This is a genomic window from Paraniabella aurantiaca, from assembly GCF_050309965.1.
In the GTDB taxonomy this organism is placed as follows: domain Bacteria; phylum Bacteroidota; class Bacteroidia; order Chitinophagales; family Chitinophagaceae; genus Niabella.
The window spans coordinates 634,386-692,056 of record NZ_JBLOSY010000001.1 but is presented as its reverse complement, the minus strand read 5'-3'; the positions used below and the strand labels follow the sequence as shown (position 1 = coordinate 692,056).

Here is a 57,671-nt window from a genome sequence, read left to right as displayed (position 1 = left end):
TGATAGCCCGTAGTCTCCTAACCGGGCTACTATAAATTTCCTTTTTTAAGCTCGTTTACTGCGAAATCAGCTGCACGGGCCGTAAGCGCCATATAAGTTAGGGATGGGTTTACGCAAGCTGCACTCGTCATGCAGGCGCCATCTGTTACAAATACATTCTTAGCATCCCATACCTGGTTATTGCCGTTAAGTACAGATGTTTTAGGGTCGCGTCCCATACGGGCGGTACCCATTTCATGTATACCCTGACCAAAGCCGTAGACGCTGTCATATGTATGTACATCTTTCAATCCTGCGGCTTCCAGCATTTCTGCAGCATCATTCATCATATCTGCACGCATTTTCATTTCATTCTCTTTGATCTCTGCGTCGATATTTAGCACCGGTAAGCCCCATTTGTCTTTTACATTCTTATCCAGCGTTATTTTATTATCATGATAAGGCAGGATTTCTCCGAATGCACCTAATCCCATAGTCCATGCTCCTGGCTCAGATAATGCTTCTTTTAATTCAGCTCCCACACTATATTCAGCAATGGTTCGCTGCCAGTTCTGGCGGCTTGCTCCACCCTGGTAACCAAATCCACGCAGGTAATCTCTTTTATCGTTGCCAATATTTCTGAAACGTGGAATATAGATGCCACCTGGCTTACGGCCGAAATAATATTTGTCTTCGTATCCTTCTATTTTACCTGAAGCTCCACAACGGAAATGATGGTCCATCAGGTTATGGCCTAATTCGCCGCTGCTGCTTCCCAAGCCGCCTTCCCATACATCTGTTGCTGAGTTCATCAGTACCCATGTAGAGTTCATTGCAGAAGCACAAACAAAAACTACCTTAGCAAAGTACTCATAGGTTTGATTCGTTTCTGCATCAATGATCTCAACCCCTTTTGCTTTTTTGGTGTCTTTATCGTAAATGATTTTTGTTACAATCGAAAAGGGTCTTAATGTAAGATTACCAGTCTTCATCGCTGCGGGCAGAGTTGAAGATTGTGTACTGAAGTAGGCGCCAAAAGGACATCCCAACCAGCATTTATTGCGATACTGACAGGCCGTTCGTCCGGGCAATGGCTGTGTAATATTGGCCACCCTCGCATTGGTTATAATACGCGAGCCTTTATAGTGTTTTTTCACACGGTCTGCTACATCTTTCTCTACACAGTTCATGGGCATGGCCGGCATCAGGTGGCCATTAGGATACCCGGGGAAGTCTTCGTTGGTACCGTTAATACCCGCAAATTTTTCCGCGTAGGTATACCAGGCATCCAGGTCTGCATGACGTATGGGCCAGTCTACACCCACCCCATCTTTGGCATTGGCTTCAAAGTCGATATCGCTGTGCCGGTAACTCTGACGTCCCCACATTAACGATCGTCCTCCTACATGATACCCCCGGTACCAGTCGAAGCGCTTGGTTTCAGTATAGGGACATTCCTTTTCATTTACCCAATAATCCAGATTGGTTTCATTTAAAGGGTAGTCTCTTTTTAAAACAGGATGATCTTTGATCATTTCCTGTGTACGTCCGCCCCGATGGGGAAAGTCCCAGGGGTTTTTATTGGCGTTTACATAATCCTGTACGTGCTTAATATCACGCCCTCGTTCCAGCATGATGGTTTTAAGTCCTTTTTCAGTGAGCTCTTTTGCGGCCCATCCTCCGGATATACCACTACCAATAACAATAGCGTCATAAGTGTTATCTGCCATATAGAAGTTTTCTTTTAAATATAGTTTTCGAATAGTATAACAAGCTGTTTCATTGCAAGCAGGTCTTAAAGATATTCAAAATCGTTGAAATCATTCGATCCGTGGAAATATTTTCCCAGACCCAACAAAAATAGCCCCAGAGTTAACAGTTTAAACCGTTGGCTCCGGGGCCGGGAATTACTTTTAAATCAGCAGATGTAATTTCTTAACGTTGAAAGATATATACTTCTCTTCCGGTAGTGGTAGAACGCTGAAGTGTCATCCTTCGAAACGAGCCTGCAAGATTTTCCTGTATCTCAAATTGGTCACCGCCATAAAGAATAGTTTTGGTATCTAAAAAAGAATAGGTTTTTGCAGACGCCGGGTCTTCCACTCCGCTGGAATTATAAATATAAACTTTGTTATCAGATTTGAATTCTGCCCAGCCTGCACCAGCAGTCAGATGTTCGGAGCTTGCAGGTTCGGCTGCGTTTGCCAGATATATTTGCCTGGTTAGCTCCCATTTGCCCGTTCTTGCATTATTGCGGACAGTATCTAATCCCAGCCCGTCGCGGGTTTTACTGCATGATGCGAATGAAAGGAGAGCAATAGCGCCCAACAGAAAAAAGGATGTGATTTTTTTCATTATCAGTTTTTTAATGATTACGGATTATAAAATGCTGAAAAGAATGATTGTAATGATGGGAAATTGGTTGCATTCAGGAATATTTGAGGAGTCAATTAAAATTTTTCTGCATTATAGTATCAAAGAAATCTGCAGTAAGGCCCGACGAATTCCTCTAAATAAGCAGGATTATTTCTAAAAAAATTATCTTTGCAGTATGCAAAACAACACAGATACAAGGTTTCAGGAAGATGTGGATGTATTGACACTCACTGCTTCATCCTGCCAGCTGATTGTCTGGAATGATGAAGTAAACACTTTTGAATGGGTGATTGAAACATTGATGGACATTTGCGGACACAGCTTCGAGCAGGCTGAACAATGCGCCTATATCATTCATTATAAGGGTAAGTATGCCGTTAAAGAGGGCCAGTTCGATGACCTGAGGCCTATGTGCGAGGCTATCATCGACAGAGGTATTAACGCTACTGTTGAAGAAGTGGTTTCATAACCAATACGTTTCTGCTGATTTTTTAAAAGGATCAATTTTAAGATAGTAATGGCAATTTTTGCCCTTGATGAATCCATTCATTTTCCTCCTGTTCATTTAGCCGAGCCAGATGGTTTATTGGCAATTGGTGGCGATCTATCCTGTGAGCGGCTTTTATTGGCTTACCAGTCGGGCATTTTTCCATGGTACAGTCAGCCACCTATACTCTGGTGGTGTCCCGATCCCAGATTTGTGTTATTTCCCCAAGAATTAAAGATCAGCAAAAGCCTGAGGCCATTATTGAATCGCAATGCTTTTGAATTTACGGTGAACAAAGCTTTTAAAGAGGTGATCAGCCATTGTAAAAACGTTGACCGCCCGGGCCAACCCGGTACCTGGATCGGCGATGAAATTGTGGATGCCTATTGCCGGCTGCACCAGTTGGGATATGCGCATAGCGCCGAGGTTTGGCAGAACGGCAGGCTGGTAGGTGGTTTATATGGCATCAGGTTGGGTAAGGTGTTTTTTGGAGAAAGTATGTTTAGCCTGGTAAGTAATGCCTCCAAATATGCGTTTACCAAATATGTACAACAGCTTATGGAAGATGATGTACAGTTGATAGATTGCCAGGTACATACCGGTTACCTGGAAAGCCTGGGTGCCAGGATGATTGAAGGCAGTGAATTTCAACAGTTGTTAAAGCAACTAATTGCATAACTGCTTAAAAAATAAAAATCCCGGCAATTGCCGGGACACTATTTTCAATCAACTTAAAACCTGGTTGAAAAAATATTAGGTAACATGTCTCGCCAGGTAGGCCAGTCGTGCTTGTAGTTGTTACCCCAATTGTCGAAATCATACTTGATGCCCTTATCATACAGGATCTTTGCAAATTCTCCTCCTGCCCTGGGATCTTCGTACGAACCGCTGCCCGTTAAAATATGTATATGGTTACTGCGTCTGATATTTTCTAATACATAATGGTCAGAAAGATTGGGCATATAATGTTGCGGGCTGTTGAAATACACGTTGTCGTCCATGTAACCATTGCTATAATAAGTGAGATCATAAACGCCACTCATGGCAATCACACCATTAATAAGATCAGGTCGTTTTAAAAACAAATTCATACTATGCAGCGCTCCAAATGAAGCACCGCTGATAAACACCGGTGTCTCCGGGCTGGTTTCGCTTTTGATATGGGGAATCACTTCGTTGTATATATAATTGTTCCATTGAACATGGCGGTGCGATTTATCCCAGGGTGCCATATTATTGTTCATCCAGCTTTCGTTATTCACGCTGTCCACCGAAAAGACTTTCATTTTCCCTCCGTTAATAAAAGGCGCCAGTGAGTCAATCAGTTGAAAACGCTCATATTCCAGGTAATCTGCGGCCGCGGTGGGCACCAATAATAGCGCAAAACCATAATTGCCGTAGCTAACAATGGGCATGTCTTTATTTAGGGAGGGACTGTGCCAGCCGAAGACCTTTCTGTTCATATATTGATTTATTGTTTTGTGTAAAATAGAGTATTAATATCATATTTGGTAATATTTTACTATTAACTATAAAAATATCCTGAGCGGTAATAAAAAGGGGGGGCATCCTGATAAACCTTGTGTTAGTTTATCGGCCTGATTCTGCTAATTTTGGCGTTTCATAAAAAAGTTGAGGAAATGAAGTTGATACAAACGGCAGAAAGGGTGTCGCAATTAGATGCATCGGATAATTACGTGTACCAAAGATCGCTATTGGCCTATGATGAAGCTGCGAAGCTGGTTTCGGGAGATGTATTGGAAATAGGTACCGGAAGTGGTTATGGGATTGAATTGATTGCCTCCAAAGTAAACCGCTTTGTTACCATCGATAAATTTGAAAATGACAACGTGGCGCCATTACTGCAAAAACATTCGAATATCAAGTTTCTCAAAATGAATATTCCTCCTTTTGAGGGAATTCCGGATAACACTTTTGACTTTGTGATCACCTTCCAGGTAATTGAGCATATAAAGAACGATAAGCTGTTCACCAAAGAAATTCACCGTGTATTAAAACCCGGAGGTAAGTTGATTGTAACCACGCCTAACAAAAGAATGTCACTCACCCGTAATCCATGGCATATAAGGGAATACCTGGTTCCCGAATTGAGAGATTTACTATTGAAAGATTTCAGCAGTGTGAAAACATTAGGGGTATATGGCGATGATACAGCCATGGAGTATTATTATGCTAATAAAAAAGCAGTGGACCGAATTACCCGTTTTGACTTTTTGAATCTTCAGCATAATTTACCTCGTTGGGTATTGCAGGTGCCCTATGATCTTTTAAACCGCTGGAACCGGAAGAAAATGTTGAACAGTGATAATGAAATGGTGGCTAAGATTAAAATGAGCGACTTTTTTATTGCGGAGGCCGGTAACGACTGTCTGGACCTGTTTTATATTGCAGAAAAATAATTTAGTAAATTTGAGTACTAAATAGTGTTTATATGAGTGTATCAGAAATGCAACTTGCAGCAATAAAGGAAATTACAAAGTTGGAGGATGAACATATACTAAGGGAGGTATTAGAACATTTAGCAAAAATAGCTTCAGTAAAAGACGAAAAACCTCTGAATCTATCTCAGCATTATGAAAAGGTAAAAGAACAATATGGTAACGTGTTGCAAAAACTTGCGCAATGATCTCCTTTGATGATATATTGGCTTTGCATGAGATGTCAATATCTGATTACGGTGGTTCAAAAGGTTTGCGTGACAAAGGTCTGTTGGAATCTGCTATAGCCAGACCATTTCAAACTTTTGGAGGCGAATATTTGTATCCTTCTATTGTTGAAAAAGCTGCTGCAATAATGGAGAGTATTATTGTGAATCACCCTTTCGTTGATGGCAATAAAAGAACCTGAGTCCTCGCCGCAATCACATTATTACTGGAATATTCTATAAGCCTAAATGCAAGTGACGAGGCTCTGTATAATTTTGTTATCGATGTGTCTACTGGCAAAGCAAAGTATGATGACATCGTAAAATGGCTGAAGGACAATTCATCAGCTACTTAATACATCTTTGATAGCCTTTGCTTTTAAAAGGCTTTCTTCCCACTCTTTTTCTGCATCGCTATAAATGGTAATGCCGCCGCCTGCCTGGAACGAAAGGTATTGTGTAGTTTGATTATATATGATGCTTCTGATTACTACATTGAAATCAAAATCTCCTCCTGGTTGTATATAACCCAATGCCCCGGAAAAAATACCCCGTCTGCTTTTTTCGTACTGATCAATCAGCTGCATGACTTTTACTTTGGGCGCCCCGGTCATGGAGCCCATCGGGAAAGTAGCATTGATGATATCTTTAAAGTTCACAGATTGATTAAGTATACCACTAACAGTTGAGATCATCTGGTGTACCTGCGGAAAGCTATAAATGCCAAAAAGTTCATCTACCTGCACCGTGCCTTCTTTACAGATACGTGACAGATCATTTCGCACCAGGTCTACAATCATTACATTTTCTGCCCGGTCTTTCTCACTTTCAGCCAGTAATTTTCTTTCTGCTTCCAGGCTACCATCAACATTGGTACGCCGTAATGTGCCTTTTATCGGCTGGCTGAAAATGCGGTCATTCTCTTTTTTAATAAATCGTTCCGGGCTGGCACAAAGCAGCCATTTGTCATTTAACCGATAAATCGCTGAAAATGGGTTGGGCGATTTTAATTTCAGCTTTTCGAACAATGAGAAAGGATCGGCATCTGCATCGTTAATAAAAAACTCCTGGCAAAAATTGATCTCGTAACAATCGCCCCGTTGAATATGCTTTTTTAACTGCTCTATGGTGGCGATATAGTCTTCCCGTGTCATTTTGCTTTGCACCGGCGGAAGAGGCTTATTGGTGTTTATAATAACGGCAACCTGTTTAATATTCGCAAATACTTCAACGGGGTCTTCTGCTTCAATTGTGATTTCATTTCCTTTACAGGTTATGAGCGTCGTTGCTTCAAAAAAGAATATGTCCGGGAACAAGAGCTGGTCCTTTTTTGCAGAATGGCTGATTTTTTCGGCGGTAACCAGTTCGTACCCTAAATGGCCGAACAGCCATCCCTGGCGCTTTGCGGCAAACGCCCGGAATGCTTCCAGTGCATTAGTTTCGGAAGATTGAAACAGGACTTTGGCACCAGCGGCAACCAGGAAGTCGTATGTTCCCTGGTATTGGCTGCTGTCTAAAAAGCAAAAAGTGTTGAACTGTTTTAACCAATTCAACACTTTTTGTTTAAAAACATTAATATCTTCTACTACAAAATTGCTGCGCAATTGAGCTGATCAAATAAAAGGATTATTAATAGTCATCATCTTCGTCGTCGAAGTCGTCTTTACCTCCGCCGCCAAACAAATCTTTGAATTCATCGTCAACTTTGAAATCATCATCATCATCTAAAGATTTTTTGCCACCGCCGGATTTTCCTTTAGACTTCGGAAGATCGAATTCTTCAAAGTCTTTGTCCCAATCTTCATCTTCGTCAGCTTTTTCCCAATCATCATCCTCATCTTCTACATCGTCATCCTCATCGTCGTCTTTTTTTGCTGCTTTCCCTTTTTGGGGTATTTCTTCTTCGTCAAGGAAGTCCTCATCCTCGTCCAACTCTTCTTCGTTTTTCGATTTTGATGAAGCTTTCTTTACCGGCTTTTCTTCATCGTAAGCCTTATCCGTTTCACTTGCTTTGGATTTATTTGATTTTGCCATTATCTAATAAATTATACTGTAAATTTTATTCTAAGTTTTTAAATAGCCAAATTTTTAAAAATAATTTTTCTAAAAAAATTATACAACAATCAGTTGATCTCTTTCAGGTCCGTTTGATATAAAATCTACATTTACTCCCAGGTAGTTATTAATAAAAGCAATATACGATTTTGCTTTTTCCGGAAGCACTGCAAAGTCTTTTACCTTTGTTATATCGGTATTCCAGCCTTCAAATTTCTCCAGAACCGGTACATAATGGTCCAGATCTAAACGCAAAGGAATTTCAGTAAGTTCTTTACCTTCTTTGCTGTAAGCGGTACAAACCTGCAATTCTTCAAAACTGTCTAATACATCTGCTTTGGTCATTACAATTTTGGTAACACCGTTAATCATGCAGGCGAAGTTTAAAGCTACCAGGTCAATCCATCCGCAGCGGCGTGGTCTTCCTGTGGTGGCTCCATACTCATTACCTACATCACGTAATTTTTGACCATCAGCATTCTCCAGTTCGGTCGGAAACGGACCGCTACCTACACGGGTACAATAGGCCTTCGTAATACCAATAACTTCTTTGATGTGCTGAGGTGCGATACCTAAACCGCTGCAAACACCTGCTGAGATGGTATTAGAAGATGTAACAAACGGGAACGTACCAAAATCGATATCGAGCATACTGCCCTGTGCACCTTCCGCCAGTATTTTTTTGCCTTCTTTTAAAAGTTTGTTGATGAAATATTCGCCGTTAACGATATTCAGCTCTTTTAAAAATTCTACCGCTTCGAAAAATTCTTTTTCATCGCCACTGATATCTTCAGTAAAATGATACGTATTGATCATTACCTGGTGCTTTTGGCGCAACTGCTCATAAAGCTCCTGGAAATTATCTTGCAGTAAATCGCCTACGCGCAAAGCGTTACGGCCTGTTTTATCCATATAGGCCGGGCCTATACCTTTAAGTGTTGAACCTATTTTACTTTTGCCCTTTGCCTGCTCTGATGCCTTATCTAAGGCTCTATGCGTTGGAACAATGATATTCGTACGCTCGGAAATAAAAAGATTCTTTTTGAGATCGATGCCAAACTCTGCAACTTTTTCGCACTCTTTTTTAAGCGTAATCGGATCTAATACAACACCGTTGCCAATGATGTTTATTTTTCCTTCGTGAAAAATGCCAGACGGTATTTGGTGCAACACCAGTTTTTTGCCATCCTTATATAAAGTGTGACCAGCATTAGGGCCACCCTGGAAACGAGCTATGACATCGTAGTCCTTGGCAAAATAATCAACAATTTTGCCTTTCCCCTCGTCACCCCACTGTAGCCCTAAAATTACATCTACCATCTATTGTATTTTTTGGTTTTAAAAATTGAAGTGCAAAAATAAGGGTTCGGATTGCATGTTTGAAAGCCTTGTAGCCTAATCCCTATAAAAAAATGATATTGAGGTTGCTTTATTTCAAATTCTGGTTTTCAACGAAAACAGAACTATCCCCGGGATAGTACACAAATACATATTTTCTTTTATAAGATTTGTCATTAAGAATGATTTGCGTGTCGTTTCTTTTCTGGTCCCTGGTTCGAATACTGTAATTGTAGGATATCTCCAAAGTATCGGGTGCTATCCAGTTTGTTTGTAGGTTCGAATAACGGGTATTTAACATGTGAGCAACTGCTTTTTGGGACTCAAGGCTATAATTGAACAGATCCGAAAGCGTGCGGGGCAAGGAGTTATATCTTTGACGATAGCTTTTTAGTCCGTTTATCAGCTCCGCGGGCGGGTAAGATGCTGACAGCCTTTTGTCTTTCCTACTGCTGGCTACGAGGCCGAATATGGGTGTTCGCTCTTCGGTATATTGGCCCGGTAAACCTGCCGTTTCAACCCGGGTGGTAGTGCAGGCCAGTAAAAACAGGGACAGGCACCCAATTGAACGAAAAACTTCCTTCTTAAAATTCATAATGTAGTTGACTGACGAGAGGATAACTTAGTGCAGGGAAATATTCTTACCGTCCCATTTTTGCTATTATTTGGGTAAATCTTCTGTGTCAAAGCGCTCCACCGATTCAATTCCTCCCACTTCCAGTAACCTGTTCACCAAAACATCCAATTCCTCCTTGTCGTGAACAAAAACTTTGATATTGCCTTCAAATACGCCCTCTGTAGCTTCAATGGTCAATGCCGCAATATTAATTTTCAACTCCCCTGAGATCAGATTAGTAATCTTGCTTACCATACCTACGTCGTCAATACCTATGATTCTAACGCCGGTAAGGAACGATATTTCTTTGTTTTTCGCCCATTTTGTTTTGACGATGCGATGGCCGTAGTTAGCCATCAATTTGGCGGCATTAGGACAGTTGGTTCGGTGTATAGTGAGGCCTTTACCTGTTGTTACAAAGCCAAAAACATCATCACCCGGAATCGGTTTGCAGCAATTGGCTAGGTTGTACATGATTTTGTCGCTGCTTTCACCGAAAATAATTAATTCAGCATCTTTAGGATTATGAGCGGGCGCCGTATGATGATGTGTTTCCGGCTTTATGTCGGTAATTTTGACAGGTTGCGGAGCTTCTAACCGGTCGCCAAATATTTTAAAGTCTTTTAACTCTTTTAAGTCGATATTTTTGATCGCAATCTGGTAAAACAACTCCAGGTTAGACTGAAGTTTATAAAATTGGGCAATAGCTTCAATATTCCCCTGGTACATGGTTACACCCAGGCCTTCCAGCTTTCGTTGTAAGGTGTACTTTCCTTCGTCAGCTACTTTCTTCTTTTCCTCCTTCAGGGCTTCTTTTACCTTGTTCTTTGCTTTAGCGGTTACTACAAATTTCAGCCAGTCCTCCGAAGGGTTTTGCTTATTACTGGTAATAATTTCAATCTGGTCACCGCTGCTCAATTTGTGGCTGATGGGTACCAGCTTGTGGTTCACCTTTGCCCCAATTGTTTTGGCGCCGATGGCAGAGTGAATAGCAAAGGCAAAATCGAGGGCGCTGCTACCTGCGGGTAACATCTTGATGTCGCCCTTGGGCGTATAAACATAAATTTCCTCGGTAAGGAAGCTGGTTTTAAAGTCCTGCAGGAAGTTAACACTGTCCAGGTCTTCGTTATTGAGCGACTCCCTGATTTGCTGAAACCATTTGTCGAACCGGTTTTCGCTGGAGGTGCCTTCCTTGTATTTCCAGTGCGCTGCAAGACCTTTTTCTGCTATTTCATTCATGCGTTTGGTGCGGATCTGCACCTCCACCCATTTACCCCGTGGTCCCATTACGGTTGTGTGCAACGCCTCATAACCGTTGGCTTTAGGATTACTTACCCAGTCACGCAGCCGCTCGATGGAAGGTGTATATTCGTCGGTGATCAGCGAGTAAACCTTCCAGCATTCCTCTTTTTCTTTTTCCTGCGGGCTATCCAATATAATACGAATCGCAAACAGGTCGTATACCTCCTCAAAGGACACCTGCTTTTTCTTCATCTTATTCCAGATGGAATGGATGTTTTTGGGGCGACCGTAAATTTCGAAATTAAAGTGATTTTTTTCCAGCTTCTCGCGTATGGGCTTGATAAACTCGTTAATATAGCGGGTACGCTCTCGCCTTGATTCCGCCAATCTCCTGGCTATATCCTTATAAATATCCGGTTCCAGGTACTTCATCGCCAGGTCCTCGAATTCGGTTTTGATACCGTATAAACCCATCCTGTGGGCAAGGGGGGCAAAAATGTAAACCGTTTCCGACGATATTTTAAGCTGCTTTTCCCGCTTCATGCTATCCATCGTACGCATGTTATTAAGGCGGTCGGCCAGCTTAATCAAAATAACGCGTGGATCGTCTGTTAATGTTAGCAGGATCTTTTTAAAGTTGTCGGCCTGCTGGGAAGTTGTAGTATCAATAACGTTCGAGATCTTTGTCAGCCCGTCAACTATGCGGGAAATCTCCGATCCAAATTCTTTTTCAATATCCTGCAGGGTAACATCTGTGTCTTCTACTGTGTCATGCAGTAAAGCACAAATAGTGGAACGCACTCCCAACCCAATTTCCTCCACGCAAATTTTAGCCACTGCAATGGGATGTAAAATATAGGGTTCGCCGCTTTTCCGGCGCATGCTGCTGTGAGCTTCCGCAGCCATTTCAAAAGCACGGCGTATTAAATCCTTGTCACCCGGCTTCAGTTTATCCTTCAAAAGCCGTAACAACGAGCGGTACTCGCGCACAATAAGCTTTCTTTCTTCTTCGTCGTTTAAATTGTATTTGGGTTTTTGCTCTATAGTCTTCATTGTCTGTCTCCTGCGTCTGTTCGTTGTGTATCTTTCTAATAATGCGCTACCGGCGGCTTTATAACTGTAATATATAAAAATATAACAATTCTGAAGCAAGAAAGATGTAAGCTGTAAAGCAATCATCATGTCAGCCAGTGCATAACCAGTTGCTTTATCATTCTTTACGTTTTAAAGTTGCATGCTGTGAATTAAAAATTGCAATATTAAATAAAAGCCGTACTTTTGCTGCCCTTCCGATAAAATATCGGGATAATGTTCTTTTCCGGATGTGGTGAAATTGGTAGACACGTCAGACTTAGGATCTGATGCCGCAAGGTGTGGGGGTTCGAGTCCCTTCATCCGGACTTTATAAATGTTTAAGGTTTTAGGTTAAAAAGCCAGCCTGACCGGACGGGCAGGGGCAGGTTTAAAGTTAGTAACCTTAAACCTTGGACTTTTTAATTTTAAACATACTCATGGCTACAATTACTAAAGAACCGATAGGCCAATTACACGAGAAGATCAGTGTAAAAATAGATAAGGCCGATTATTTCCCCTCTTTCGAAAAGTCTCTCAAAGAATATAGCAAAAAAGCAAGCATACAAGGTTTCAGACCTGGTAAAGTTCCCGCTGGTTTGATCAAAAAAATGTACGGTCCTTCTTTATTTACCGACGAAGTATTAAAGTCTGTTGATAAAGAACTTATCAGCCATCTGCAAACGGAGAAAACTGAAATTTTTGCTCAACCGCTTCCTATGGAAATGGATGTGCCTGCATTTGATCTGAATAATCCGGGTGAATATACTTTTAATTTCGAAGTTGGATTGAAGCCTGAGTTCGAATTGGCAGATTTAGCCAAGGCTGATATTACTGGTTACAATATTGATATTACCGATGAGATGATTAACGAAGAAGTTGAAAGACTTCAGAATCGATATGGTAATATGACCGACAAGGAAGCCGTTGATGGCGCTAATAATGTGATCAACGTAACTTTTGAAGAAGTTGATGCCGCTGGCAACCCGGTTGAAGGCGGAGTTAAAAAAGACAACTCTTTGCTGTTGAGCTATTTTGCAGAATCAGTTCAAAAAGAGCTGAATGGTAAAAAAGCCGGCGATAGCATTACGGTGGTATTGGGTAGTGCATTTGAAGATAAAGAATTAGAATTCATTGCTTCAGACTTAGGCTTGAGCAAGGATAACGAAGCCGATAAGAATAAAACTTTCAAACTGGATATCACTAAGGTATCTGAGTTGGAGAAGAAAGAATTGAACGAAGAATTCTTCAACCAGCTTTTCCCCGAAGGAGATGTAAAAACTGAGGAAGAATTTCGTGCGAAAGTAAAGGATCAGATATTCGCATATTGGGCTTCTCAAAGCCGCAATCAGATACAGGACCAGATCTTCCACAAACTGGTGGAAAATACTACCATCGAATTCCCTGAAGCATTTTTACGCAAATGGCTGGTAACACAAAATGCGCAGGGCCAGGAAGGTCAGCCTGCTAAAACAGAAGAGCAGATTGATCAGGAAATGCCCACTTTCCTTAACCAGTTAAAATGGACTTTGATCTCTGAAAAAATAATGAAAGATCAGAAGATCGATGTAAAGCAGGATGAATTAAAGGCTTTCGCACAGGCGCAATTATTCAGCTATATGGGCGGTATGATGCCAAACGATACTGAGCAGCCCTGGGTAAATGATTATATCGACAGGATGATGAAAGACCGTAAGTATGTAGAAGATGCTTACAATCGTATTCAGTCTCAAAAAGTATTTGAGTGGGCTGAAACTCAGATCAAACCTGTAGCACAACAAATCAGTGCTGAAGATTTCTCTAAAATGGTTAGCGAGCATCAACACGCGCACCATTAACAGGAAATACAAAATAAATAGACGAAAGGCGCTTTTAAGCGCCTTTTTTCATATAGGTAAAACCAATGCTTTCAGAATGTTTCAGTGCTTCGCTGCTATGTAAAAAGTAGCAGACGGGTATGTTCCTGCCCGAGATCTGATCCAGTTCTGCCAGTACCATTTGTTTTCTTTGTTTACCTACGCACCGTATATACACAGCTGAAATAAGCCCGGGAAAATTCTTTACCAGTGAGCTATATATGTAAGGATCATGTTGAGAGTCATCTCCTAATAAAATAAAACGTTGTGTGGGGTAGGCCTCCAGGATCCTTACGATACGGGCGAATTTACTGGCGTGATTTTTTTGACCGCTTTTAAGAACATTAGCGAGATTTTGTATTTGATTCAGCAGGCAAATACCATCGGGCAGTTCATTCTTTTCAATAAATTTTTTGATAAAATCATATAAATTCCATTCACTGCTACTCACATAAAAGAAGGGATTAGGCTTATCTGCGGTTGTTTGAGCCAGCTGTAAGGCCTGGTAATGTTTTACCACACCATCGAAAGGTTTACGGCTGTGGGCATTGCGGGTCAGCAGTAATTTAAGGCGCTTTAAAATCGACTCTGAGTGGGATATTAAGAATGTGTCATCTATATCCGAGATAAAAGTAAACTGGTTGATTTCCGGTATTACAATGTGGGACACTGCGGTGTCTAACAGCTTCTGATCGGTTTTGCTAACTAACGCTACTTCTACTGTATAGTCACCCGGTTCCAATGGTTTTTCGTTTGGTAGATCAATACTGAAAAATCCGTCGGAAGCCGTACTGGTTTCCCATATTTTTCCTTGCCATTTCACCTGGATCCGTGCATCTGGCATTGTTTTTATCATAAATGTTTTAAGTAGTGCAAGGGTATTGTGAAAAAAGCCGTTTTTGTAAATTTCACGTGGCGAAGCCGATTGTGTTAATGCGTGCCCCATCAATGTACAATGGGTCTTGTTGCCAAAACCTTCGTAAACCTTGAGGTGGGGCTTTTTGATGAGATGTAGTTTTTTATTAAGGGCTTCTTTAAACACTTACTAAATATTTATGCCGGACAAAATCTTATTCGTAATTAATAAAACATCGGGCGAAAACAATAACGACTGGCAGGCCGGTATTGAGGCTTACTTTAAAGGAAAAGATGTGGTACTTGAGTTTTATCATCTTCCTGATCCCGTTGATTGTAATTCGCTTGACCAGTACATAAAAGATGCCAAAGCAGATAAGGTAGTTGCAGTAGGTGGAGATGGAACCATTTCGCTGGTTGCAAAATCGGTAAGGGGCACGCCAATGATTTTGGGTGTTATTCCGGCCGGCTCAGCTAATGGAATGGCAAAAGAATTGATGATCCCCACAAAACTGGAGGACGCGCTGCAGATAATTGACAGCGGGCGGCAAACATATATGGATACCATTCTTCTTAATGATAAACACCTTTGCCTGCATTTAAGCGATGTGGGTATTAATGCACAGCTGATCAAAAACTTTGAAGAAGGGGATACCCGGGGAAAAATAGGGTATCTTAAAGTAGCCTGGAAGACCATAATCCGGAGGCAGGCATTGGAAGTAACTATAAAAAATGACGATAAAAGTTTTTGCCGGAAAGCCATCATGGTGGTGATTGCCAATGCTGGGAAATATGGTACTGGCGCTGTTATTAATCCGGAAGGTGAAATTGATGATGGTTTATTCGAAATTGTAATAGTAAAACGCCTGACTTTGTGGGGATTTTTAAAGATCATGCTCTCCCTCGGTTTTGACAATAAAAATATGGAGATACATCAAACCCGGTCTGTAAACATACTCGCCAAGCATCGTGCACATTTCCAGGTAGATGGAGAGTATATTGGTAAGGTAGATAAAATAGCTGCAATCATTCAGCCTAAAAATATACGGATCATGTTGCCCCAAGCCTGAGCCTGCTTTGACTAGCACTGCCCAATTGACTAATAAAATACCCGTCTTTCAGTCAACATGTCACAGTTTTTTGTGTTTTTGTAAATGGACAGATATTTGATCGCATCGATTTGTACATTTTTCATTCTCAGTGTTTAAACCGAATGAAAAATTTTCTGTACGTTTACTAATAATCAATTTAGAGACTTATGACCTTTAATTCAGAATTTGAAAAATACGCCGTAAAGCACAAGGGCATTTCAAGCAATACCCTGCATAGCTACGGTAATCACCTGGTTACAGCGCTTACGCCTAATATTATAGAAGAGCGTCCGATGAATGTGGCCGTAATGGATGTATATAGCCGCTTAATGATGGATCGTATCATATTCCTGGGCTATCCCGTAACCGATGAAGTGGCCAATATCATTACTGCCCAGTTATTGTTCCTGGACAGTACCGACCGTGTACGCGATATCAATATGTATATTAACAGCCCGGGCGGTAGTGTTTATGCAGGATTGGGTGTTTATGATACCATGCAATATGTATCGCCTGATGTAGCTACTATTTGTATAGGTATGGCAGCTTCTATGGCCTGTGTTTTACTAGGCGCCGGTACGCAGGGTAAACGCGCTGCTTTAAAGCATGCACGTATTATGATGCACCAGCCCAGTGGAGCTATTGGCGGACAGGCAAGCGATATTGAAATTACTGTGAACGAAATCCGTAAGCTTAAAAATGAGCTGTACGAAATCGTGAACGATCATACCGGCAAACCGATTGAGCAGATCGAAAGGGATTTTGAACGCGATAAATGGATGACCGCTCCTGAAGCAAAAGAATACGGTTTGATCGATGAAGTGTTATTACTTAACAAAAAGAAATAGACTATACCATGAACTTTTCAAACATATATAACAATAAATGGGCGCGCCCCATAGTGAGTGACGATGAGGGCGAGGAAGAAGAGCCGAAAGAACCGCAGGATAAGCGCGATGATTTGATGATGCTTAACAAGCGCCTGGAACAAATGTTCTTTGATAAAAGAGCAGTGTATTTGTGGGGTGTGGTGGACGATAAAAGTGCCCGGGAGATCACAACAAAATTATTATTGCTGGAAGCTGATAAGCCCGGAACTCCGATCAATTTTTATATCAACAGCCCCGGAGGTGTAGTTACCAGTGGCATGGTTATTTACGATACCATGAAAATGATCAGTAGCCCCGTACACACCATTTGTATGGGATTGGCTGCATCAATGGGTAGTATACTGCTCAGCGGCGGAGAAAAAGGAAACCGCTACATATATCCTCACGGAGAAGTGATGATTCACCAGCCTTCTTTGGGTGGCTACATTCGTGGCGTAAGTTCCGACCTCGAGATACAAGCTAAACAAACACAACGTGTAAAGCACATTGGTGCTAAAATATTAGCGGATAACTGCGGTAAAACCATTGATGAGATCATGCGCGATTTCGACCGTGATTACTGGATGGATGCAGGGGAAGCTATTAAATACGGTATCGCGGATAAAATAGTAGAAAAATTATAAGTTTTATAACAGCTGCTGGAAGATCTTCCGGGATTAATCTGTTATGAATGAATTAGATATAGATTTTTCCGGATAAATCTTTAAGTAGCGAATACTTTTTAAAAAAACCACTTGTTACAGGTGGTTTTTTTAACTTTGTAATTATATATGAAGGAAAAAATATCAGGCTCGGTTTTACATTGTTCGTTTTGTGGTCGTAGCCGCGATGAAGTAGAAATACTGATCGCCGGTCAGGATGGCCATATTTGCGAGAATTGTGTAGAACATGCCCAGGAAATAATTGACCAGGAATTACATCTTAAAGAAAATCCTCAAACCCAGGGTTTTTCGCTGAACGTGAAAAAGCCTATGGAAATTAAAACCTTTTTAGATGAATATGTAATAGGACAGGATGATGCCAAGAAAGTGTTGGCTGTTGCTGTTTATAATCATTTTAAAAGATTGAAGCAAAGGTCCGGGGCGGGGAGGGATATCGATCCGCATAACGAAATAGAGATCGAAAAAAGTAATATCGTGATGGTAGGGGAGACAGGTACGGGTAAAACATTACTGGCGCGCAGTATTGCTAAAGTCTTAAATGTACCCTTTGCAATAGTAGATGCAACTGTATTTACTGAAGCCGGTTATGTAGGTGAGGATGTGGAAAGCATTCTGACGCGCCTGTTGCAGGTTTGTAATTACGATGTGGAAGCGGCCGAGCGTGGTATTGTATATATCGATGAGATTGATAAGGTAGCCCGTAAAAGTGATAACCCAAGCATTACCCGCGATGTGAGCGGTGAGGGTGTACAGCAGGGGTTATTGAAATTATTGGAAGGGACCGACGTGTTGGTACCGCCGCAGGGAGGACGTAAACATCCTGATCAAAAATTAATCAAAGTAAACACACACAACATTTTATTTATTTGTGGTGGTGCATTTGATGGAGTAGATAAAATAATCGGTCGCAGGGTTCAAACAAATACCATCGGCTTTAATGTCGATAAGGCGCAGCAGGAAGACATGAAAAAGAACCTGTTGAAATTTGTGAATTCTCAGGACCTGAAAACCTTTGGATTGATACCTGAGCTTTTGGGTAGGTTACCTGTTGTAACACACCTGGAGCCATTGGATCCGGATACACTCAGAGATATTCTTACCGAACCCAAGAATGCTTTAATGAAGCAATATAAAAAGCTATTCGAACTGGAAGGTATTGAGTTAAAAGTTGAGAACGAAGTGTACGACTTTATGGTTCAGAAAGCTGTTGAATACAAGCTGGGCGCCAGGGGGTTGAGGAGCATTTGTGAGAGTATTCTTACAGATGCTATGTATGAGCTTCCTTCTTCCTCCGAAAAATCGTTTACGCTTACAAGGGATTATGCTGAACGCAAGTTTAGTAAGAGTAAAATGGGTTTGGTAAAAGCAGCTTAGTGAATATCAGATTTTAAATTCTAAATAAATTTTACAATGAACGAATTAGTAGAAAAGTTAAAGGCAGAAGCAGGTTTAACCGACGAACAGGCTGCTAAAGCTTTGGAAGCCATTAAAAGCTATGTGGTTGAAAAATTTCCTATGCTGGAAGGCGCTGTAGGTAATCTTTTCGGAAGCGGTAATTAAATATATAAGTTTTAAACTTAATTTTATAGCAGGCTATATGGCCTGCTTTTTTAATTTGATACCATGCCAACATTTGATCCTAAAGTAGATGTTTATATTGCTAAGGCTGCCGATTTTGCAAAACCTGTATTAGAGCATTTCAGAACTATAGTGCATAAGGCATCGCCTGATATTACCGAGTCCATTAAATGGGGTGTTCCTTCATTTGATTACAAAGGAAAAATGCTGTGTAGCCTGGCTGCCTTTAAACAGCATTGTGCCCTGGGCTTTTGGCTGGGTGCGCAGATCAAATCGTTGCAACCTTACCTGGCAGAAGCAGAAGACCGTGCTTCTGAGTTTGGCCGCATAGCAAATATTAAATCGGTGAAAGACCTGCCAAAAAATATGGACTTGCTGGCTGCGGTAAAAGAAGCTATTGCGTTAGCCGATGCGGGTGTAACGCTGAAAAGGGCTCCGGCAAAAAAAACAACGGAGTTACCTGTACCGGAATCATTAAGCAAAGCATTGGCAAAGAACAAGGCAGCGAAAGCTGTTTTTGAAAAATTCGCGCCCTCTCATCGTAAAGAATACATTCAATGGATCACAGAAGCTAAAACAGATGCTACACGCGATAAGCGCATAGCATCTGCAATAGAGTGGATTGCCGAAGGAAAGGGCAGAAACTGGAAGTACGAGCGCAAATAAGCTAACTCAATATACCGCCCATAAACGGATCGGTGATCGATATTTCACCGGTTTCTACGTGGCCGGCGTATTGCTTTTTAAATACTTTATTGCCATTAAATGCAAGCGTAAAATCGTACCAGCTACTGCTTTTTTTCAAATCTATTTTTATCGATTTATTACCACCGGCATCTATTGTAAACTGTTGAAGAGCTCTGCCATAAGCGTTATCAGTTAATGAAAGTGTAAGCGCGGTTTTACCATTGTTAACAATTTCCAGGATAATGTTTCCTGAATAGCGGTTAACTAATCCTTTTGTTGTTTCATACTTACATATTACATCCAGCTCAGGATCCTGTATATCACCCCTGTAGTGTCTGAAGAAACCATTGGCGCCATTGATACATAAGTCATAGATATCCCGGTCGAAATGATTTAACAGCAAGCTATCTGTTAATATATCTTTTTCTCCTACTGTGTAAAACCAGGTTTTCCCATTTTCTTTTTTATAAGACGATGGTGTATACACGTTAAATGGTGCCCCTATATGCTGATCGTTTGCACTTGCTTCAAATTTTAGCTCAACCGTTTTCTTCGTCTTGTCGATAAAACAGTCGGCATAAAGCACATACGGTAGTGCACAGGCCGGTCTTGTGCCTTTTTCCTGTTCTGCCATCCAATTAGAACCCTGCCCAGAGAAAGATTGATTCTGGTTGATCCATTGGATCTCTTTTTCAGACAGAGGTTGAGGTATCACCTGCGTTGGTTTGTTCTTTGCATTTTGTATACTATCAATTACCTGTGTTTTTTTAAGAAAATCGGGCAGGGGGTACCGCTCGCCGTTATACGGTCTGAATACTGACGTGAGATCACCGCAGACCGCCCTGCGCCAGCTGCTGATATTTTTAGATACGATATGTTTCCCTGTTTTTTTCTTTAGAAACTTTTCCAGGAACATCAGGGTTGAAGTGTGGTCATGTATCTGGGAGTTGATAAAGCCTCCCTTGCTCCAGGGTGAAGCGATGATCATGGGAACCCGGTAGCCTAGCCCTATCGGCCAGTTCCTGGCGGCATCGAAGTCAGCGGTGGTGTCAATTCCCGCCGAAACCTTACCTGTTGCCGGATCTTTGGGATCAGGCACGACGAATGGAGGAAGGTGGTCATAATAACCATCATTTTCATCGTAGTTTAAAATGAAAATGGTTTTCTTCCAAACCTCCGGATTTTTAGTGAGTATATTTAATGCTTCCGATACATACCAGGTGCCATACAGTGGAGAGCTGGTGTGATCAGAAAAAGCCTGGGGTGCAGCTAACCAGGAAACAGTTGGCAAGTTGCCCGAATCAACATCTTTTCGAAACTGGTGGAAAATATCGCCAGCTGGTATATTCACTGTTTGCTCCTGCCCATTATCATTTGTAAAAGTGTGAGGTTGTAACTGAAGGTACTCTTCCACTTCCATATTATTAGAGAACGCCTTGTCTATTAAATTCTTTTCCCGTTGACTGAGCTGGTTATATTGTGCCAGCACTTCTTCTGCTGTCAGAGCGGGTTTGGCTTTCGCATTTCCGTGTTTGCGGAAGTAAGCGGCCAGTTGTACACGGTGTCGCTTTACATATTCAATAGCATTATCGCCATAGTTACCCACCCAATAGTTGAGACTTTCATCAATTTCGGCAGTCCATATTTCATTCTGGTATATCTTCCAGCTAACGCCATTGTCTTCCAGTAACTCGGGAAAAGTGCTCCAGTCCACAAACGCCCCATGACGTGATTCTGCCTGTGAATTTCGTACTGCCGGTTTGCTATCAGCATTTAATGCTTCTCTTATGGTGCCGGTCCAGAAAAACAATCTATTGGGGGTAGTACCCGTGAGTGAAGAACAGAAGTAATGATCACAAAGGGTGAAAGCATCGGCCATGGCATAATAAAATGGAACATCAGCCCTGTTAAAATACCCCATACACATTTCTGTTTTTTGGGGTATCCACTGGTCGTACTTGCCATTATTGCGGGCCCTGCTTTGATCGGGCCAATCGTGTGGCAGGCCGCCCTGCCAGGTCACTTTTGTTTTATTGATGTCTATATGAAAAGGAGCATGGGCATTGCCGTTTTTAGACTTCTGTATCCATGCTTTGTTGGTGTCGGGGAGGGTTTTGATTCGCGGATCGTTAAAGCCCCGTGCACCCTTCATGCAACCAAATATATGATCGAAGGACCGGTTTTCCTGCATCAGGAAAACGACATGTTCGGCATCGTAAAAAGTGGTACCCCTGGGCGCGTTAATGGAAAGGGCCTTTTTGATACTCGATGGCAGCACGTTATTTAAACCGGCAGCTCCGGAAAGTATCGTTGCGTTTTTTAAGAAGTCTCTTCTACCCTGGGCCATAAATAAATATGTTTATATAATTGTAATACTTTTTAAATATAAAAGCTGTTTTGCAGGTAAAGGCCGTTCACTGGAACGACCTTTACTTATCGAAGGATAAATGAACAATGTAATTTTTAAATCAGGCAATGAACATTTCTGTTTATAGTTAAGGCATCAAATATTAATTACAAAAGTAGCCTGTGATATCCAGGTGCCATTGTCATCATAATATACCGTAATTGTTCTGGCCTGTCCACAACCCGATTCTGCTTTAAAGAATACACCAAATATGTTTTCTGCTGATGTAACTGGTGTGTAAGTAATAGGATTGCCATTAACAACAGTATAAAAAGCGCATCCATCTTCACTTACTACTTTAAATTTATTACCAACATTCAGGTTGTTATACTTAAAGTAAACTGATTTTGTATAAGGCGATGGAGGCGCAGGAGCTGCATGCACAGTAATGCCGGCAAAATTGCTTTCTTTTAAGTTGGTAACTTTAATTCTACTAACACCAGGGGCGCTCATATCTGATACCTCAGCGGGAATGTATGAAATAAAAGATAGAGACAGAACAAACAATAAGAGTAATAAAACATTCTTTTTCATTGTAATTTTTTTTTGAGAATTATAAAATTTGAGAGTTTAAATATTTGAATAGCTTTTTACGATTTCCTTATTCCCAACCATGGGGTTGTTGCAATTTTGGGTTTTGCGTTGTTTGTGATATCGGTATCGGGAAATAATAATATTTTGGAGCTACAAATGTTCTGGGTGCTAATCCGGTTACAATAGGTCCTCCGGTTTCTCCGTTCTCTAATGGAATGCTACCTGATTGGCCAAAAGTGCCTACTTTATAATAAACAAGTGTCACACCAAGCGAGTTTTTTATTCTTTGATCAACGGGAGGAATTGTAGCAGTTCTGCTTACTAAAATTATATCTGCAACATTGTCTCCTGTTAAATCATATTGGCCCAGTCCTGGGAAATACATTCCCTGTGGATACTTTTCAAATACCTTACCTCCATTCCAACGCATTAAGTCATCGTACCGTTTGCCTTCAAATGCAAACTCCACTCTTCTCTCTCTTCTGATTTCCAAAATAGCTCCTTTATTGGCGCCTGTTACATCAGAGAATTTATTCGCTAAAACCGGATCTGGGTTGGCATTTGCATTTGCAAGGTTGAGCCCGGGTATACCGGCTCTTGTTCTTAATAGATTAATGGACTTATCTATATCTGCCTGAGTGAGGCTGCCGAGTTCGGCACTGGCCTCAGCATAGGTAAGCAGCACTTCAGCGTATCGTAATTCCGGAACGTCTGCGCCGCCCCTTACGTTTGGATCAATGCTGTTTTGATAGCCTTTTTTCTGGTAATATCCTGTAAAACCCGTACTTAAAAGTGGTACCAGCGGAGTTGTGGCCGGCAGCCTTACAAATCCAGGAGTCATAAATGTTGCATAGATCCGTGGGTCTCGATTTTTAAATTCTTCTACGTATTGTTTTTTCTGGTAGTCGTCAGTACTGGTAAACCGTGAACCGTCTATCATTAAGTACTCTTGTACTAGGTCTCTTGAAGGAGATTGCTCAAAGTTGGCCGAAACAACACTGTTGATGTCAGAGCCCGCTTGTTTTGCTACATCATAAACTGTATTTAAAATCACTTCCTTGTTCGCGCTCAGGTCCTGGCTAACAAACAGGTCGCCATAATTAGGTGTCAACAAAAATTTTCCGGAAGTAATAATATCGTTAGCCTGAGTTTTTGCCAGCTCCAGAAAACGGTTGGCAGTATTCTGCAAATTTAATTCGGGATGGTATTTCCTGTAAGTGCCCTCATGTAATGCTAAACGGGCATACATTGTTTTAACTGCCCAAAGACCCGGTGTTCCTGCCGGCACGCTTTCTCTTACATTATTTACGGCATAGTCCAGATCTTTAAAAATGCTGTCTATAATGAGGCTTCTGGGATCACTGGCCTTATACAAACTTGCAGAGTCTGATGCTTCAATTACGTGGCTGTACCATGGAACATTTGAGTATACTTTCACTTTATCCATATAGAATAAAGCCCTGTAATATCTGGCCAGACCTGCATAATGATTTTTTACTTCTGCGGTGGTATTAGCGCCGGAATAGTTATCTAAGAAGTAATTAATATTTCTTAGAGTAGACCAGCCCCAAAAGCTGGGCGTATTGTCGGCAGATATATTACCAGCGAGCATATTTTTCATGCGCACATTTCCTGTTGTTGAATAATCATCTGTTGATTGCTCGTCACTGTTTACATAAATGCTTGTTCCTCTCTTACTCAACATGCCATTCACATATAGGCTTAAATCACTTTCTGTTTTAAAATAAAGTTGTGGCGAAATAACCGTTTGCGGGTATCGGTCTAAAAAGTCCTTTTTACAGGAAGCCGTTGCTATGATCAACAAACATAAGTATATATAATTTTTCATTTCTTTTGCTTTAAAATTTTTACGATCGATTACTAAAATGTAACATTTAAGCCTAAAGAATATTTTCTCTGGTAAGGGTAGGCCCAGCCGTATCCATCAACAATAGATTCAGGGTCGAGATACTTTTTGATTTTAGAAAATTCGGTAATGTTGTCGCCAGTAAAAAATAATCTCAACCGGTCTATTCCTATTTTCTTTGTTAACTGGTTTGGAAGTGTATACCCAACTGTTATGTTTTTAACCCGTAAATAGGATGCATTAAGTAAGTATTTCGATTGTGCCAGATCTAAACCATAATCTTTGCCTCCCTCGTGATAGTTATTGTCTGCCAGCCACGATTGTAATACCGGATAATAGGAGTTGAGATTTGCGTCAGCAAGTCCCGCGTTAATATAAGCTTGGGGATAGCCCGCTCTTTCTTCGGCAGAAGCAGCTTCAGGCCTGTAGAAGTCAAGTAACCAGGGGTACATGTTGGCGTATGGCTGCTGGTAAAGCCCCCAAAACAAATAATGTTGAGGATAATAATCCATTTTACCCACCCCTTGTAAAAAGACGGATAAATCAATATTGTTCCATGACATATCTACATTAAATGAATACCTATACCGGGCCTGGCTATTCCCAATTATTTTTAAGTCTTTCGGATCTTTATCGCTAAGCCCCTGGATGATTTTTTTATCTCCGTCCTGGTCAATATACTTCGGCCAGCCTGGTACAATTTCAAGGGCTCCCCAAGGAATAATTGCCGACTGATCCAGAGTGGCTATATCTGCCTTGTCTTTAAAAAAGCCATCACTTTCAAGACCCCATATTTCTCCAACTGTCTGTCCTTGTCTCCAGGCTGCTGAAAATAGTCCAAGTGGATTATCGTATTTCGTAATCTTACTCTTGCTGTCCCATAACTGTCCTTTTATAGTGTAAGAAAACGGTTTGTTAGCTACTATAAAATTGTTATTATAGCTCGCTGTAAGCTCCCATCCATTTGTAGACATGTCGGCAGCGTTTTGCTGGGGCGCACTGCTTCCCAGAACGGCCGGTAGTACCTTAGCGGGGCCAAGCATTCCGGTGGTTTTCCTTACGTAATAGTCAAATGTAATATTCAGATGGTTCTTAAAAAGTCCTATGTCGGTTCCAAAATTGTTCGAGATAACACTTTCCCATGTATAATTATTAGGATCGACTGACAGGTTAGGAGCTGAGGTAACAGGCGTTCGGTTGCCACCAATAAGATAGCCGGAGGTTCCAATTGGCAGATTCTGCAAATAACCGTAATAGGCTACCGACTGATTACCCTGATTGGCATATGAAGCCCGCAATTTAAAATTAGGAATTATGTTATTTAAGTTATCCCAGAATTTTTCCTTGTTTACTACCCATGCCCCGGACACTCCCGGTGTAAATGCCCACCGGTTGTTGGAGGGAAACCGGGAAGAACCATCTCTGCGAGCTATAAAATCAAGAATGTAACGATCTTTGAACGAATAGTTTAAACGGCCAAAATAGCTGCGAATAGCATATTCGTAGTAGGAGCTGCCGAAACCAGACTGAGAGATGGAGGCCGATGTATTATCAACCGTTAGTGAAATGTAAGGCAGGTCTCTTGATATAAGCTGGTTTTAGCGGGAGGATTGGTTGATGGTGGCAGAAATCTTGAAACCCGCTTTGGATTTAATAATATCCTCAGAGGTGTTCTTAGCTTCTTTGATAAAGACCTTGTTATTACTGGATCTATGAGTAACAAAAGGGAACTATGGAAAGGCAACTACTCGAGCCTGCCCTTTGAAGTGGGGTACGGCCCTAATGATGTACGACAGGTCAATACTCCTGGTTATATTTCTACCGTAAACGGAACTGTTGTTCAGGATATTTACGATCTGTTTGCGAACTATCATAAAAAATGGGGAGAACATAGCTTTGCCCTAACTGCCGGTTACAACCAGGAGAACTATCAATGGGACCCTACCTCAGCCAGCAGAAACCAGCTTATATCAAGAGACCTGCCTTACATTTCACTAACGGTTGATAATACATCGGCCTCCATCTCTCAGTCTGGTTTCGGCAGCTCCTATTATGAATATGCTATTCGCAGCTATTTTGGCCGTTTAAACTATTCGTTCAAAGATCGCTACATACTCGATTTCATTGCGCGCCGGGATGGATCATCCAGGTTCCCCTCCAACAACCGGTGGGCGTTCACACCGGGAGTGTCCGGAGCATGGGTAGTAAACAAGGAAAAATTCTGGGATAACTTAAAAACATAATTCCTAATTTTAAATTGCGGGCTTCATATGCCAATCAGGGTAATCAGTCAGTAGCCTACTATGGTTATTTGCAGAATCTGCCAATCGGAACCTCCGGCTACCTTATTGGTGGCAACCGAACGCCTGTTACCTCAGCTCCTAACCTGTCAGTCGATCCTAATAATTATACATGGGAAAGTGTTATATCAAACAATTTCGGAACGGACATAGGACTTTTTAAAAACCATCTGAATATTACATTTGACTACTACGTAAGGAAGACCACCGGATGCTTGGCCCCGCTAAGGTACTACCGGCCGTTCTGGGAAGCAGTGCGCCCCAGCAAAACGCTGCCGATATGTCTACAAATGGATGGGAGCTTACAGCGAGCTATAATAACAATTTTACAGTAGCTAACAAACCGTTTTCTTACACAATAAAAGGCCAGTTATGGGACAGCAAGAGTAAGATTACGAAATACGATAATCCACTTGGACTATTTTCAGCAGCCTGGAGACAAGGACAGACAGTTGGAGAAATATGGGGTCTTGAAAGTGATGGCTTTTTTAAAGACAAGGCAGATATAGCCACTCTGGATCAGTCGGCAATTATTCCTTGGGGAGCCCTTGAAATTGTACCAGGCTGGCCGAAGTATATTGACCAGGACGGAGATAAAAAAATCATCCAGGGGCTTAGCGATAAAGATCCGAAAGACTTAAAAATAATTGGGAATAGCCAGGCCCGGTATAGGTATTCATTTAATGTAGATATGTCATGGAACAATATTGATTTATCCGTCTTTTTACAAGGGGTGGGTAAAATGGATTATTATCCTCAACATTATTTGTTTTGGGGGCTTTACCAGCAGCCATACGCCAACATGTACCCCTGGTTACTTGACTTCTACAGGCCTGAAGCTGCTTCTGCCGAAGAAAGAGCGGGCTATCCCCAAGCTTATATTAACGCGGGACTTGCTGACGCAAATCTCAACTCCTATTATCCGGTATTACAATCGTGGCTGGCAGACAATAACTATCACGAGGGAGGCAAAGATTATGGTTTAGATCTGGCACAATCGAAATACTTACTTAATGCATCCTATTTACGGGTTAAAAACATAACAGTTGGGTATACACTTCCAAACCAGTTAACAAAGAAAATAGGAATAGACCGGTTGAGATTATTTTTTACTGGCGACAACATTACCGAATTTTCTAAAATCAAAAAGTATCTCGACCCTGAATCTATTGTTGATGGATACGGCTGGGCCTACCCTTACCAGAGAAAATATTCTTTAGGCTTAAATGTTACATTTTAGTAATCGATCGTAAAAATTTTAAAGCAAAAGAAATGAAAAATTATATATACTTATGTTTGTTGATCATAGCAACGGCTTCCTGTAAAAAGGACTTTTTAGACCGATACCCGCAAACGGTTATTTCGCCACAACTTTATTTTAAAACAGAAAGTGATTTAAGCCTATATGTGAATGGCATGTTGAGTAAGAGAGGAACAAGCATTTATGTAAACAGTGACGAGCAATCAACAGATGATTATTCAACAACAGGAAATGTGCGCATGAAAAATATGCTCGCTGGTAATATATCTGCCGACAATACGCCCAGCTTTTGGGGCTGGTCTACTCTAAGAAATATTAATTACTTCTTAGATAACTATTCCGGCGCTAATACCACCGCAGAAGTAAAAAATCATTATGCAGGTCTGGCCAGATATTACAGGGCTTTATTCTATATGGATAAAGTGAAAGTATACTCAAATGTTCCATGGTACAGCCACGTAATTGAAGCATCAGACTCTGCAAGTTTGTATAAGGCCAGTGATCCCAGAAGCCTCATTATAGACAGCATTTTTAAAGATCTGGACTATGCCGTAAATAATGTAAGAGAAAGCGTGCCGGCAGGAACACCGGGTCTTTGGGCAGTTAAAACAATGTATGCCCGTTTAGCATTACATGAGGGCACTTACAGGAAATACCATCCCGAATTAAATTTGCAGAATACTGCCAACCGTTTTCTGGAGCTGGCAAAAACTCAGGCTAACGATATTATTACTTCCGGAAAATTTTTGTTGACACCTAATTATGGCGACCTGTTTGTTAGCCAGGACCTGAGCGCGAACAAGGAAGTGATTTTAAATACAGTTTATGATGTAGCAAAACAAGCGGGCTCTGACATCAACAGTGTTGTTTCGGCCAACTTTGAGCAATCTCCTTCAAGAGACCTAGTACAAGAGTACTTAATGATAGACGGTTCACGGTTTACCAGTACTGACGACTACCAGAAAAAACAATACGTAGAAGAATTTAAAAATCGAGACCCACGGATCTATGCAACATTTATGACTCCTGGATTTGTAAGGCTGCCGGCCACAACTCCGCTGGTACCACTTTTAAGTACGGGTTTTACAGGATATTACCAGAAAAAAGGCTATCAAAACAGCATTGATCCAAACGTAAGGGGCGGCGCAGACGTTCCGGAATTACGATACGCTGAAGTGCTGCTTACCTATGCTGAGGCCAGTGCCGAACTCGGCAGCCTCACTCAGGCAGATATAGATAAGTCCATTAATCTATTAAGAACAAGAGCCGGTATACCCGGGCTCAACCTTGCAAATGCAAATGCCAACCCAGATCCGGTTTTAGCGAATAAATTCTCTGATGTAACAGGCGCCAATAAAGGAGCTATTTTGGAAATCAGAAGAGAGAGAAGAGTGGAGTTTGCATTTGAAGGCAAACGGTACGATGACTTAATGCGTTGGAATGGAGGTAAGGTATTTGAAAAGTATCCACAGGGAATGTATTTCCCAGGACTGGGCCAATATGATTTAACAGGAGACAATGTTGCAGATATAATTTTAGTAAGCAGAACTGCTACAATTCCTCCCGTTGATCAAAGAATAAAAAACTCGCTTGGTGTGACACTTGTTTATTATAAAGTAGGCACTTTTGGCCAATCAGGTAGCATTCCATTAGAGAACGGAGAAACCGGAGGACCTATTGTAACCGGATTAGCACCCAGAACATTTGTAGCTCCAAAATATTATTATTTCCCGATACCGATATCACAAACAACGCAAAACCCAAAATTGCAACAACCCCATGGTTGGGAATAAGGAAATCGTAAAAAGCTATTCAAATATTTAAACTCTCAAATTTTATAATTCTCAAAAAAAAATTACAATGAAAAAGAATGTTTTATTACTCTTATTGTTTGTTCTGTCTCTATCTTTTATTTCATACATTCCCGCTGAGGTATCAGATATGAGCGCCCCTGGTGTTAGTAGAATTAAAGTTACCAACTTAAAAGAAAGCAATTTTGCCGGCATTACTGTGCATGCAGCTCCTGCGCCTCCATCGCCTTATACAAAATCAGTTTACTTTAAGTATAACAACCTGAATGTTGGTAATAAATTTAAAGTAGTAAGTGAAGATGGATGCGCTTTTTATACTGTTGTTAATGGCAATCCTATTACTTACACACCAGTTACATCAGCAGAAAACATATTTGGTGTATTCTTTAAAGCAGAAGCGGGTTGCGGCCAGGACAGAACAATTACGGTATATTATGATGATAATGGCACCTGGATATCACAGGCTACTTTTGTAATTAATATTTGACACCTTAACTATAAACAGAAATGTTCATTGCCTGATTTAAAAATTACATTGTTCATTTATCCTTCGATAAGTAAAGGTCGTTCCAGTGAACGGCCTTGACCTGCAAAACAGCATTTATATTTAATTGGAAACCCGAAATAACGTTTAAAATAATCATCATATAAGTAGGAGTATTTCAAAAAGAGTTAAACCATATTGTTATATTGTCTCTCCATTGTATCCCCCTTGGGATATATTGCCCAAAATGCTGACAACCAACCTTGCTTTGCAATCTGGATAGGAGGAAGATATCAGATACGTACAGGTATAGGGATTATGAAAGCGCCCTGGACTCTGGAAGCATGGATCAAAGGAAATGACACCTCTTGGAAAGAAGAAGAGGTGATTTTTGGCGGTGGTGAATACAGGCGCTTTAAATACGGCTGAAAATCTGCCACTTGTTATCAAAAAAGGAAAATTACATAGCGCCGGCGCACAATTATTATCTCCTACCATTTTAAATGATCAGTGGCACCATGTAGCTATTAGCTGTAACGGAGTTTTCACTCATCTCTATTTGGATGGCGTAAAAATATGCAGTAAGAGAATTGCATTTCCAATCATACCAGGTGCCATTGGAGTATGCGAAAATAGAAAAAACTGCTTTTGGGGGTTGGGTGGATGAAGTTCGCATTTGGCAGACTGAGGTAGCTGCACAGACAATACAAAAATGGGCACACCAATCTATTAATCCGTCACATCCTAATTTTAAGAAAATTGTGGCTTACTATAATTTTAATGACGGTATAGATAAATCTGCTATTAATTGGGTAGGAAAAGGTTCCCAAGCTTATCATTTACGAAACGGAAGAAATAATTATAAAGGACAAAAGCCGTTGGCATATACCGAAATAAATGATAATCCAAAATTTGTAAAACCCGCAAAAGAACAGAAATTATTTAACGCAATAACAATTCATAGCGAATGGGACATTGACCAAGGAGCTTCCGACAACGCCATATTAAAATTAAGAATTGCGGTTACCGGTTCACTAACACCATTAGCACTTACAGGCATAACTCTGGACCTATCGTCAGTATCAGCTCTATCAGACATTTCGCGAATACATATTTATCACACAGGCAAGACAGCTCATTCAACTATAAAATCAGAAATATTCGGAAAAGGAACAATCCCATCTAAAAAAATTGTTCTTTCAGAAAGAAATACGCCTATTCGTTTATCTGCGGGTATAAATTATTTCTTGATTACAGCTGACTTTTCTGCCAAGGCTGCCATAGGAAATAAGATAAAAATAGACATTCCTGTTTTTGAGTTAAATAATAGGCATTATACACCGGAGACTACAAATTCATCTATTGCTCCAACAATAACACCTAACAATTACACCGATGCCAATATTATAAAAGTCTTACAATGGAATATATGGCATGGAGGTATACACGTAGGAAATAACGGAATCAACAACATTATAAATCTAATAAAAGCAACACATGCAGATATTATTACTATGCAAGAAGCATATGGCTCACAATTGCGTATTGCCGAATCATTAAATTACTTTCTAAGTACAGCATCTTCTAATGACAATCTTGCCATATATAGCCGTTTTCCTATAGCTAAACATTTACCTCCCTATAGCACTTTCAATTCAAATCCAGTGATACTCACTTTACCCAATAGCAAAAAAATTCTGGTGAATGCTTGTTGGCTCAGGTATGCAACTAATCCCGAATACACTTCACTCTACCCTAACAAGGGTTCAAATACTAACTTATGGATAGCAAAGGACTCTATGTCAAACCTGTTAGACATACACGAAATTATTTCAAAAGACACAGAACCATATCTGAAAGACTCAAATATACCAGTGATCATTGGAGGCGACTTCAACTCATGTAGCCACCTTGACTGGACAAAAGCTGCCATTCCTTTACATTTTGGATATGGACCTGTTGCTTTCCCGACTTCACGTTATTTATTGGCCAAAGGATATAAAGATAGTTTCAGGGAAATAAACCCCAATGAAGTAGCGCAATCAGAAGGTACATGGTCACCTATTTACGGACAATTGCCTGCCTGCAGAATAGATTTCATTTATTATAAGGGGTGTGGAATAAAAGCAATTACTTCAAAGATAATAAGGACAGCTCCTGACATCGATGATGTTTGGCCATCTGATCATGCAGGGGTACTCACTACTTTTCAACTTACAAACGATTAAAAATATCACAAATTGCACAATTCACATCGTTGCTATAAAAAAACATTAGCATTAATCACAATACAGCACCAAATAAGCCTTTGACCAATTCAGTCCTAAGATGTGATATTTCAAGACATGTGAGACAAAATGCCTATCGATTTCTGTAGTACATTTTGCTGTTTCGTGGTATTATTTCGACTTCCTGTTCCCAATACTTTGTTGTTACATCTGGTTGAATAGGTATCAGGTTTTCCAATTCAAGAAGTTTTTCGTTTGGGGTCTTCCCATTCAATGATGCATGAGGGCGTTTGTAGTTATAGAAATTTTGCCATTCAAGTAATTTCGTAGCAAGATCGAGAGTTCTTTCTTTACGATTAATGATTGAATAAAACTCTGATTTATCTGTGAGTTGGGATCTTTCGACCTTTCCATTCAGATGTGGACTTCTAGGCTTAATGGGCCTAAATTTTATAAAATGAACCATTAGCTCTTCCTGGAATAAATCATTGAAAAGTTCGGTTCCCTAATCAGTTTGTATCCTATGTACAGGGAATTGAAAAGTATCAAGCACATAACCCAGACAATCTACAGTGGATTCTGCTTTTTATTGGGTACAGTTTAATTGCTCTCATCCGGGTACAATCATCAATGGCCGTGAATTGATAGCATTTGGCGCCTATTTTAGTAACATCCATTTGAACCCGATCTCCTGGAATGGGCCTGCTGTAGCGGGTTGTCTGCCCATGCTTCCTATATTTTTTTATGTTAGGCATTCCGCTCTCTTTAATTACCCGCCAAACCGTAGGTGCAGAAATATCCATATTATGGACTCGAAGAAGATGAAGGCTTATTCTTTGTGGGCCAAAATTATACTCAACTCGTATGGCTTTTATAAGTGTGACTAATTCATCACTGACCTTTTGTTTAGCTAAAACTTTTGGACGTGTGGAATGAACTTTTAAGGCATCCTTACCATTATCTTTAAATCGCTTTATCCATCTGTACAAGGTAGATCGGGGAATACCACACTTTCGAGCAGCTTTATTTATTGAACCCAGCTGTTCATAACACCTTATCCAGGTTTCTCTAGCTTTGATTTACCTTTGCTTAGTATCCATTGAAAAATGAATTAATAAATAACCTCCAACGGCAATCGTCTGCCACGAGCTTGCCCGTTTTAAACAGTTGTCTTTGATAGTTTTGACATGATAATGCCCGAATGAAGACAGGCAACTATTTTAAACAAGCCTTAACCAAATCTACGTAAATAATTATAGAGAAAATGTAGCGAAAGTCTTGAAACTTCACATATTAAGTTATTCCTCGTAAATACAATACAAATTCCTACCACTAATAAACGATTAGGTTTATTAGTGGTGTTTAAAGCATGAATAAGACAATTGGTATTGTTCTTTAACTACAATATGCAGCAAGTCTAAGCCTTTAATTTTGGGCCACCAGGCGGCGAAAAGACGCTTCCTTCCTATCGGACGGAAACGCCTTTTCGCTTATTAAAGCGGTGCAGCCCCCTTGATAAAATCTCCTGCTTCCCCAAAACCTCCCGCTGTATTTTCTCAAACAGGCTGCAAGCTTTTTCTTTGAACAATAAAAGACTTGTTCTTCCTGTTGGATTTTTTTCTTGGATATTCTTAAAAAAAAGCCATTCATTTTCTGTTAACTTTTCCCTATCCAGTATTTCTGGCTGGTTGGGGTCTAACATAACAGTTCCTCTGGTCATATTCATACGCTTTATCCACGACCAGTCTTTCACTTCATCCAGATCTTTGTTCCTATTCCTGACAACAATATTTTGTTCACTAAAAAGCACTTCCGCATCAAATGGGTTAGCCCTTACGATATTTCTTGCACTGAAATGATATACCGGGAGCAGGATAACAATTATAAAGGTGAAAAAAGTATATTATTCCCGATAGTAAAGTATTCAATTGTGGTAATGGCAGTCCATACCCCAATAGCAGCATTCCAATTATATACGGCCAGATACATTTCTAAGGAAGAAATTAGAATTTTGATCTCATTACATCTCTATAGTTGGTTTGAATTGACTTAACTACTACCATATCAGCTTATTTAAACTTTTTATTATATAACAAAGAACTGGCCAGAAATGAACGCAAATCAGGATCAATCCTGCAGCGCATTCGTGCCGGTCAAATGAAAGATTATCTTCCTTCATGGATAGAAATCGATTCCGATCACATTTTGAATTGCCCCGAAGATCTAAAGAACAAGAATAATATTCTACTTGAATATTAATAATATAAAAGCCCGGTCTTCGACCGGGCTAACCTTGTATATGATAGTAACATATGCCTCTTTATTCAGAAACCACTTTAATTACCTTGGAAAAGGTCCTTGTGCCATCCTTATCTGTTTGTGCTATTCTTATATAAAAAATCTTTTGCTTGTTATCTATTGCTTCACTTACAGATTTGCTACAGGAAATGACTACAACCAATACCATCCCTATCAGGGATAACATTAGACGGGATTTTCTTTTGCCTAAGACACCGAGGAACATAAAAGCGGTTAGACCCAATGCTGCCAATCCACTGTAAGCAGTAATAAATTCATAATGCAGCTCCTGGCTCGAATTCCCATTAATGGCTTTGCTCTTTATAGTACCTATTTTTGTGAAATTTGTTCCATCCGCAGAAACCTCAATATCAAAATGGCTATTACTGGTTTCTGTTAAACTTCTCCAGTTTACAATCAGTTGCCCATTCCTGTACCGCGCCTTCACGTCATTAAAAACCACAGGCAACGTCACTACACAGGACCCCTGTCCATCACCATTGATCGTCCAATTCAACGTATTAGTAAGCATATCACGATCAACTGCCGCCGCAACTCCATAAGTACGACCAACAGCACCCAATGGCACTCCCGAAGGAGTAAGTGGATTATTCGCCCAACCGTGCAATATGTGGCTGTAGTTCTCACAGTTGATTCCGCTGTTATCTAGCATCCTTGTTGCATTGGCTAGAACAGAAAGATCCCATATCCCGATATCTTGGTTAAAACTTCGAGCGCCAGAAAACATCCAATCCATTACAGTCACCTTACTAACATCCCAATTGGCAATTGGACGGTTAAAATTTCGTGCGTCTATAAACATTAATCTCATTGTTGTAACATTACCTACATCCCACCCCTCTATCGCCTGATTAAAGTCAGTAGCATAGGCAAACATACCTTCCATACTGGTAACCTTGCTTACATTCCAGTTTCCGATAGGTTGATTAAACCTTGGTGTGTTCCAAAACATACTTGCCATTGATGTAACGTTACTTACGTCCCAGTTTCCTATAGGCTGGTTAAAGCTGGTAGCAGAAAAAAATAACGCATCCATAATAACTACGTTGCTTACATTCCAATTCCCTATAGGATAATTAAAACTACCAGCCTCCTGGAACATTGCTGCCATGTTTGTTACATTACTTAAATCAGGAACATCGACAGGCCCTAGACCACCCAAACTACTACACCTGTAATATGCCCGTTGCATACTACTCCAGACCACATCGCCCCATTGTTCGATAGACAGCAACTTCCTGTTATCAACCAGCGGAGAAACGGGAAAGGCAATACGATGAAAAGGTATTGTACCAGTTGGTGTCATTGAAAGGCGGTAAGTACCGATAGAAGGGAACGTAATGGTTAATTCGTCCGCACCACTTCCATTGCCATTATTGCCTGGGTTTCCCACCTCCTCCCATACATATGTATAAGACCCCTCAGCAGGTACCCTGATTTGATTAGTAGCGCTGACTCCGCTATTGTTTGTTTTCCAGACTGTAATGTATGGGCGTTGCCCTATAGCTTCAATGGCCAAAAATAAAAGTAAAAAAAAAGACATTTTTTTCATGATAAGAATTTATAGAAATAATTAGAAAATAAGGAACGGCGTTGTGTCTGTATTTTAGCCCTATAGAATCGTTCGATTTTGAATTGACTATATTCAACCCAGAGCGAATCGTATTTTGTTTTGTTGCTTAAAGAAGCTCCATTTTATTGTTAGTACATTGAAGAGTAGCAGCCACACTAGACGTACCTCTGGATTTTATAAAACTTAAACACAGTTAAATTTGAATATCGGAGTAAGATGCTTATTCACTATCAACTAAGTATCTTCAAAAGATCAAGCGAAATTAGCAACTATCGAAAATTCAAATTTGACTCAATGATCTATTGATAGTTTCTTTCTATAGCTATTCAGATATTAGCAATAATTAACTATATAGAAATTTTATTATCATTATTATTTAATATTAAAAGAAAAGTTTGCCGTCTGTTCATTACCAAAATTGTCCGCTATCCATATATCAATTCATGACCCTCTTCTCCTGAGTGTGCCGTAGAATAGAGTACAAACTTTTCAGTGTTTTGAAGTTGCAGGTCTGAAGCCCTCTTACGATCATCCCAGCAGATACTTACATTTTCCCTGCATCAACAAAAGAAGCCGGTTACCTAAATATGTTTCAATAGAAAGCCTGGCGCTACCACCATAGATAAATTTATCTTGACTTAGTATGACAGCGCTATTGGCAAATCTCTCTTCACCTCTGTTTATTGTCCCATAGCCACCTGTCACACTAAGACCCCAATTAACAGAAAAGTTCCTGGCCCAGTCTCCTAAATCGCCGAAGGAAAAATAAAATGGGTTGTCTTATTATAAGTCACATACACATCATAGGGAACGACAGCCCTATAAGATGTCTCCCTAATCGTATCGGCCTTAGAATTGTTGTCTTCATTTTGTGCGCTAACGGTCGAGAACATAACCGTAAACAGGAGAACAAATCCTGTTATTGTCTCACACCTATTTTTCATAGGTACTGTAATTAAGATTATTATTTTTTCGGAAGTAAAAACACCTGGTGGTCTGCCTTAACGGTAACTTTGATATGCCCGATCCTTTTAGAGATATAGCCCGTAGTTCTCTGTATTACTTCTTTAGTCAGATCAGAGATCATATGCTGCCTCGCAGAACTACTCAGTGTTATATTGGTGCCGGCAGAACTGCTCAATCCGGAAGCGATCTCCTTAAAGGCATTTACCTCCGGAGAATAGGGCAGGTTTAGACCCAGCTGACCATCCAGATCATAGGCCGAAATATCTATAGGAACTATATTACCTCTATATTCTACGGACGTGATCTGTAGCACTAATCTTCCTTCCTGTATCTTTGCTGTCGCGGTCAACAGGGTTTCGAACGAGATTGTCATTTTAACGATCCTGGCAGGCTCAAGTGAACCATGAACAATAAGCGGATGCTCTTTAGATTTTGAAACCTTGGATATGGCATTACCTTTGAGAAATACGTCTCGATATCTGACAGGAAAAATCTTCCTACGGTTAGCTCAGCCCCTTTAGCAATGCTATAATAGAACCATCTGTTAGTTTTACTGTAATATTTTGCGTGTGTTCAAAATAAATATCTGGTTTAATGAAATTATTATATCCCGTAATGCGTGCAATTACAAACCCTAAAGTAATAACAGCCGCAACGGTATAATCCCTAAATTTCCTTTTCCTCTTTTTTTGCTCGAAAGCATTTATATTGTTGTGAATATTTTCAATAGATCGCATTCGCTCTTCTTGTGTGCTAAGCTCTTCATGCCCGTCGCTTCCGTTGAGAATATTTTCCCAAAGACAGTTATTCTTATGAAATTTTAACACTCACTAACGGACTTTAACTCTCTTTAAGAATTTTTAACTGCGCTTTTTAAGAAAAAGTATTGCCTCGGAAATATGATATTTCACAGTACTCTTGGGAATATTTAAACGAATAGCAATCTGCCCCTAGAATTTCCGGGTCTCACAATCAAGATAAGAAGTTCCCCAGCAAGCCTCTCCGCTGAATAAAGATATTTTCGGGTTAGATTACAGAATGTAACTAAGATCAACCACTCCAATAAAAAAGGCCAGTCATGAGGAGATTTCTCAAAAGATTGTTGAATTCACTAATGACCCCAATAGTTTTCTTAATCGGTTGAACTGGAGCGATTCTGTAAAAACCCGGCTTGAAAAGCTATTTACAATAGTGGACTCTGTAGGTGAGGCTGGCTGTACTTTTCAACAACTGAAGCGAACTATTACTGGTTTTGAACAGGAAGTATTGGAAAGCACGCTCCCACAAATCGACAAAGAAGTGATTTTAAAAGCCAGCTCAACCGCAAGATTCTCTGGCTATCGGTGGAACTGTAAACCGAAGCTGTCAAAACCCTATGAGCCGACCCAACTCCTCACCTACTTGCAAATGCAAAACACCCCACTAACAATGGCAATGGTAAATAAAGACCGACCTGGCTTGTTTAAACGCGTGGGCAGGTGGATTGCAGTTACCAGCATAGACATTATGGGAGCTGTGCATTATTTAAGTGCCGCAGAAGGCGCTGTAGTCAGTGGTTACGCCGGCCTTACCATGGACTTGATGGATAAATTTCATTGATGAGATAGTGATATTGTGGATAAATTCTTTGAAAAGCGGAGTAATGAGTATTGATATTTTTAAAGGAATCGAAAAAGCCGAAGTGGAACAGTTTAGCAAAAGACTGGCGCAGGAAAGGCAAAGAGAGCAGCGGTTTGCTGCTATTCAGATTAAAGGTGAGACACTAGCGGAAAAAGACATCACATTTCACAAAACAGCCTTTGAAGCTTGCAAGTATATGTTAATGGCTCCTACTGATAAAGGGTATTACACCTTTCGATCTTTAAGTCTTTTAGAAGATGACGCAAAACGCATACTGAAGGAGAATATCGCGGAAAAAGAACAAGATTTAAAAAACGTATTTGCAATGGCCATCTCAAAGCAAATGGCAAAAGCTGATTGGTATTACGATTACTCTGATTGGGGATACAAATGGAATAAGGGTAAAAACGAGATAAAAAAGATAATCGCAGAGCTAAAACTCCTATCCCGGCTAGACGGAGGAATAGACAAGGCAAAGGAGCTATGGAAACTGCATGTCCCCCCTCACTCCATAAACGAACCGTTTTTTTTCTCAAAACCCAAGTTGCTGGATAACGCTATGAGCGGGATCATTATGAGACAGGACATCGCATCATTCCAAAAGGCACTTCTAGCCTTACAAAAGGAGGGATACTCCTTTGTTACTCTAAAGTCAGATATCTTAGAACTTCCCCAAGACAGGGTTAAAGGATTCACAAGTATTACGGATGCCAGAAACTATGTAGATTACAACAGCAGTCCGTCCAAAAGTTATTTGATCTATTCCATTGCCACTCTTAAGATCGAGCTTCAGCAAGCTTTAGCACCTAATAAAGATAACCTTTTACAAAACATTACGGAGCGTTTGAACGCGTATCAAAAAGAAGAGAATCGCTCGAGAGAAAATGAACCTCCTAGATGAGCATTTATGAAAACTAAAATTGTGAAATATGTATTTTAAGCAAATGATTGGCTTTTTAGTAAAAGCTAGTTGCGATCACCGTGTAGGCCCCCATCATATTGCGCTTTACATTGCGATATTCCAGCAATGGTGTATGAACAATGGAGAAAATCCCGTTTCGATTACACAAGTCCGGCTACGGGATGTATCAAAGCTTGGAAAGACAGCATATTACCGATGTATGAGGGAATTGGAAGAGTACGGTTATATAAAATATATCAGATCATATAGTCCGGTTTTAGGTAGCCTGGTTTATGTAGAGGATTTTACTTGAAAGTGATAATATCTCCTGATTTCTTTATTGAAGGGTCAGGAGATTATCTTAATAATGTATTAAATGAAAGGAAGCAAAAAATGATTAGGAAACAAGATATAGTTGTCATGAAAGCTGTGGCACTTTGCTTCAAGCCTTTTTTGAAGCCAGAAGAAGCGCTAATTTATTGTAACCTGGCCAGAACACAGTTTGCCAAAAAATGTGAAGAATTTGGGGTTTATAAGAATAATGGCGGTTACTTTAAGAAAGAAGACCTGGACAGGATGTTGAGCGGTGAGTATATTAATACGGGGCCGGGAAAGAAGATACGGGATCTTTAAGCTTTTTATCATCAACTTAATTTTTGTGGTATTGCGAACACAGTAGATATCAAAGATAATCCTCATTGGTGCGGCACGAAGCAAGGCCCAGTAACCGGTAAAAGGGAGTTGATGGAGCAAGTAGGTTATTATATTTGCTAATAACGGTAAGCAGGATTTCAACCGACTATTTACTCCGGTTCTGGCGCTAACCTATGAGAGATGTGCTGTAAGGGATCCGATAAGGACGGTAAATAAAGGCTAACACTATGTATTCAACTAACATTTTTCGGAGAGAGAAATACCAATAGTTCACTCAAGGTATAGTGCTTGTGTTTAAAATATGTTATGGCGATAAATCCTGTTCCCACAACTGTAACATTCTAATCCTTCCTGCAAAATGTATATAGGAAGCTCAAAAAAGGAGCATCATTCTTTGAAAAGCACAAATAGAAACTCGGCTGTAGGTATTCACCATAAGAAAACTGCTATTCACCGGTGATTTCGACGTAGTTCGCCATTATGGTATTGACTCCAGGCAGCCCTTGAGCTTATGTTTGTGAAACAATTGATAATAACTACTACAAACAAATAAAATGAAAAATCTAATTCTGTCTGCCGCAACCTTATTAACGATCACTTTTAGTGCCGCTGCTTCGCCTGTAGAACCAGTTATAAGTGAAAAAGCGCAGGCAACTTTTACAGCTATCTTTAAAAGCGCCGTTGATGTAACCTGGAGTGAAACAGCCAATAGTGTAGAGACATATTTCACCGCTAATGACGTAAAGACCAGAGCTACATTTGATACCAAGGGCAACCTGATCCAAACTGTTCGCTATTATAAAGAAGATGCACTTTCCCCGGTTGTATTGGCTGGAGTAAAATCTTCTTTCCCGGGCAAAGAAATCCATGGCGTTACCGAAGTAAGCAACAAAAATGGTGTTAATTACCGAATCGTTTTAAAAGATAACAAACACTACACTCATATCAATGCCAACAGCACCGGTGATACTGAGGTAGTTTCAAAATATAAAAGAGGCGACAAATAACCTCGAACTTTTTCTCATGTAAAACAACGGAGGGGATTTCTATCTTCTCCTTTTTTGTTTTTAAGCGTTCATTCTACAGATATCCCTATTCTTATCTCACACAATTTTTAACTTCGCGTCCTATTTAGCTGTACCTTCTATTACCATTTGTCGCGGAGAAAGACACATGAGTAAGAAAACGATCGTTATCCTAGACGATAACCAGGAGATTCTAAACATTTTATCGCTGATTTTAGAATCTGGGCCTTGTAATATTATTGCCTGTAATAGTCTAAATCCTTTAGGGCGGAATTAGAAAAGGAATACCGGATCTAATTTTACTGGATATTAAATTACCTGATGGCAATGGGCTGGATTTGTGCAAAGAGCTAAAAGACGGCACTGACACAAAGCATATTCCCATCATCATGTTATCTGCGTATCATGGAAAAGAAACCGGGGCCAAAGGTTATCCAGACGCCTACATTGATAAGCCTTTCGATTTAGAGTACATACAGAAAACCGTTAGCAGGGTATTGAATAGAAAAAGAAACTAACGGCGCTACACTATAAAAAAAGTCCAGCCTTGAAGGAGCTGGACTTTTACATTGTAGTTCCACTCTACAATATCCTAAAATGAGCAGGCATTTCTTCAGGGGATGGCAATAAACTAATGGTCGCAGATTGATCTTTAGGTCTATGCCTTTTATAAGCGCTACTTACCTGTTTTGTAGTTGCATGCCCCATTAGATACGCTACGGTTGCGTCATCTACCCTTCTATCCTGAAGCAAAACAGAGAAACTCGTCCGGCCACAAGACCAGGTGATATGTTTTAAGATTTTCGCAAGATTCATCCAGATCGTAATGATCTTATTACAGGTATCCTGATGCGGTAGTCTGAAAACCCTTTGATCCCCGTACTCGGAAATATCTCCTGCCGGCCTCAAGTAATTGACAATAGCCATTGCCATGGGATGTAAGAACAATACAACTGGCAGACCGGTTTTCTTTTGAATAATAGTGGTGGTTAAATGATGTCCGGCTAATTGATTCCACTTAAGCGTATCGACGTCGCACCACCTCAGACCCGTATAACAGGTAAATAAAAATCCCAATCCTACTTGCTGGTTCGGACAAGGAGTAGTCATTAACGCAAAGTATTCTTCTACCTCCAGGATCTCTTTTAATCGCTTACTAGGTGTGCCGCGTGCTGCTACTTTTTCAACCGGGTTTTTACGGAAGTAACCATCGCTTGTGGCAGCATTCACCACCCACTTAAAGCGAGCAAAATAATTGGCGGGTGTTTCACCGGTAAACCTATCCATCAGGTACTTCCTGAATTGCTTGCAAAGATTTTCCGTGATATCAATTGGTGCGATAAAGTCCTTTTTGATAAGGGCTTTAAAATGTGTCAGGCTATTAATGAGATGCCGGTTATTCTTTCTACGGTTCTGTTTTACATAATCCTCATAATAATCCAGAAAATTAGCTTTAAACTTGTGTTGAGGTATATACTCGCTGCCAACTGCCTGCATTTCGATAATCGTCTGCCCCTTCTTTACATCAAGTAGAACTTTCGTCTCCAGGTTATGTAATTTTTCGGCTTGTGTTTTAGGTTTTACATAAGTAAAAAGACCTGTCGATGGACGCTGACCTGGACCTCTTCCTAAATCGTAAAAATAGTTGTACCTATCCCCTTTTGGATTCTTTCTTTTCCCAATATTCATAACTGCACATTTAAAGGTGATTAAATGATACGTCAACGAATATGCCATTACCGCTCACAGTTAGATGTCGAAATGTGCCTTGGAAATGAACCGGAAATAAGTGGTAAAAACTGTGTCCTACCTGACCTAAATTAGCATGGGTGGTCGTCAGATTATGACATTCCGATAGGAATAGCTTAAACCTTGTAACGGAATTTGAGTGTTTTTTGTCTTTAGTTTTCGAAAAAACGAGGTGTGAAATGAGGGTAAAATCAGACTCAGTGTGCCGGTGCTGTGCCGGTTTTGTGCCCGTAAAATGATGTGTCATTTAGTGTGTCATTTTCGTGTCAAAATAGGTGGTAGTAAGCGTAAAAAAGTGACACGAATTTGACACACCAAAAAATAAAAAAGGCTGCAAATCAATGATTTACAGCCTAAAAAATGTGCCCGAGACGGGATTCGAACCTGCACGCCGCGTTAGCAGCGCTACCACCTCAAGGTAGTGCGTCTACCAATTTCGCCACCCGGGCATTTATTCAAGTCAAAGTTGAAGATTTAAAATTCAACAATGAAATTGTGTAAGAACTAAGGGCCGCAAATGTAAAGAAAAAGTTGAAAAAATTACAAGTTTGATGTTGAAGGTTTGAGATTTACCGATCCTGTAAACTATCAACCGGCTGCTATCACTTCTCTTACCTAATCATCCAGCTTCAATACCGCTAAAAATGCCTCCTGCGGTACTTCTACATTACCGATCTGGCGCATACGCTTTTTACCCTCTTTCTGCTTTTCTAATAATTTGCGCTTACGGCTGATATCACCACCATAACATTTTGCCGTTACATCCTTGCGCATTGCAGAGATGTTCTCCCTTGCTACGATCTTGGCACCAATGGCAGCCTGTATCGCGATCTGGAATTGCTGGCGTGGTAATAATTCTTTTAATTTTTCGCAAAGTTTACGACCGAACTCATGTGCACGGCTGCGGTGAATTAATGCGCTTAAAGCATCTACTTTCTCATTGTTGAGTAATATATCCATCTTAGCAATATCACTATCACGATATCCTATCGGGTGATAATCAAAAGATGCATAGCCTCTTGTTTGAGACTTCAACTTATCATAAAAATCAAATACAATCTCCGTTAAAGGCATCTCAAAAACCAGCTCCACACGGGTGGTAGTCAGGTAACTTTGATTAATAAGGAAGCCACGCTTACCCAGGCAAAGCGTCATAATATTACCGATATATTCCGGCTTTGTAATGATCTGAGCCTTGATAAACGGCTCTTCAATACGATCTGTCTTAACCGGATCAGGAAACTCTGACGGGTTATTGACAATGATTTTCTCTCCTTTGGTGGTGTAAGCGATAAAACTTACGTTAGGCACCGTGGTAATTACGGTTTGATTAAACTCACGTTCCAGGCGCTCCTGGATGATCTCCATGTGCAGCATTCCTAAGAATCCGCATCGGAAACCGAAGCCCAAGGCCTGCGATGTTTCCAGCTCAAAAGTTAAAGAAGCGTCGTTCAACTGCAGTTTATCCATACAGTCGCGCAGCTCCTCGAATTCATCGGTATTAACCGGGTAAATACCCGCAAATACCATGGGTTTTACCTCTTCAAAGCCTTTGATTTGCTCGGGATTAGCATTCGATGCTAAAGTAATGGTATCCCCTACCTTTACCTCTTTCGCATTTTTAATACCAGTAATAATGTATCCTACATCGCCGGCACGAACCTCTTTCTTCTCGGTCATTTTCAATTTTAAAATACCGATCTCATCTGCCTCATACTCCTGGCCGGTGCTTACAAATTTTACTTTATCGCCCTTCTTAATTGTCCCGTTCAGAATACGGTAATATACAATGATACCACGGAAACTATTAAATACGCTATCAAAGATCAATGCCTGTAACTGCGCCGACTCATTTCCTTCAGGGGCCGGAATTCTATCAACAATAGCCTCCAGCACTTCGTCAATTCCTAAACCCGTACGACCGCTGGCTAACAAAATATCCTCCGGTTTACAGCCAATAAGCTCAATGATCTGGTCTTTTACCTCTTCGATCATTGCACCATCCATATCAATTTTATTGATTACCGGGATAATTTCAAGGTCATTATCAATAGCGAGGTATAAATTACTAATCGTTTGAGCCTGAATACCCTGTGTTGCGTCTACCAGTAACAAAGCGCCCTCACAGGCTGCCAGTGCACGGCTCACTTCGTAGCTAAAATCTACGTGGCCGGGCGTGTCAATCAGGTTTAGCGTATAATCATCACCTGCTTTAGACTTATAATTAATCTGTATGGCTTTACTTTTAATAGTAATGCCTTTTTCGCGCTCCAGGTCCATATCGTCCAATACCTGGTCCATCATCTCCCGGTCGCTAATGGTATTGGTTTGCTGTAAAAGCCTGTCCGCCAGGGTACTTTTACCATGGTCGATATGTGCAATAATGCAGAAATTCCTAATATGCTTCATATTCTAAAACCTCTTTGGAGGCGTGCAAAGGTACGATAAAATACGATGACAGGAATGCTATATAATACCGGCTTCTGCTATACCACCCGGCGATCGCAAATTCCCACGGGCATCTATACCTGGGAGTAGGACGCAGGAACCAAAAAGGTATTACTGATTTTAGAAATTGTATTGGCATACTGGGTATCAGCTATCAGCCTTTTCCATTCAGGATCAGCCACAAAGGAAGCCCATCCTTTATCACGCTCTTCCATATTATTACAGGTAATCATATAGGTGATACGGGGTAACCTGTCGCCCGCAATCACCTCACCAAAAAAAACCGGGTTCAGTTTTGCCCTTTTAAAAATGGGATACTCGCCATCATTGAACATCTTGATTTTTCGTTTTACTGCATCTTCACTGTAGCCTTCATAGGTTCTTAATTCAAATATCCGGGGTATGCCTGCCGGTACAGCCATTACCGGCCAACCGTCGAAAGCAGTCATAAGGGCAGAGGTAAAGCGATTATATACGGGTTTACTGGCTGGTATATTGTTGTAGGAAGTGCTATTCTTAAAAAAATCAGGATCATTTTTAACCATGGCGTTTATAGAAAAATAGCTTTCAGCAGAAGAATAAGGAATCAATAAATAAAATTTAGCGGGCTCAGACTCTCTCCATTCCCTGAAAACACCTACTGTTTTTACTCCGTATTTATTGAATGCCGGTATCAAGGCTGTTTTAAAATAGTTTTCCAGCAGACTTTTATCTGCACCAAATAACAATTCATACTCCCGCCATTCATACACTTCCTTTGGTACAGCGGTTCCGTCGCCGGTTGATGCATGTGTGCCGATTGTTGTAATACCTGCGGCAACCGTAAAAGAAGATTGAAGAAATTTCCTGCGTTTCATATATTGATTTTTTTAGCAAAGACTATATAGCGGTTCCTTTATCTATGGCTCTTCTAAAATAGGACATCTTTTCGGGTAAAGCTAAAAAATGATGAGAGACCGGCACCCTCATACAAAATCTGTCAAATGATATCACTGGCCGGTTGTTACATGTATAGTCACTATCATTGAGATCATAATCTTTACATTTTTCCCTGCAGGAATAGTAAAATTTTTCTACTTTGCACGTTTTTAAAAATACCACATGCAGTATTTCGAAGGAAGTTCCATCACCCATATCGCCGTTCATAATGTTGGCAACGAGTCTGAAGGAGAATATTTAACCCTATCCAAAAAAGAACTGGTGCTTGACCCTGAAGTAAAGGATCTGCTAATCAAATACTTTTTAACACCTTTCAAATCGGAGGAATATTTTCAGTTCTTTAGTGAAGGCCATATCAGCAATAACGATGTGTGGAAATCAGTTTGTTCTATATTCGATAATCCGGAACAAACGCTTTTACAATCAAAGCAACTGGCACAGCATTTATATAACCTGGGTAATCACCCTAATGTTAAAGGTGGCGAGCTGTATGTGGTTTACTTTAGAGAAGGTTTGCTGAACGGCGAAACGGTAGACGCGATTGGGATCTTTAAATCGGAGCAGAAAGAACCTTTCTTAAAAGTGTTTCCTGTTGAAGATTCGTTTGAAGTGGAAAGCGAACAAGGAATTAATATTAACAAGCTGGATAAAGGCTGCATGATCTATAATACCGACCGGGAAAACGGCTTTATCGTTTCGGTGGTGGATACCAAAAGTAAATCGGCGGAAGCACGCTATTGGACGGATAGTTTCCTGCGCATACAGCAAAGACAGGATCAGTATTTCAATACCGAAAGCACTATGTCGCTCTACAAAACCTACGTAGTAGAGCACCTGCCCGAGCAATACAATGTAACCAAGGCCGACCAGGCTGATATGTTGAACCGCAGTATGGCGTTCTTTAAAGAAAAACAACATTTTGACCAGGAAACTTTTAACAACGAAGTGTTGCATCACCAGGACTTCATTGAAAGCTTTGATAAATACAAACAACACTATGCCGCCGAAAGAGATATTGAGATAGCCGAAAACTTCTCTATTTCACCGGCTGCTGTAAAAAGCCAGAACCGCGCTTATAAAAGTGTGATCAAGCTTGATAAAAATTTTCACATTTATATTCACGGCAACCGCGACATGATTGAGCATGGAGAAGATACTAAAGGCCGCTTCTATAAGCTGTATTTCAATAACGAGGAGTAGCGAGGTACTACTTATGGCAATTGGCCGAGGTTCACCTGGGGCTTTTTACCAGTTGGCTTTCGCTCGAAGGGTTGATTGTAATTTGTATAATCATTAAAGAACCCGCAGTTTCTTAAAAAGAACCGCTGATCGCTGGCACCGCCACTGTAATCTTTACGATATCCTACGCGAGCTGTATTATCCGCTGTAAAAGTAGCTTTAGTCAATTCATGCCATTCGCCTTTAGCATCTCGCACCCACTGGTTACCAAAATACACTTTGCGTTCTATATTACCCATATCCGGATTAAAGTTCTCCAGGAAGGAATGAGGTCTCTTTAAATAAGTGGCCAATTTAGGTCGTCTGAAACTGGCCACGAGTCGCCAGTTATTCTTTTCATGATCAAAAAAGTAAGCTGTATAAATGGTGTGCGATTCACCATCGGGCACCACGTGAAGTAAGAATTTCTGTGTCTCATCAGCTTTCCAGTTATACTTTAAAAAGCTTTGACCGCCCGAACCTTCATTTCCAAATTCTCCCGTGTAAACATCAGCACCTTTCTTCAGCATTTTTATTTTTTGATCTTCAGGGATCGCCCTGGGATCATCCGTATGAAAAGGGCTCCAAACCGAAAATAACACCCGCCTTTCAGAAGGCCCGTTTACCTGCATTCCAAAATACCCCTCACCAAATCCATTCGCCATAAAATAAGAACCCAGCACATCGTCACCTTTTGGAACGGTCACTTCATTATAGAACCACTCTGCATCAACTCCCTTTGGTAACTGGTAATTCATATGCACCGAAGGACCTCTTCGACCCCAATGAAAAAAATTGCCCTCATTGTTTTTCGTATAGCTGGCCTGACCTGTTATGGCAGTGCCCTCCAGCCTCAGCGCTTTAACACCAGGATACTCGGCTCCTGTTTTTCTGAGCCCTCTTACCACAATAGCTACATAGCCGCTATCTTTTAACATCCATTCTCCTGCCCAATGTAACGTATCGCTTTCATCAACAGTTATCTTTTTAATAACACCCGCGATGGAAACCGATAATTGCGAAGCTGCTGACAGTTTATCCGTCTCCAACCCAACTCTTACTGATCCGGGCTGAGTTGTCCGTATATAAGCCGTAAAACCTGTATTATCCTCCTGCCAACGGGCAACCCCGTTATTCCTGATCCGCGGGCTATTGAAATTATCTAAACTCCAGGCATTACCACCTAGGGGTAACAACACCGGCTGGCTATGAACAACACTTACTAAAAATAATAAATAGCAAAATGACAGTAACTTACTCATAAAATAATTTATTGGGGCTTCAACAAATTTATAGATACCTCAATACAAAAAGCTGATCAATCGTTTGCATAAGGCATACATTGCCAACTTACCACAAGAAATCAACAAACATTCCGCTAACAAAAATGCCCCTGTAAACAGGGGCACCGTTTAAAATATTATTACCGGCGAGTTATTTAATCAACTCCGCGAGTTTAACCTGCAACTCCTCTCCTCTTATATTTTTAGCTACGATCTTACCAGACGGATCCAGCAAAAGATTTTGAGGGATAGCCTGTATACCATACTGTTTGGCCACCGCATTGTCCCAGAATTTAAGATCCGAAACATGTGTCCAGGTCAGATGATCCTTGGCAATGGCCGCTAACCATTTTTTTTGACCGTCTCTTTCTTCATCATCAAGGGAAACACCCAGTACTGCGAAATTTTTGTCTTTATATTTATTGAACGCTGCTACTACATTAGGGTTTTCGGCGCGGCAGGGTCCGCACCAGCTGGCCCAGAAATCTACCAGCACATATTTACCCCGAAAAGATGCCAGGGAAACCATTTTACCAGATGTATCGGCTTGAGAAAACTCAGGAGCGATGGCTCCGATGGCAGTTGCTTTGGCGATAGTAATCTTTTTACCAAAGCGCTGACCCGCTGCAGTACTACGGGTAGCTACCGGCAGCGTGTTATATAAAGGTTCAATTTTGGCAATATCAATATCATATCCGGCGTACTGTCCCAGCGCATATAAGGCAACAGGGGACGAAGGATTTTTTCTTACATAGGCTCCATACACTTCCTCATTCATTTTATTTTGCAGCACATCATAACCTTCTTCAACTTTCCTCATGGCAGCTGTATCATTCGCCTCCCGGTATTTAGGATAATCTGCTGTCAGCTCGCGCATTTGTTGTTGAAAAGGTTTGATATCCGATTTAAGTTTTGAAAACTCGGCATTAGCCTTCGACTCCTTTACAGAGATATTTGAAAAAGAATCTATGGAAACCACTGTATTCACCCCTTTTTCAACAAATATTGATGCGGCGCTGTTACTGGTTCCCCTTTTAGCAGGACTGATAATAGAAAGGTTCACCATTAAAGGCATTTCGGATTCTGCCGATATAGTGTACATCGCATCTTTAACGGGCACACTATCTCTCACCACATCATCTCCATTACGGTAGGAGTAAAACAGGAAGGGCACTTCCTCTTTTATATTTTTTAAAGTTCCTTTAATAGTAGCAGTGGTGGTTTGGGCAAACACTGCAAAAGGTAAGCCCAGGCTTAGACTTAATAAAATTTTCTTCATATAAAAATTAAATATATTCAAAGGTAGTAAGATTGGAAATGCTAAACAGGAATAATATATTTTCGTTGTTCAATTAAACATCGACAAATGAAAAAACAGTTCACCTTATCCGCCCTCCTGATTGTAGTAACCCTTTGGAGCCAAACATTATGGGCTCAGAATGAAAAACGTTATTCTATTGAGATGAGCTTCACATTCAACGGGAAAACCGTTAAAACAACACTAGCCTCCACGAGTTACAGTATTAACCGGGAGGTTTACGAAGAAGACAGTGCCTATGCTCCTAAAAAGTACATTTATTACTCTGCCACACCCGTAAAGCTTGAAAAGGATCTGTTACTGGCCATCAAAAACAAAAAGGCCAGCTATGATATCCTGATTACTATGACCGATAATTATGGGAAAGAAGCTAAAAAAGAAACCCTGCTAAAAAAAGCAATGATATCCAGTATTTCGGAGTCATACTCACCGTATAATTACGACTATGCAGGCTCTATTAGCCTGGGCATCAATGCTGAATCTATTGTTTTGGACGGTGTTGAATTATTACCGTAGCTCCATCATTCCAGAAGGATACAATAAGTCCCGGCCATTTACATTGCCGGGACTTCCTGTTTATGCTCGAATTCCATTCGAATACACTTATTCCATCCGTTCTTCAAGGTGGGCAATCTTACCATCGGCAGTCATGCCCTGTATTACTACTCTAAAAGCATCTGTTACATCGTTATTATAGAACGAGATCACCGCCTGTTTGGTACGCGGATCGATGGTTACATTAGGATTCCAATACAATGTAGTTCTTACATCGCGATCAGCTCCCGGTGCCGGTTCTGTTGTTAAATATTTAGGAGAATAAAATTCGCGGATATTGGTATAACCCTCTACCCTGGCACTGGGTATGCCGGCTCCCGGCTCCCGTTTTACATCATTCCCTCTTCTTGTGTAAATGGCAATTGCACCATTACCGCCATTAAATCCACCCATAAAAGGCGGGCGAAAAGCCTTTATAAATGCCACGTCTGTAATATTAATGGACGACACCATACTGATGTCAGCAGGTACTTCATCCACATAAATTTGCGGGCTGCCACCACGCCAGCTGAGGGAGGCGCCCGCACCCTGCCCTGTTATCTGCAGTCCGGCCACTTTTCCCTGCAGGTAAGTGAAGATATCTCCCACCATTGCGAACTTGTCATTAATCAGGTCAAAACGGATTGCATCACCACCACTGAATAAACCAGACGAGTACTTTTCATCCATCTGGTCGATCAAAGGTTTGGCCTTGGCCTGAACCGTTACCACTTCCAGTTCTTTATACTTGCTTTTGCGAATATTATCACTCAATTCTGCAGAAAGCAATAAATGCCTCCATAATCCTGTTGTATCGGGAAATAATGAGCTGTTATTGAACTTGCCGACCGGTGGCGTTCTTAGTTTGTTAGGCAAGAACAAAGCGGTAGCGCCTTTGAGATTTTTATCCTGGAACTGGTAATAAACCTGGGCTGTATCAAACAAAATCACCGAAGGGTCATTGAAAGTGCCGTTTCTTTGAACCGGCACCAGTAACATTCGATTCTGCTGATCTTTTTGCGTCAGGATCATCATAGCCGCCGAGCCATCACCGATAGAGCCGGGCATTATGCCCGTTACTGTACCCGACAAAGACATATAGGAAGTGTCTCTGGGAAAAATAACTTTGGGAATGACACCGGAAACAATTTGCTGCCAGTTTATTCGGCGCCATCCATTGGTAAGCATTACCAAATCGAGCTTCTGCTGTTTTTCTTCTGAAGGATTAGTGAAATAGTAAGCCGCATTATTTACTTTACCCTTCAGTTCGCTGGTAAGCATTAACGTGGACAAAATATTATCACTGGTATCGGCATCAATGCTGAGGTCAGTTACTGAAACAGATAAAGAAGACGCAACGTTCTCAGGTACCGTTATTTTAACCTCATCCCGGGCTCTGTAACTCAGGCCCCAGCGCACCACTTCCATTTCGGGTTTGAAAATATAGGGGGCATTGTTATCAATATAGGTAATGCGTTCCGCGAGCGGTTTCCAACTTTTATCCAACACGGTGATCGTTAATACGCCATAAGGCAGATTAGCAGTGGGTACAATACCTACAATATCTCCCTTTGTAGCTTTGGCTATGGTAAATACAGGATGCTGAAACATGGTACCAACCAGATAAACACTATCTGAGTTAGTTGCAATATCGGGCGACAGGTTTACCCTGAATTCTCTTTTGCCCGGCGCTACTTTTATCTGCAAATGAGCGCCGCTTCTTTTAACATCCGGAAGCGGTGTTGCATATTCTTTGTTTTGCTCATCCTTCCATTTAGCAGTGAAAGAAGAACCCGCAAGAGGATTCAATAGTACAAACCCCATTCCATCATGCTGTACACGAAGACTGTCGACCACTTTACCGTCGCTGCCGGTAACTACCCCTTTAATTTTTACGGGACGGCCCCATTGATCAATGGCTTTAAACGCTATTTTATTAGGAAACCCCGATATGAGGTCGCCACTCTCCGGGAAAAAATCAAGCACCGGCTTTACCACCGGTTTCTGCATGGCTTTTAAAGAATCTTTATTGAGAATATTGATCGTCTTCCTGTAAAGAAAAGATGAATCGAAATTCAGCATCCAGCTGGTATAAGCTTTTACCGATAAAGACCGCCCTGTATACTCCGCAGGAATATCAAATTGCCCGTTCGTAAGGCCGTCTACAAGGGGTGCTACAGTATGTTGCAGGATCTTTCCTTTTTCATCAATCCAATCTATATAAAAGTTCTTACTATCATTAGCCGGACTGATTTCATTTAATACATAAGCTTTAAACCATATTGTTTCACCCGGTGAATAAGACGATTTATCATAATGCAGGTAGGCCCGCTCTGGACTGAACCTGGTTGCATAGTTTTCCAGTTGCGCCACTACATTTTGTGCAGAAAGGTAGTTTCCCCATAACGCAGCCACAAAAAGCAGGCAATACCTGGTCATCAAAATTTTATATTTCATCTGTTATCAATTCGGTTCCAAAACAGGAAAATTAAAACTGTATCGGCTTACAACAAAATCTTTGCAAATATTTACAGGAATTTTATGATTCAATAGCAGGTATTTAAGCCACCAGTCCTTAAATTTCATTTCCGGGATGACAGATATCCAAAAAAGATACAAAACTGTACGCTATTACCACTTAGCAACCCGATAACATCAAATACTGACTCATACAAAACAAATGCAAGTTATAGGTTGTGTACCGATCTCCTGGATGATAGTTTCACCAAAACATTTTATGAAAAAAACGCAATGCTTATCGCTCCTGCTTTCAATAATCTGGTACAGTCTGGCAACACAGGCCCAGACAATTGTATATTACCCTACGGTGATGAAAAATAAGGAGCCGTTGTTATATGGCGGCGTAACAGCACAGAGGCCGAACGGGGATTGGACATTTCGACTGTCTGTATCAACAGCAGACGACAGCACTACTTACTATTATCCTGTCAATAGACTTTCCAGACAGGTAAATATTGCTTATTTCCTCAATACGCGTAGCATTAATATTTCACTCTATCTTAAACAGCAGATAAATATCGAAGACATACGGTTTCGCGTTTTTGAGAAAGATAGCAGTGAAACTGCCAGCTGGCAACCCGCAAAGGGAAGAGTGGTCAGGCAAAACGAACGGGACGGATCCTATCAAACCAATATATTCCTGCCCCCCATTGACTGTAACAACAAGGTATTGTACCTGCAGGCCTATCATATTAACGATCCCGAAAGCCTGCTAACCCAGATAGTGAGTACGAAACTTATAACCCGCCCATCTGTTGCTGCCTTCTACCACTTTTATAGGCCCTCAAAAAAAAAGATGCATCAGCAGGACAGCTCTGCATACACAGATGTTAAACCACTTGTATCAAAAGCATTAAAAACTGTAGACTTGAATGAACAGCAGGAGATCCGCTCCGGACAGCTACTCCTGGCCACTGACAATGAGCCGGCGCTGTATCACGCCTTTATTATTCGCAACTACCAGGGGGTCGACGATTCTATTGCATTAAACCGGCAGTGGGAACAGATCAATACCAGCAATTCCCGTCCGGATTCATTATTAAAAGATCTACCGCTGCAAGTAGGATCATCAATCTATACGATAGCTATTCCTCAGGAATATATTAGCAGACCAGGAGCATACAGAGTGGCTGTTATACCCGGATTTTTGCAACCAGGCTCGTCAACCAGATTCGCACACGCTTTCCCTGACCAAAGTGTTACACTTAACTATACTGTGCTGCGCACCCGGACCTGGCGCGACTGGTTGATGATAGTATTAAGCGCTGTTGGACTACTGGCCATTCCCATTATTATTGTTATTCTTTACAGGAAACGAAGACAAAAAACGCAGCTTCTATATCAGGAACAATCAGCAAAGGAAAGTCGTCTCAAATTGGATTTTGTGCGGGCCCAACTGAATCCTCATTTTATTTATAATGCATTATCGGGGATACAAAATCTTTTACAGAAAAATAATATGCAGGCAGCAGATAAATACCTGGCTAAATTCTCCAGATTATCTAGAAAAATATTAAATGATTCAGAGCGGGAACTTATATCTTTAGAAGATGAACTACAGCTCCTTGATGACTACCTGCAGATGGAACAGATGCGATTTGGCTTCCATTACAATTTTCAAACCGGTGAAAACATTGACCCCATTAACACAGAAATTCCTGCTATGCTCGTCCAGCCCTTTGTAGAGAATGCTGTCAAACATGGCGTTTCGGCTGTAGCTGATGGACACATCACTATTCAATTTGAAAAAAGCGGGTCTAATATACTGATCAGCATCTGCGACAATGGGAAGGGCTATACACCCGGTATCTCAACGGGTAAAGGATCAACGCTATCGCAAAACAGGATCAGCCTGTTGAATGATATCTACAAAACAACCCCCATCCATTTATCCGTTACTACCAATAAAAAAGGAACTCTTGTTCAAATCACTTTAAAAGACTGGCTGGCATGAAAGCAATTATTGTCGATGATGAATATCATAATATTGAAACCTTATCCAGGTTACTCATTAACAACTTCCCCGAAATTCAAATTGCAGGTTCGGCCGGCAACGTCAGCGAAGCAATCTTCCTCGCACAGCAACATCAGCCAGACCTGGTTTTTCTGGATATACAACTAAGAAACGAAACTTCATTTGACTTTCTAAATAAAGTAGCCAACAGATCATTCGAGGTTATTTTTGTAACCGCCTATCACCAATATGGCATAGAAGCTATAAAGTATGCAGCGCTGGATTATTTACTAAAACCCATTGATCAGTCAGAGTTACTGACGGCTGTGCAAAAAGTGCGCAAAAGAGCATTGGAAAAACAGCGTATAACCCAGGTTGAGTTCCTGATCCATCAATTGAAAAATGCCGATCAGGGCTTTCAGCGGATCGCTCTTCCGTTATTTACAGAAACGCGCTATGTAGAACTGGGAGATATTATGCATTGTGAGGCGCAAAATTCTTATGCTCTTTTCTACCTGAGCAATAACGAAAAAATATTGGTTTCACGGCCACTTAAAGAATATGATGAATTGCTTTCACCGCGGGGCTTCATTCGTTGTCACCAGACACATCTTGTCAATCCTAAATACATTAAAAGCCTCCTGAAAGAAGATGGTGCAAGTTTACTATTACAAAACAACACCAAAATTCCTGTATCTAAATCGAAGAGGGAGTTTGTAAAAAAATCTCTTGCAAGTTAGCGGACCATTATCTGCTGCCCGATCGAATTACATTACTAATTGTTTTATTGCTTAAAAAAAATCTATACCCAGGGTTACCTTTTCTTCTTTGCAGTATTAAGAAAAAACTTTGAAGAAAAGTTGATCAAGATTAGTTGATTTCAAAAAATTATTTCACCTTTGCACAGCAAATAAAAACAATAACAATGCTACGCACAATACATATCAATTCAGCGAAATGCTTTAGCCCGTTAGGCTACAGCGGGGCTGGGGTATTGATGTATCATGCGTTTTATTAGCGAAAAAGCATTGAGGACATACAGCCCCGCCCCAACAGGCGGGGCTTTTTTATGCCCCGACAGATCAAAAACAGTAACTGAAAAATGATTTTATGTAAACCCAAAAACAATAATACCCGACACAACAGTCATGGCATTTATGAAGCAGGCACAACAGTATACTTTACTGCTGAATGGCTACGCTTTGCCTTCATAAAATCCAACAACATACCACAGAACCGGACTCCTCCTTCAAAGTGATAGTTTTAAATATCTATCATTGAGTAAACCCGGTCTGTTTTAGATCGGGTTTTGTTTTAAAACAACCGCTATGATGTACTTAATAATTATTATGGGAATCTATCATCTCTTAAAAATAATCTTTAGAAAAGAAAATCCAGATGAAACGAGGCCGGCGTCCCGTGCAGTGCATGAAGACACAAGGCATCCGGCCGAAATACAGCTCCGTTGACGACCTGCATGAAAACACCAGGTGACAAAAGCAGAGAACGATCAGCATGAGCCGCAGGACACGGCGGCCATGCGATCTTCTGCCAACAGCTGATTACACTATTTAATAATAATAAACGGAGGGTTGGCAGAGCGGTATTGCACCGGCTTGCTAAGCCGAGGTTGGGGTAACACCCAGGTAAGTTCGATTCTTATACCCTCCGCCTAACCGGAAGGAATCCGGAAAAAATTAAGACAATGAAAAAAGAATATCTGTTCATAATGACAAAACAAGACAGCGCCCATCAAAGCGCAATGTTGCACTACATTCTTATAAACGCATTATGGACACAAAACTTAATAAACAACGGGGTGATGCAATTCTTTCCTACAGAATTCAGAGCGAACGAACGAAAAAAAGAAAGCGTAAAACAGATTTTGATAAACGTCTGCTGAAAAAAAGCAGGGAGCATAACGCTCTTTACGAACAAAAAAGAAACCTGGGTTGGGAACCGGTTCACCCTCCTTACCAGCAGGGATGGAAAAGATACTTCATATTAAGAGCCGATGTTCGAACAGGAAAAAAAAGCGACTTCTTTCAGAACATCTTAGACAAAGTAAATACGATACAATATAGTTGGAAAAAAGAATTTACGGTGAAGCGGAGAAAATACGGTAAAAAGATATTCGTACCCAAACCCCAGCATTTGCAAACATATCGGGATTGGGAATTGCGAAAGCTGCATTTATCACCGGATGAGCTGCAGTTTTTCCGGGCAGATTGGATAACAGATAAATATGGCAAAGAATACCTGCTATATGTATTTACCGAACCCCGGAGGTTTCAACTCACCATTCAGCCT

At 40.8% G+C, this 57,671-nt stretch carries 52 protein-coding genes, 3 tRNA genes and 1 pseudogene (1 of these 56 only partly in view); 29 read left to right on the top strand and 27 right to left on the bottom strand.

Annotated elements, in window-relative coordinates; translation table 11 throughout:
• Positions 1–29: 29 nt before the first annotated feature.
• Together ACLOAU_RS03100 and ACLOAU_RS03095 are read right to left on the bottom strand one after the other, a co-directional pair.
• Complete coding sequence (locus ACLOAU_RS03100) at positions 30–1,709, bottom strand: GMC oxidoreductase (RefSeq protein WP_427860364.1); 1,680 nt, start codon at positions 1,707–1,709, stop codon at positions 30–32.
• Positions 1,710–1,914: 205 nt separating this feature from the next.
• A complete protein-coding gene (locus ACLOAU_RS03095; protein ID WP_427860363.1) occupies positions 1,915–2,334 on the bottom strand; it encodes a hypothetical protein in 420 nt (139 codons plus the stop codon).
• Positions 2,335–2,530: 196 nt separating this feature from the next.
• On the opposite strand from ACLOAU_RS03095, the gene ACLOAU_RS03090 reads away from it, so the two are divergent.
• Positions 2,531–2,824 (top strand): ATP-dependent Clp protease adaptor ClpS, encoded by a 294-nt coding sequence (locus tag ACLOAU_RS03090; RefSeq protein WP_427860362.1) that lies wholly within the window; start codon positions 2,531–2,533, stop codon positions 2,822–2,824.
• Between the two features lie 48 nt (positions 2,825–2,872).
• Positions 2,873–3,520 carry a leucyl/phenylalanyl-tRNA--protein transferase gene (gene aat, locus ACLOAU_RS03085; protein ID WP_427860361.1) on the top strand — a complete coding sequence of 216 codons (648 nt, stop codon included), beginning with the start codon at positions 2,873–2,875 and terminating at the stop codon, positions 3,518–3,520.
• Positions 3,521–3,573: 53 nt separating this feature from the next.
• Here aat and ACLOAU_RS03080 read toward each other — a convergent pair whose 3' ends face one another.
• A complete protein-coding gene (locus ACLOAU_RS03080) occupies positions 3,574–4,305 on the bottom strand; it encodes an esterase family protein (protein ID WP_427860360.1) in 732 nt (243 codons plus the stop codon).
• Positions 4,306–4,482: 177 nt separating this feature from the next.
• On the opposite strand from ACLOAU_RS03080, the gene ACLOAU_RS03075 reads away from it, so the two are divergent.
• From ACLOAU_RS03075 to ACLOAU_RS03065, 3 genes are read left to right on the top strand one after another with little or no spacing between them, the layout of a single operon-like run.
• Positions 4,483–5,262, top strand: a complete 780-nt coding sequence (locus tag ACLOAU_RS03075) for a class I SAM-dependent methyltransferase (protein ID WP_427860359.1) — start codon at positions 4,483–4,485, stop codon at positions 5,260–5,262.
• Positions 5,263–5,294: 32 nt separating this feature from the next.
• On the top strand, positions 5,295–5,489 hold the full coding sequence (locus ACLOAU_RS03070; protein ID WP_427860358.1) for a hypothetical protein: 195 nt from the start codon (positions 5,295–5,297) through the stop codon (positions 5,487–5,489).
• Positions 5,486–5,710, top strand: coding sequence for a type II toxin-antitoxin system death-on-curing family toxin (locus tag ACLOAU_RS03065; RefSeq protein WP_427860357.1), 225 nt, complete (start codon positions 5,486–5,488; stop codon positions 5,708–5,710). The genes ACLOAU_RS03070 and ACLOAU_RS03065 overlap by 4 nt, the downstream gene beginning before the upstream one ends.
• 141 nt (positions 5,711–5,851) lie before the next feature.
• Here the strand turns inward: ACLOAU_RS03065 and ACLOAU_RS03060 are convergent, their stop codons facing one another.
• From ACLOAU_RS03060 to ACLOAU_RS03040, 5 genes are all read right to left on the bottom strand, one after another.
• On the bottom strand, positions 5,852–7,111 hold the full coding sequence (locus tag ACLOAU_RS03060; RefSeq protein ID WP_427860356.1) for an anthranilate synthase component I family protein: 1,260 nt from the start codon (positions 7,109–7,111) through the stop codon (positions 5,852–5,854).
• Positions 7,112–7,136: 25 nt separating this feature from the next.
• Positions 7,137–7,541, bottom strand: coding sequence for a hypothetical protein (locus tag ACLOAU_RS03055; RefSeq protein ID WP_427860355.1), 405 nt, complete (start codon positions 7,539–7,541; stop codon positions 7,137–7,139).
• 78 nt (positions 7,542–7,619) lie between these two features.
• Entirely contained in the window at positions 7,620–8,882 is a 1,263-nt protein-coding gene (locus ACLOAU_RS03050; RefSeq protein ID WP_427860354.1) for an adenylosuccinate synthase, read from the bottom strand.
• 109 nt (positions 8,883–8,991) lie between these two features.
• A complete protein-coding gene (locus ACLOAU_RS03045) occupies positions 8,992–9,495 on the bottom strand; it encodes a hypothetical protein (protein WP_427860353.1) in 504 nt (167 codons plus the stop codon).
• 66 nt (positions 9,496–9,561) lie between these two features.
• A complete protein-coding gene (locus tag ACLOAU_RS03040; RefSeq protein WP_427860352.1) occupies positions 9,562–11,811 on the bottom strand; it encodes a RelA/SpoT family protein in 2,250 nt (749 codons plus the stop codon).
• Positions 11,812–12,076: 265 nt separating this feature from the next.
• On the opposite strand from ACLOAU_RS03040, the gene ACLOAU_RS03035 reads away from it, so the two are divergent.
• A tRNA-Leu gene (locus ACLOAU_RS03035) sits at positions 12,077–12,158 on the top strand.
• A 111-nt stretch (positions 12,159–12,269) separates the two neighbouring features.
• Positions 12,270–13,667, top strand: a complete 1,398-nt coding sequence (gene tig / locus ACLOAU_RS03030) for a trigger factor (protein WP_427860351.1) — start codon at positions 12,270–12,272, stop codon at positions 13,665–13,667.
• Between the two features lie 34 nt (positions 13,668–13,701).
• Here the strand turns inward: tig and ACLOAU_RS03025 are convergent, their stop codons facing one another.
• Positions 13,702–14,727, bottom strand: coding sequence for an App1 family protein phosphatidate phosphatase (locus tag ACLOAU_RS03025; RefSeq protein ID WP_427860350.1), 1,026 nt, complete (start codon positions 14,725–14,727; stop codon positions 13,702–13,704).
• A gap of 13 nt (positions 14,728–14,740) precedes the next feature.
• Here ACLOAU_RS03025 and ACLOAU_RS03020 point away from each other — a divergent pair, with 13 nt between their 5' ends.
• From ACLOAU_RS03020 to ACLOAU_RS02995, 6 genes are all read left to right on the top strand, one after another.
• Positions 14,741–15,610 carry a diacylglycerol/lipid kinase family protein gene (locus ACLOAU_RS03020; protein ID WP_427860349.1) on the top strand — a complete coding sequence of 290 codons (870 nt, stop codon included), beginning with the start codon at positions 14,741–14,743 and terminating at the stop codon, positions 15,608–15,610.
• 188 nt (positions 15,611–15,798) lie between these two features.
• The gene (locus ACLOAU_RS03015) at positions 15,799–16,479 is read left to right on the top strand and encodes a ClpP family protease (protein WP_427860347.1); all 681 of its coding nucleotides are present in this window, start codon (positions 15,799–15,801) and stop codon (positions 16,477–16,479) included.
• Between the two features lie 8 nt (positions 16,480–16,487).
• Complete coding sequence (locus tag ACLOAU_RS03010; RefSeq protein WP_427860345.1) at positions 16,488–17,144, top strand: ClpP family protease; 657 nt, start codon at positions 16,488–16,490, stop codon at positions 17,142–17,144.
• Positions 17,145–17,291: 147 nt separating this feature from the next.
• Positions 17,292–18,557 carry an ATP-dependent Clp protease ATP-binding subunit ClpX gene (clpX, locus tag ACLOAU_RS03005; protein ID WP_427860344.1) on the top strand — a complete coding sequence of 422 codons (1,266 nt, stop codon included), beginning with the start codon at positions 17,292–17,294 and terminating at the stop codon, positions 18,555–18,557.
• 36 nt (positions 18,558–18,593) lie between these two features.
• A complete protein-coding gene (locus ACLOAU_RS03000; RefSeq protein ID WP_170138321.1) occupies positions 18,594–18,743 on the top strand; it encodes a hypothetical protein in 150 nt (49 codons plus the stop codon).
• Between the two features lie 63 nt (positions 18,744–18,806).
• On the top strand, positions 18,807–19,427 hold the full coding sequence (locus tag ACLOAU_RS02995) for a YdeI/OmpD-associated family protein (protein ID WP_427860343.1): 621 nt from the start codon (positions 18,807–18,809) through the stop codon (positions 19,425–19,427).
• A gap of 1 nt (position 19,428) precedes the next feature.
• On the opposite strand, the gene ACLOAU_RS02990 is transcribed toward ACLOAU_RS02995, so the two are convergent.
• From ACLOAU_RS02990 to ACLOAU_RS02975, 4 genes are all read right to left on the bottom strand, one after another.
• The gene (locus ACLOAU_RS02990; RefSeq protein ID WP_427860342.1) at positions 19,429–21,795 is read right to left on the bottom strand and encodes a phosphocholine-specific phospholipase C; all 2,367 of its coding nucleotides are present in this window, start codon (positions 21,793–21,795) and stop codon (positions 19,429–19,431) included.
• Positions 21,796–21,951: 156 nt separating this feature from the next.
• Complete coding sequence (locus ACLOAU_RS02985) at positions 21,952–22,389, bottom strand: hypothetical protein (protein ID WP_427860341.1); 438 nt, start codon at positions 22,387–22,389, stop codon at positions 21,952–21,954.
• Positions 22,390–22,456: 67 nt separating this feature from the next.
• Complete coding sequence (locus tag ACLOAU_RS02980; RefSeq protein ID WP_427860337.1) at positions 22,457–24,238, bottom strand: RagB/SusD family nutrient uptake outer membrane protein; 1,782 nt, start codon at positions 24,236–24,238, stop codon at positions 22,457–22,459.
• A 32-nt stretch (positions 24,239–24,270) separates the two neighbouring features.
• Entirely contained in the window at positions 24,271–25,824 is a 1,554-nt protein-coding gene (locus ACLOAU_RS02975) for a SusC/RagA family TonB-linked outer membrane protein (protein WP_427862675.1), read from the bottom strand.
• 144 nt (positions 25,825–25,968) lie between these two features.
• Here ACLOAU_RS02975 and ACLOAU_RS02970 point away from each other — a divergent pair, with 144 nt between their 5' ends.
• The 5 genes from ACLOAU_RS02970 (at position 25,969) to ACLOAU_RS02950 (ending at position 32,340) form a co-directional block, all read left to right on the top strand.
• Positions 25,969–26,499, top strand: coding sequence for a hypothetical protein (locus tag ACLOAU_RS02970; protein WP_427860340.1), 531 nt, complete (start codon positions 25,969–25,971; stop codon positions 26,497–26,499).
• A gap of 337 nt (positions 26,500–26,836) precedes the next feature.
• Positions 26,837–27,796: a SusC/RagA family TonB-linked outer membrane protein gene (locus tag ACLOAU_RS02965; protein WP_427860339.1), complete on the top strand. Its 960-nt coding sequence runs from the start codon at positions 26,837–26,839 to the stop codon at positions 27,794–27,796.
• Between the two features lie 32 nt (positions 27,797–27,828).
• A complete protein-coding gene (locus ACLOAU_RS02960) occupies positions 27,829–29,610 on the top strand; it encodes a RagB/SusD family nutrient uptake outer membrane protein (protein WP_427860337.1) in 1,782 nt (593 codons plus the stop codon).
• 67 nt (positions 29,611–29,677) lie between these two features.
• Positions 29,678–30,115 carry a hypothetical protein gene (locus ACLOAU_RS02955; RefSeq protein ID WP_427860336.1) on the top strand — a complete coding sequence of 146 codons (438 nt, stop codon included), beginning with the start codon at positions 29,678–29,680 and terminating at the stop codon, positions 30,113–30,115.
• Positions 30,116–30,729: 614 nt separating this feature from the next.
• Complete coding sequence (locus ACLOAU_RS02950) at positions 30,730–32,340, top strand: endonuclease/exonuclease/phosphatase family protein (RefSeq protein WP_427860335.1); 1,611 nt, start codon at positions 30,730–30,732, stop codon at positions 32,338–32,340.
• 133 nt (positions 32,341–32,473) lie between these two features.
• Here ACLOAU_RS02950 and ACLOAU_RS02945 read toward each other — a convergent pair whose 3' ends face one another.
• The 7 genes and pseudogenes from ACLOAU_RS02945 to ACLOAU_RS02915 all read right to left on the bottom strand — a co-directional run bounded on the left by ACLOAU_RS02945 (position 32,474) and on the right by ACLOAU_RS02915 (position 38,025).
• Positions 32,474–32,806: an integrase core domain-containing protein gene (locus ACLOAU_RS02945; RefSeq protein WP_427860334.1), complete on the bottom strand. Its 333-nt coding sequence runs from the start codon at positions 32,804–32,806 to the stop codon at positions 32,474–32,476.
• A 79-nt stretch (positions 32,807–32,885) separates the two neighbouring features.
• On the bottom strand, positions 32,886–33,398 hold the full coding sequence (locus ACLOAU_RS02940; RefSeq protein ID WP_427862674.1) for a helix-turn-helix domain-containing protein: 513 nt from the start codon (positions 33,396–33,398) through the stop codon (positions 32,886–32,888).
• A 407-nt stretch (positions 33,399–33,805) separates the two neighbouring features.
• Entirely contained in the window at positions 33,806–34,150 is a 345-nt protein-coding gene (locus ACLOAU_RS02935) for a hypothetical protein (protein ID WP_427860333.1), read from the bottom strand.
• 510 nt (positions 34,151–34,660) lie between these two features.
• Positions 34,661–36,211: a BspA family leucine-rich repeat surface protein gene (locus ACLOAU_RS02930; protein WP_427860332.1), complete on the bottom strand. Its 1,551-nt coding sequence runs from the start codon at positions 36,209–36,211 to the stop codon at positions 34,661–34,663.
• A gap of 549 nt (positions 36,212–36,760) precedes the next feature.
• Positions 36,761–36,979 (bottom strand): annotated as a pseudogene (locus tag ACLOAU_RS02925) (conjugal transfer protein TraO); the annotation flags it as partial.
• Positions 36,980–37,196: 217 nt separating this feature from the next.
• Positions 37,197–37,610: a conjugative transposon protein TraM gene (traM, locus tag ACLOAU_RS02920; protein ID WP_427862673.1), complete on the bottom strand. Its 414-nt coding sequence runs from the start codon at positions 37,608–37,610 to the stop codon at positions 37,197–37,199.
• 91 nt (positions 37,611–37,701) lie between these two features.
• Positions 37,702–38,025: a hypothetical protein gene (locus tag ACLOAU_RS02915; RefSeq protein ID WP_427860331.1), complete on the bottom strand. Its 324-nt coding sequence runs from the start codon at positions 38,023–38,025 to the stop codon at positions 37,702–37,704.
• Positions 38,026–38,338: 313 nt separating this feature from the next.
• Here ACLOAU_RS02915 and ACLOAU_RS02910 point away from each other — a divergent pair, with 313 nt between their 5' ends.
• The 5 genes from ACLOAU_RS02910 to ACLOAU_RS02890 all read left to right on the top strand — a co-directional run bounded on the left by ACLOAU_RS02910 (position 38,339) and on the right by ACLOAU_RS02890 (position 41,916).
• Positions 38,339–38,797: a hypothetical protein gene (locus ACLOAU_RS02910; protein ID WP_427860330.1), complete on the top strand. Its 459-nt coding sequence runs from the start codon at positions 38,339–38,341 to the stop codon at positions 38,795–38,797.
• Between the two features lie 43 nt (positions 38,798–38,840).
• Positions 38,841–39,719, top strand: coding sequence for a hypothetical protein (locus tag ACLOAU_RS02905; RefSeq protein WP_427860329.1), 879 nt, complete (start codon positions 38,841–38,843; stop codon positions 39,717–39,719).
• Between the two features lie 393 nt (positions 39,720–40,112).
• Entirely contained in the window at positions 40,113–40,352 is a 240-nt protein-coding gene (locus tag ACLOAU_RS02900; RefSeq protein WP_427860328.1) for a hypothetical protein, read from the top strand.
• Between the two features lie 575 nt (positions 40,353–40,927).
• Positions 40,928–41,380 carry a hypothetical protein gene (locus tag ACLOAU_RS02895; protein ID WP_427860327.1) on the top strand — a complete coding sequence of 151 codons (453 nt, stop codon included), beginning with the start codon at positions 40,928–40,930 and terminating at the stop codon, positions 41,378–41,380.
• A 290-nt stretch (positions 41,381–41,670) separates the two neighbouring features.
• Positions 41,671–41,916, top strand: coding sequence for a response regulator (locus tag ACLOAU_RS02890; RefSeq protein ID WP_427862672.1), 246 nt, complete (start codon positions 41,671–41,673; stop codon positions 41,914–41,916).
• A gap of 64 nt (positions 41,917–41,980) precedes the next feature.
• On the opposite strand, the gene ACLOAU_RS02885 is transcribed toward ACLOAU_RS02890, so the two are convergent.
• The 4 genes from ACLOAU_RS02885 to ACLOAU_RS02870 form a co-directional block, all read right to left on the bottom strand.
• Positions 41,981–43,087: a site-specific integrase gene (locus ACLOAU_RS02885; protein WP_427860326.1), complete on the bottom strand. Its 1,107-nt coding sequence runs from the start codon at positions 43,085–43,087 to the stop codon at positions 41,981–41,983.
• Positions 43,088–43,510: 423 nt separating this feature from the next.
• Positions 43,511–43,596, bottom strand: a tRNA-Leu gene (locus tag ACLOAU_RS02880).
• Between the two features lie 166 nt (positions 43,597–43,762).
• Positions 43,763–45,556, bottom strand: a complete 1,794-nt coding sequence (gene lepA / locus ACLOAU_RS02875; protein ID WP_427860325.1) for a translation elongation factor 4 — start codon at positions 45,554–45,556, stop codon at positions 43,763–43,765.
• 113 nt (positions 45,557–45,669) lie between these two features.
• Positions 45,670–46,452, bottom strand: a complete 783-nt coding sequence (locus tag ACLOAU_RS02870) for an NIPSNAP family protein (RefSeq protein WP_427860324.1) — start codon at positions 46,450–46,452, stop codon at positions 45,670–45,672.
• Between the two features lie 244 nt (positions 46,453–46,696).
• Between ACLOAU_RS02870 and ACLOAU_RS02865 the strand changes: the two genes are divergently transcribed.
• Positions 46,697–47,734 (top strand): nucleoid-associated protein, encoded by a 1,038-nt coding sequence (locus tag ACLOAU_RS02865; protein WP_427860323.1) that lies wholly within the window; start codon positions 46,697–46,699, stop codon positions 47,732–47,734.
• Between the two features lie 11 nt (positions 47,735–47,745).
• On the opposite strand, the gene ACLOAU_RS02860 is transcribed toward ACLOAU_RS02865, so the two are convergent.
• Entirely contained in the window at positions 47,746–49,014 is a 1,269-nt protein-coding gene (locus ACLOAU_RS02860) for a DUF3472 domain-containing protein (protein ID WP_427860322.1), read from the bottom strand.
• 172 nt (positions 49,015–49,186) lie between these two features.
• Positions 49,187–50,314, bottom strand: a complete 1,128-nt coding sequence (locus ACLOAU_RS02855; protein WP_427860321.1) for a redoxin domain-containing protein — start codon at positions 50,312–50,314, stop codon at positions 49,187–49,189.
• An 87-nt stretch (positions 50,315–50,401) separates the two neighbouring features.
• On the opposite strand from ACLOAU_RS02855, the gene ACLOAU_RS02850 reads away from it, so the two are divergent.
• Positions 50,402–50,869, top strand: a complete 468-nt coding sequence (locus ACLOAU_RS02850) for a hypothetical protein (RefSeq protein WP_427860319.1) — start codon at positions 50,402–50,404, stop codon at positions 50,867–50,869.
• Positions 50,870–50,956: 87 nt separating this feature from the next.
• Here the strand turns inward: ACLOAU_RS02850 and ACLOAU_RS02845 are convergent, their stop codons facing one another.
• On the bottom strand, positions 50,957–53,344 hold the full coding sequence (locus ACLOAU_RS02845; protein ID WP_427860318.1) for a hypothetical protein: 2,388 nt from the start codon (positions 53,342–53,344) through the stop codon (positions 50,957–50,959).
• 280 nt (positions 53,345–53,624) lie between these two features.
• Between ACLOAU_RS02845 and ACLOAU_RS02840 the strand changes: the two genes are divergently transcribed.
• The 4 genes from ACLOAU_RS02840 to ACLOAU_RS02825 form a co-directional block, all read left to right on the top strand.
• Complete coding sequence (locus ACLOAU_RS02840; RefSeq protein ID WP_427860317.1) at positions 53,625–55,361, top strand: sensor histidine kinase; 1,737 nt, start codon at positions 53,625–53,627, stop codon at positions 55,359–55,361.
• Positions 55,358–56,101 (top strand): LytR/AlgR family response regulator transcription factor, encoded by a 744-nt coding sequence (locus ACLOAU_RS02835; protein WP_427860316.1) that lies wholly within the window; start codon positions 55,358–55,360, stop codon positions 56,099–56,101. The genes ACLOAU_RS02840 and ACLOAU_RS02835 overlap by 4 nt, the downstream gene beginning before the upstream one ends.
• An 846-nt stretch (positions 56,102–56,947) precedes the next feature.
• Positions 56,948–57,032, top strand: a tRNA-Ser gene (locus ACLOAU_RS02830).
• Between the two features lie 120 nt (positions 57,033–57,152).
• Positions 57,153–57,671 carry the 5' portion of a hypothetical protein gene (locus tag ACLOAU_RS02825; protein ID WP_427860315.1) on the top strand. It continues 228 nt past the right edge of the window, so the window shows 519 of its 747 coding nt (coding positions 1–519); it begins with the start codon at positions 57,153–57,155; the stop codon falls past the right edge of the window.

Excerpts from the sequence above, each read along its gene's own strand:
- ACLOAU_RS03080 (WP_427860360.1), bottom strand. The coding sequence starts at position 4,305 with ATGAACAGAAAGGTCTTCGGCTGGCACAGTCCCTCCCTAAATAAAGAC.
- ACLOAU_RS03095 (WP_427860363.1), bottom strand. The coding sequence starts at position 2,334 with ATGAAAAAAATCACATCCTTTTTTCTGTTGGGCGCTATTGCTCTCCTT.
- ACLOAU_RS02840 (WP_427860317.1), top strand. The coding sequence starts at position 53,625 with ATGAAAAAAACGCAATGCTTATCGCTCCTGCTTTCAATAATCTGGTAC.
- ACLOAU_RS02850 (WP_427860319.1), top strand. The coding sequence starts at position 50,402 with ATGAAAAAACAGTTCACCTTATCCGCCCTCCTGATTGTAGTAACCCTT.
- tig (WP_427860351.1), top strand. The coding sequence starts at position 12,270 with ATGGCTACAATTACTAAAGAACCGATAGGCCAATTACACGAGAAGATC.
- ACLOAU_RS03075 (WP_427860359.1), top strand. The coding sequence starts at position 4,483 with ATGAAGTTGATACAAACGGCAGAAAGGGTGTCGCAATTAGATGCATCG.
- ACLOAU_RS03010 (WP_427860345.1), top strand. The coding sequence starts at position 16,488 with ATGAACTTTTCAAACATATATAACAATAAATGGGCGCGCCCCATAGTG.
- ACLOAU_RS02885 (WP_427860326.1), bottom strand. The coding sequence starts at position 43,087 with ATGAATATTGGGAAAAGAAAGAATCCAAAAGGGGATAGGTACAACTAT.
- ACLOAU_RS03000 (WP_170138321.1), top strand. The coding sequence starts at position 18,594 with ATGAACGAATTAGTAGAAAAGTTAAAGGCAGAAGCAGGTTTAACCGAC.
- ACLOAU_RS02945 (WP_427860334.1), bottom strand. The coding sequence starts at position 32,806 with ATGGTTCATTTTATAAAATTTAGGCCCATTAAGCCTAGAAGTCCACAT.
- ACLOAU_RS03045 (WP_427860353.1), bottom strand. The coding sequence starts at position 9,495 with ATGAATTTTAAGAAGGAAGTTTTTCGTTCAATTGGGTGCCTGTCCCTG.
- lepA (WP_427860325.1), bottom strand. The coding sequence starts at position 45,556 with ATGAAGCATATTAGGAATTTCTGCATTATTGCACATATCGACCATGGT.
- ACLOAU_RS02990 (WP_427860342.1), bottom strand. The coding sequence starts at position 21,795 with ATGGCCCAGGGTAGAAGAGACTTCTTAAAAAACGCAACGATACTTTCC.
- ACLOAU_RS02995 (WP_427860343.1), top strand. The coding sequence starts at position 18,807 with ATGCCAACATTTGATCCTAAAGTAGATGTTTATATTGCTAAGGCTGCC.
- ACLOAU_RS02985 (WP_427860341.1), bottom strand. The coding sequence starts at position 22,389 with ATGAAAAAGAATGTTTTATTACTCTTATTGTTTGTTCTGTCTCTATCT.
- ACLOAU_RS02860 (WP_427860322.1), bottom strand. The coding sequence starts at position 49,014 with ATGAGTAAGTTACTGTCATTTTGCTATTTATTATTTTTAGTAAGTGTT.
- ACLOAU_RS02900 (WP_427860328.1), top strand. The coding sequence starts at position 40,113 with ATGATTAGGAAACAAGATATAGTTGTCATGAAAGCTGTGGCACTTTGC.
- ACLOAU_RS03070 (WP_427860358.1), top strand. The coding sequence starts at position 5,295 with ATGAGTGTATCAGAAATGCAACTTGCAGCAATAAAGGAAATTACAAAG.
- ACLOAU_RS02970 (WP_427860340.1), top strand. The coding sequence starts at position 25,969 with ATGAGTAACAAAAGGGAACTATGGAAAGGCAACTACTCGAGCCTGCCC.
- ACLOAU_RS03065 (WP_427860357.1), top strand. The coding sequence starts at position 5,486 with ATGATCTCCTTTGATGATATATTGGCTTTGCATGAGATGTCAATATCT.
- ACLOAU_RS03055 (WP_427860355.1), bottom strand. The coding sequence starts at position 7,541 with ATGGCAAAATCAAATAAATCCAAAGCAAGTGAAACGGATAAGGCTTAC.
- ACLOAU_RS02980 (WP_427860337.1), bottom strand. The coding sequence starts at position 24,238 with ATGAAAAATTATATATACTTATGTTTGTTGATCATAGCAACGGCTTCC.
- ACLOAU_RS03020 (WP_427860349.1), top strand. The coding sequence starts at position 14,741 with ATGCCGGACAAAATCTTATTCGTAATTAATAAAACATCGGGCGAAAAC.
- aat (WP_427860361.1), top strand. The coding sequence starts at position 2,873 with ATGGCAATTTTTGCCCTTGATGAATCCATTCATTTTCCTCCTGTTCAT.
- ACLOAU_RS03090 (WP_427860362.1), top strand. The coding sequence starts at position 2,531 with ATGCAAAACAACACAGATACAAGGTTTCAGGAAGATGTGGATGTATTG.
- ACLOAU_RS02845 (WP_427860318.1), bottom strand. The coding sequence starts at position 53,344 with ATGAAATATAAAATTTTGATGACCAGGTATTGCCTGCTTTTTGTGGCT.
- clpX (WP_427860344.1), top strand. The coding sequence starts at position 17,292 with ATGAAGGAAAAAATATCAGGCTCGGTTTTACATTGTTCGTTTTGTGGT.
- ACLOAU_RS02965 (WP_427860339.1), top strand. The coding sequence starts at position 26,837 with ATGTCTACAAATGGATGGGAGCTTACAGCGAGCTATAATAACAATTTT.
- ACLOAU_RS02960 (WP_427860337.1), top strand. The coding sequence starts at position 27,829 with ATGAAAAATTATATATACTTATGTTTGTTGATCATAGCAACGGCTTCC.
- ACLOAU_RS03015 (WP_427860347.1), top strand. The coding sequence starts at position 15,799 with ATGACCTTTAATTCAGAATTTGAAAAATACGCCGTAAAGCACAAGGGC.
- ACLOAU_RS02855 (WP_427860321.1), bottom strand. The coding sequence starts at position 50,314 with ATGAAGAAAATTTTATTAAGTCTAAGCCTGGGCTTACCTTTTGCAGTG.
- ACLOAU_RS03050 (WP_427860354.1), bottom strand. The coding sequence starts at position 8,882 with ATGGTAGATGTAATTTTAGGGCTACAGTGGGGTGACGAGGGGAAAGGC.
- ACLOAU_RS02955 (WP_427860336.1), top strand. The coding sequence starts at position 29,678 with ATGAAAAAGAATGTTTTATTACTCTTATTGTTTGTTCTGTCTCTATCT.
- ACLOAU_RS02835 (WP_427860316.1), top strand. The coding sequence starts at position 55,358 with ATGAAAGCAATTATTGTCGATGATGAATATCATAATATTGAAACCTTA.
- ACLOAU_RS02865 (WP_427860323.1), top strand. The coding sequence starts at position 46,697 with ATGCAGTATTTCGAAGGAAGTTCCATCACCCATATCGCCGTTCATAAT.
- ACLOAU_RS02930 (WP_427860332.1), bottom strand. The coding sequence starts at position 36,211 with ATGAAAAAAATGTCTTTTTTTTTACTTTTATTTTTGGCCATTGAAGCT.
- ACLOAU_RS02870 (WP_427860324.1), bottom strand. The coding sequence starts at position 46,452 with ATGAAACGCAGGAAATTTCTTCAATCTTCTTTTACGGTTGCCGCAGGT.
- ACLOAU_RS03100 (WP_427860364.1), bottom strand. The coding sequence starts at position 1,709 with ATGGCAGATAACACTTATGACGCTATTGTTATTGGTAGTGGTATATCC.
- ACLOAU_RS02895 (WP_427860327.1), top strand. The coding sequence starts at position 40,928 with ATGAAAAATCTAATTCTGTCTGCCGCAACCTTATTAACGATCACTTTT.
- ACLOAU_RS03040 (WP_427860352.1), bottom strand. The coding sequence starts at position 11,811 with ATGAAGACTATAGAGCAAAAACCCAAATACAATTTAAACGACGAAGAA.
- ACLOAU_RS02905 (WP_427860329.1), top strand. The coding sequence starts at position 38,841 with ATGAGTATTGATATTTTTAAAGGAATCGAAAAAGCCGAAGTGGAACAG.